The organism is Arcobacter acticola, assembly GCF_013177675.1.
Lineage (GTDB): Bacteria > Campylobacterota > Campylobacteria > Campylobacterales > Arcobacteraceae > Aliarcobacter > Aliarcobacter acticola.
In genome coordinates, this window is sequence record NZ_CP042652.1 from 115,343 (window position 1) to 173,013 (window position 57,671).

62 protein-coding genes and 1 tRNA gene (2 of these 63 running past the window's edge) are annotated in these 57,671 nt (G+C 27.9%); 36 read left to right on the forward strand and 27 right to left on the reverse strand.

Going from position 1 to position 57,671, the window contains the following annotated elements; genetic code table 11:
* The 4 genes in view from asnB to AACT_RS00615 are tightly spaced (at most 56 nt apart) and all read left to right on the forward strand, a layout consistent with a single transcriptional unit that may run on beyond the window.
* Positions 1 to 15, forward strand: partial view of an asparagine synthase (glutamine-hydrolyzing) gene (gene asnB / locus AACT_RS00600; RefSeq protein ID WP_172123983.1) — the 3' portion only. Its footprint begins 1,776 nt before the window's first position; the window shows 15 of its 1,791 coding nt (coding positions 1,777-1,791); its start codon lies off the left edge, out of view; the stop codon is at positions 13 to 15.
* A 56-nt stretch (positions 16 to 71) separates the two neighbouring features.
* The gene (locus tag AACT_RS00605) at positions 72 to 374 is read left to right on the forward strand and encodes a hypothetical protein (RefSeq protein WP_172123985.1); all 303 of its coding nucleotides are present in this window, start codon (positions 72 to 74) and stop codon (positions 372 to 374) included.
* Positions 375 to 995, forward strand: coding sequence for a 5,6-dimethylbenzimidazole synthase (gene bluB, locus AACT_RS00610; RefSeq protein WP_172123987.1), 621 nt, complete (start codon positions 375 to 377; stop codon positions 993 to 995).
* A 54-nt stretch (positions 996 to 1,049) separates the two neighbouring features.
* Positions 1,050 to 2,114 carry a TRAP transporter substrate-binding protein gene (locus AACT_RS00615; RefSeq protein ID WP_172123989.1) on the forward strand — a complete coding sequence of 355 codons (1,065 nt, stop codon included), beginning with the start codon at positions 1,050 to 1,052 and terminating at the stop codon, positions 2,112 to 2,114.
* 34 nt (positions 2,115 to 2,148) lie between these two features.
* Here AACT_RS00615 and AACT_RS00620 read toward each other — a convergent pair whose 3' ends face one another.
* The 10 genes from AACT_RS00620 to rsmA all read right to left on the reverse strand — a co-directional run bounded on the left by AACT_RS00620 (position 2,149) and on the right by rsmA (position 12,773).
* Entirely contained in the window at positions 2,149 to 2,883 is a 735-nt protein-coding gene (locus AACT_RS00620; protein ID WP_172123991.1) for a succinate dehydrogenase/fumarate reductase iron-sulfur subunit, read from the reverse strand.
* On the reverse strand, positions 2,880 to 4,484 hold the full coding sequence (locus tag AACT_RS00625; RefSeq protein ID WP_172123993.1) for an FAD-dependent oxidoreductase: 1,605 nt from the start codon (positions 4,482 to 4,484) through the stop codon (positions 2,880 to 2,882). Before AACT_RS00625 ends, AACT_RS00620 begins: the two co-directional genes overlap by 4 nt.
* 1 nt (position 4,485) lies before the next feature.
* Positions 4,486 to 4,863: a hypothetical protein gene (locus AACT_RS00630; protein ID WP_172123995.1), complete on the reverse strand. Its 378-nt coding sequence runs from the start codon at positions 4,861 to 4,863 to the stop codon at positions 4,486 to 4,488.
* Between the two features lie 283 nt (positions 4,864 to 5,146).
* The gene (locus AACT_RS00635) at positions 5,147 to 6,553 is read right to left on the reverse strand and encodes a PhoH family protein (protein ID WP_172123997.1); all 1,407 of its coding nucleotides are present in this window, start codon (positions 6,551 to 6,553) and stop codon (positions 5,147 to 5,149) included.
* Entirely contained in the window at positions 6,550 to 7,074 is a 525-nt protein-coding gene (gene hemJ, locus AACT_RS00640) for a protoporphyrinogen oxidase HemJ (protein ID WP_172123999.1), read from the reverse strand. The genes AACT_RS00635 and hemJ overlap by 4 nt, the downstream gene beginning before the upstream one ends.
* Positions 7,075 to 7,076: 2 nt before the next feature.
* Complete coding sequence (locus AACT_RS00645) at positions 7,077 to 8,267, reverse strand: replication-associated recombination protein A (RefSeq protein WP_172128465.1); 1,191 nt, start codon at positions 8,265 to 8,267, stop codon at positions 7,077 to 7,079.
* Positions 8,251 to 9,057: a pseudouridine synthase gene (locus AACT_RS00650; protein ID WP_172124001.1), complete on the reverse strand. Its 807-nt coding sequence runs from the start codon at positions 9,055 to 9,057 to the stop codon at positions 8,251 to 8,253. Before AACT_RS00650 ends, AACT_RS00645 begins: the two co-directional genes overlap by 17 nt.
* On the reverse strand, positions 9,054 to 10,016 hold the full coding sequence (locus tag AACT_RS00655) for a KpsF/GutQ family sugar-phosphate isomerase (protein WP_172124003.1): 963 nt from the start codon (positions 10,014 to 10,016) through the stop codon (positions 9,054 to 9,056). Before AACT_RS00655 ends, AACT_RS00650 begins: the two co-directional genes overlap by 4 nt.
* An 11-nt stretch (positions 10,017 to 10,027) precedes the next feature.
* On the reverse strand, positions 10,028 to 11,992 hold the full coding sequence (locus AACT_RS00660; protein ID WP_172124005.1) for a ribonuclease J: 1,965 nt from the start codon (positions 11,990 to 11,992) through the stop codon (positions 10,028 to 10,030).
* On the reverse strand, positions 11,976 to 12,773 hold the full coding sequence (gene rsmA, locus AACT_RS00665; protein WP_172124008.1) for a 16S rRNA (adenine(1518)-N(6)/adenine(1519)-N(6))-dimethyltransferase RsmA: 798 nt from the start codon (positions 12,771 to 12,773) through the stop codon (positions 11,976 to 11,978). Before rsmA ends, AACT_RS00660 begins: the two co-directional genes overlap by 17 nt.
* 73 nt (positions 12,774 to 12,846) lie before the next feature.
* On the opposite strand from rsmA, the gene hisF reads away from it, so the two are divergent.
* The 16 genes from hisF (at position 12,847) to AACT_RS00745 (ending at position 28,152) form a co-directional block, all read left to right on the forward strand.
* A complete protein-coding gene (hisF, locus tag AACT_RS00670) occupies positions 12,847 to 13,608 on the forward strand; it encodes an imidazole glycerol phosphate synthase subunit HisF (RefSeq protein ID WP_172124010.1) in 762 nt (253 codons plus the stop codon).
* A gap of 1 nt (position 13,609) precedes the next feature.
* Positions 13,610 to 14,293, forward strand: a complete 684-nt coding sequence (locus tag AACT_RS00675; protein WP_172124012.1) for an SIMPL domain-containing protein — start codon at positions 13,610 to 13,612, stop codon at positions 14,291 to 14,293.
* Positions 14,290 to 14,826 carry a phosphorylase family protein gene (locus AACT_RS00680; protein WP_172124014.1) on the forward strand — a complete coding sequence of 179 codons (537 nt, stop codon included), beginning with the start codon at positions 14,290 to 14,292 and terminating at the stop codon, positions 14,824 to 14,826. The genes AACT_RS00675 and AACT_RS00680 overlap by 4 nt, the downstream gene beginning before the upstream one ends.
* Positions 14,827 to 14,846: 20 nt before the next feature.
* Positions 14,847 to 15,929, forward strand: coding sequence for a dual-specificity RNA methyltransferase RlmN (gene rlmN, locus AACT_RS00685; RefSeq protein WP_172124016.1), 1,083 nt, complete (start codon positions 14,847 to 14,849; stop codon positions 15,927 to 15,929).
* A gap of 92 nt (positions 15,930 to 16,021) precedes the next feature.
* A complete protein-coding gene (gene gltX / locus AACT_RS00690; RefSeq protein ID WP_172124018.1) occupies positions 16,022 to 17,431 on the forward strand; it encodes a glutamate--tRNA ligase in 1,410 nt (469 codons plus the stop codon).
* A gap of 53 nt (positions 17,432 to 17,484) precedes the next feature.
* Positions 17,485 to 17,751, forward strand: coding sequence for an RNA-binding regulator (gene rbp / locus AACT_RS00695; protein WP_172124020.1), 267 nt, complete (start codon positions 17,485 to 17,487; stop codon positions 17,749 to 17,751).
* Positions 17,752 to 18,004: 253 nt separating this feature from the next.
* Positions 18,005 to 18,664, forward strand: coding sequence for a response regulator transcription factor (locus tag AACT_RS00700; protein ID WP_172124022.1), 660 nt, complete (start codon positions 18,005 to 18,007; stop codon positions 18,662 to 18,664).
* Positions 18,642 to 19,796, forward strand: coding sequence for a sensor histidine kinase (locus AACT_RS00705; protein ID WP_172124024.1), 1,155 nt, complete (start codon positions 18,642 to 18,644; stop codon positions 19,794 to 19,796). Before AACT_RS00700 ends, AACT_RS00705 begins: the two co-directional genes overlap by 23 nt.
* 71 nt (positions 19,797 to 19,867) lie before the next feature.
* Positions 19,868 to 20,251, forward strand: a complete 384-nt coding sequence (locus AACT_RS00710; RefSeq protein ID WP_172124026.1) for a FixH family protein — start codon at positions 19,868 to 19,870, stop codon at positions 20,249 to 20,251.
* Entirely contained in the window at positions 20,251 to 21,447 is a 1,197-nt protein-coding gene (locus tag AACT_RS00715) for a TolC family protein (protein ID WP_172124028.1), read from the forward strand. The genes AACT_RS00710 and AACT_RS00715 overlap by 1 nt, the downstream gene beginning before the upstream one ends.
* Positions 21,444 to 22,457, forward strand: coding sequence for an efflux RND transporter periplasmic adaptor subunit (locus AACT_RS00720; RefSeq protein WP_172124030.1), 1,014 nt, complete (start codon positions 21,444 to 21,446; stop codon positions 22,455 to 22,457). Before AACT_RS00715 ends, AACT_RS00720 begins: the two co-directional genes overlap by 4 nt.
* 6 nt (positions 22,458 to 22,463) lie before the next feature.
* On the forward strand, positions 22,464 to 25,580 hold the full coding sequence (locus AACT_RS00725; protein ID WP_172124032.1) for an efflux RND transporter permease subunit: 3,117 nt from the start codon (positions 22,464 to 22,466) through the stop codon (positions 25,578 to 25,580).
* Between the two features lie 91 nt (positions 25,581 to 25,671).
* Positions 25,672 to 26,250, forward strand: a complete 579-nt coding sequence (locus tag AACT_RS00730; protein ID WP_172124034.1) for a YceI family protein — start codon at positions 25,672 to 25,674, stop codon at positions 26,248 to 26,250.
* A gap of 55 nt (positions 26,251 to 26,305) precedes the next feature.
* A complete protein-coding gene (locus AACT_RS00735; RefSeq protein WP_172123743.1) occupies positions 26,306 to 26,617 on the forward strand; it encodes an HvfA family oxazolone/thioamide-modified RiPP metallophore in 312 nt (103 codons plus the stop codon).
* Between the two features lie 25 nt (positions 26,618 to 26,642).
* On the forward strand, positions 26,643 to 27,467 hold the full coding sequence (locus AACT_RS00740) for an MbnB/TglH/ChrH family RiPP precursor modification enzyme (RefSeq protein WP_172124036.1): 825 nt from the start codon (positions 26,643 to 26,645) through the stop codon (positions 27,465 to 27,467).
* The gene (locus AACT_RS00745) at positions 27,457 to 28,152 is read left to right on the forward strand and encodes an HvfC family peptide modification chaperone (RefSeq protein ID WP_172124038.1); all 696 of its coding nucleotides are present in this window, start codon (positions 27,457 to 27,459) and stop codon (positions 28,150 to 28,152) included. Before AACT_RS00740 ends, AACT_RS00745 begins: the two co-directional genes overlap by 11 nt.
* Here AACT_RS00745 and AACT_RS00750 read toward each other — a convergent pair.
* The 5 genes from AACT_RS00750 to rlmB are packed head-to-tail and all read right to left on the reverse strand — an operon-like array spanning position 28,149 to position 33,528.
* Positions 28,149 to 29,507: an MATE family efflux transporter gene (locus AACT_RS00750; protein WP_172124040.1), complete on the reverse strand. Its 1,359-nt coding sequence runs from the start codon at positions 29,505 to 29,507 to the stop codon at positions 28,149 to 28,151. The two genes, AACT_RS00745 and AACT_RS00750, sit on opposite strands and share 4 nt — an antisense overlap.
* 16 nt (positions 29,508 to 29,523) lie before the next feature.
* Positions 29,524 to 30,786, reverse strand: coding sequence for a homoserine dehydrogenase (locus tag AACT_RS00755; RefSeq protein WP_172124042.1), 1,263 nt, complete (start codon positions 30,784 to 30,786; stop codon positions 29,524 to 29,526).
* A gap of 9 nt (positions 30,787 to 30,795) precedes the next feature.
* Positions 30,796 to 32,010, reverse strand: a complete 1,215-nt coding sequence (locus tag AACT_RS00760; protein ID WP_172124044.1) for an LL-diaminopimelate aminotransferase — start codon at positions 32,008 to 32,010, stop codon at positions 30,796 to 30,798.
* A 3-nt stretch (positions 32,011 to 32,013) separates the two neighbouring features.
* Entirely contained in the window at positions 32,014 to 32,823 is an 810-nt protein-coding gene (locus tag AACT_RS00765; RefSeq protein ID WP_172124046.1) for a hypothetical protein, read from the reverse strand.
* Positions 32,824 to 32,838: 15 nt separating this feature from the next.
* The gene (gene rlmB, locus AACT_RS00770) at positions 32,839 to 33,528 is read right to left on the reverse strand and encodes a 23S rRNA (guanosine(2251)-2'-O)-methyltransferase RlmB (RefSeq protein ID WP_172124048.1); all 690 of its coding nucleotides are present in this window, start codon (positions 33,526 to 33,528) and stop codon (positions 32,839 to 32,841) included.
* 224 nt (positions 33,529 to 33,752) lie between these two features.
* On the opposite strand from rlmB, the gene AACT_RS00775 reads away from it, so the two are divergent.
* Positions 33,753 to 35,627 (forward strand): methyl-accepting chemotaxis protein, encoded by a 1,875-nt coding sequence (locus AACT_RS00775; RefSeq protein ID WP_228720508.1) that lies wholly within the window; start codon positions 33,753 to 33,755, stop codon positions 35,625 to 35,627.
* Between the two features lie 3 nt (positions 35,628 to 35,630).
* On the opposite strand, the gene rsmI is transcribed toward AACT_RS00775, so the two are convergent.
* The 4 genes from rsmI to AACT_RS00795 form a co-directional block, all read right to left on the reverse strand.
* Positions 35,631 to 36,443, reverse strand: coding sequence for a 16S rRNA (cytidine(1402)-2'-O)-methyltransferase (gene rsmI / locus AACT_RS00780; RefSeq protein WP_172124052.1), 813 nt, complete (start codon positions 36,441 to 36,443; stop codon positions 35,631 to 35,633).
* A 9-nt stretch (positions 36,444 to 36,452) separates the two neighbouring features.
* On the reverse strand, positions 36,453 to 36,656 hold the full coding sequence (gene rpmE, locus AACT_RS00785; protein ID WP_172124054.1) for a 50S ribosomal protein L31: 204 nt from the start codon (positions 36,654 to 36,656) through the stop codon (positions 36,453 to 36,455).
* An 80-nt stretch (positions 36,657 to 36,736) separates the two neighbouring features.
* On the reverse strand, positions 36,737 to 37,612 hold the full coding sequence (gene miaA / locus AACT_RS00790; protein ID WP_172124056.1) for a tRNA (adenosine(37)-N6)-dimethylallyltransferase MiaA: 876 nt from the start codon (positions 37,610 to 37,612) through the stop codon (positions 36,737 to 36,739).
* On the reverse strand, positions 37,609 to 37,812 hold the full coding sequence (locus AACT_RS00795; protein ID WP_172124058.1) for a hypothetical protein: 204 nt from the start codon (positions 37,810 to 37,812) through the stop codon (positions 37,609 to 37,611). The genes miaA and AACT_RS00795 overlap by 4 nt, the downstream gene beginning before the upstream one ends.
* 91 nt (positions 37,813 to 37,903) lie before the next feature.
* On the opposite strand from AACT_RS00795, the gene mqnP reads away from it, so the two are divergent.
* The 4 genes from mqnP to AACT_RS00815 all read left to right on the forward strand — a co-directional run bounded on the left by mqnP (position 37,904) and on the right by AACT_RS00815 (position 40,899).
* Positions 37,904 to 38,779: a menaquinone biosynthesis prenyltransferase MqnP gene (gene mqnP / locus AACT_RS00800; protein ID WP_172124060.1), complete on the forward strand. Its 876-nt coding sequence runs from the start codon at positions 37,904 to 37,906 to the stop codon at positions 38,777 to 38,779.
* A 31-nt stretch (positions 38,780 to 38,810) separates the two neighbouring features.
* A complete protein-coding gene (locus AACT_RS00805; RefSeq protein ID WP_172124062.1) occupies positions 38,811 to 39,614 on the forward strand; it encodes a GGDEF domain-containing protein in 804 nt (267 codons plus the stop codon).
* Between the two features lie 57 nt (positions 39,615 to 39,671).
* Positions 39,672 to 39,748: transfer RNA gene (locus AACT_RS00810), tRNA-Arg, on the forward strand.
* A 119-nt stretch (positions 39,749 to 39,867) separates the two neighbouring features.
* Positions 39,868 to 40,899 (forward strand): glyceraldehyde 3-phosphate dehydrogenase NAD-binding domain-containing protein, encoded by a 1,032-nt coding sequence (locus tag AACT_RS00815; RefSeq protein ID WP_172124064.1) that lies wholly within the window; start codon positions 39,868 to 39,870, stop codon positions 40,897 to 40,899.
* 52 nt (positions 40,900 to 40,951) lie between these two features.
* On the opposite strand, the gene purM is transcribed toward AACT_RS00815, so the two are convergent.
* Positions 40,952 to 41,947, reverse strand: a complete 996-nt coding sequence (gene purM, locus AACT_RS00820) for a phosphoribosylformylglycinamidine cyclo-ligase (protein ID WP_172124066.1) — start codon at positions 41,945 to 41,947, stop codon at positions 40,952 to 40,954.
* Positions 41,948 to 42,043: 96 nt separating this feature from the next.
* On the opposite strand from purM, the gene AACT_RS00825 reads away from it, so the two are divergent.
* The 5 genes from AACT_RS00825 to purT are packed head-to-tail and all read left to right on the forward strand — an operon-like array spanning position 42,044 to position 45,921.
* Complete coding sequence (locus AACT_RS00825; protein ID WP_172124068.1) at positions 42,044 to 42,592, forward strand: spermine/spermidine synthase domain-containing protein; 549 nt, start codon at positions 42,044 to 42,046, stop codon at positions 42,590 to 42,592.
* Between the two features lie 48 nt (positions 42,593 to 42,640).
* The gene (gene coaE, locus AACT_RS00830) at positions 42,641 to 43,231 is read left to right on the forward strand and encodes a dephospho-CoA kinase (RefSeq protein WP_172124070.1); all 591 of its coding nucleotides are present in this window, start codon (positions 42,641 to 42,643) and stop codon (positions 43,229 to 43,231) included.
* Positions 43,228 to 43,968: a diaminopimelate epimerase gene (dapF, locus tag AACT_RS00835; protein WP_172124072.1), complete on the forward strand. Its 741-nt coding sequence runs from the start codon at positions 43,228 to 43,230 to the stop codon at positions 43,966 to 43,968. The genes coaE and dapF overlap by 4 nt, the downstream gene beginning before the upstream one ends.
* A 6-nt stretch (positions 43,969 to 43,974) precedes the next feature.
* Positions 43,975 to 44,739, forward strand: a complete 765-nt coding sequence (locus tag AACT_RS00840; RefSeq protein ID WP_172124074.1) for a glucosaminidase domain-containing protein — start codon at positions 43,975 to 43,977, stop codon at positions 44,737 to 44,739.
* A gap of 12 nt (positions 44,740 to 44,751) precedes the next feature.
* The gene (purT, locus tag AACT_RS00845; RefSeq protein ID WP_172124076.1) at positions 44,752 to 45,921 is read left to right on the forward strand and encodes a formate-dependent phosphoribosylglycinamide formyltransferase; all 1,170 of its coding nucleotides are present in this window, start codon (positions 44,752 to 44,754) and stop codon (positions 45,919 to 45,921) included.
* A 281-nt stretch (positions 45,922 to 46,202) separates the two neighbouring features.
* Here the strand turns inward: purT and AACT_RS00850 are convergent, their stop codons facing one another.
* The 3 genes from AACT_RS00850 to AACT_RS00860 form a co-directional block, all read right to left on the reverse strand.
* Positions 46,203 to 46,799, reverse strand: coding sequence for a hypothetical protein (locus AACT_RS00850; RefSeq protein ID WP_172124078.1), 597 nt, complete (start codon positions 46,797 to 46,799; stop codon positions 46,203 to 46,205).
* A 262-nt stretch (positions 46,800 to 47,061) separates the two neighbouring features.
* Positions 47,062 to 47,628, reverse strand: a complete 567-nt coding sequence (locus tag AACT_RS00855) for a YceI family protein (protein ID WP_172124080.1) — start codon at positions 47,626 to 47,628, stop codon at positions 47,062 to 47,064.
* Between the two features lie 204 nt (positions 47,629 to 47,832).
* Positions 47,833 to 48,018, reverse strand: coding sequence for a hypothetical protein (locus AACT_RS00860; RefSeq protein WP_172124082.1), 186 nt, complete (start codon positions 48,016 to 48,018; stop codon positions 47,833 to 47,835).
* A gap of 206 nt (positions 48,019 to 48,224) precedes the next feature.
* On the opposite strand from AACT_RS00860, the gene AACT_RS00865 reads away from it, so the two are divergent.
* The 5 genes from AACT_RS00865 to carA are packed head-to-tail and all read left to right on the forward strand — an operon-like array spanning position 48,225 to position 53,110.
* Positions 48,225 to 49,331, forward strand: a complete 1,107-nt coding sequence (locus AACT_RS00865) for a pyridoxal-phosphate-dependent aminotransferase family protein (RefSeq protein WP_172124084.1) — start codon at positions 48,225 to 48,227, stop codon at positions 49,329 to 49,331.
* A gap of 4 nt (positions 49,332 to 49,335) precedes the next feature.
* Positions 49,336 to 50,181, forward strand: coding sequence for an ATP phosphoribosyltransferase regulatory subunit (locus AACT_RS00870; RefSeq protein ID WP_172124086.1), 846 nt, complete (start codon positions 49,336 to 49,338; stop codon positions 50,179 to 50,181).
* 2 nt (positions 50,182 to 50,183) lie between these two features.
* A complete protein-coding gene (locus AACT_RS00875) occupies positions 50,184 to 51,434 on the forward strand; it encodes an adenylosuccinate synthase (RefSeq protein ID WP_172124088.1) in 1,251 nt (416 codons plus the stop codon).
* 6 nt (positions 51,435 to 51,440) lie between these two features.
* Entirely contained in the window at positions 51,441 to 51,992 is a 552-nt protein-coding gene (locus AACT_RS00880; RefSeq protein WP_172124090.1) for a DUF507 family protein, read from the forward strand.
* Positions 51,992 to 53,110 carry a glutamine-hydrolyzing carbamoyl-phosphate synthase small subunit gene (gene carA / locus AACT_RS00885; protein ID WP_172124092.1) on the forward strand — a complete coding sequence of 373 codons (1,119 nt, stop codon included), beginning with the start codon at positions 51,992 to 51,994 and terminating at the stop codon, positions 53,108 to 53,110. The genes AACT_RS00880 and carA overlap by 1 nt, the downstream gene beginning before the upstream one ends.
* Before the next feature lie 198 nt (positions 53,111 to 53,308).
* Here carA and AACT_RS00890 read toward each other — a convergent pair whose 3' ends face one another.
* Genes AACT_RS00890 through AACT_RS00905 form a run of 4 tightly spaced genes read right to left on the reverse strand, consistent with a single transcriptional unit; the run spans position 53,309 to position 56,690 of the window.
* Entirely contained in the window at positions 53,309 to 53,785 is a 477-nt protein-coding gene (locus tag AACT_RS00890) for a phosphatidylglycerophosphatase A family protein (protein WP_172124094.1), read from the reverse strand.
* 9 nt (positions 53,786 to 53,794) lie between these two features.
* Positions 53,795 to 54,688, reverse strand: coding sequence for a response regulator transcription factor (locus AACT_RS00895; protein ID WP_172124096.1), 894 nt, complete (start codon positions 54,686 to 54,688; stop codon positions 53,795 to 53,797).
* Complete coding sequence (locus tag AACT_RS00900; protein WP_172124098.1) at positions 54,685 to 55,809, reverse strand: bifunctional 2-C-methyl-D-erythritol 4-phosphate cytidylyltransferase/2-C-methyl-D-erythritol 2,4-cyclodiphosphate synthase; 1,125 nt, start codon at positions 55,807 to 55,809, stop codon at positions 54,685 to 54,687. Before AACT_RS00900 ends, AACT_RS00895 begins: the two co-directional genes overlap by 4 nt.
* Before the next feature lie 59 nt (positions 55,810 to 55,868).
* On the reverse strand, positions 55,869 to 56,690 hold the full coding sequence (locus tag AACT_RS00905) for an HDOD domain-containing protein (protein WP_172124100.1): 822 nt from the start codon (positions 56,688 to 56,690) through the stop codon (positions 55,869 to 55,871).
* Between the two features lie 482 nt (positions 56,691 to 57,172).
* On the opposite strand from AACT_RS00905, the gene AACT_RS00910 reads away from it, so the two are divergent.
* On the forward strand, positions 57,173 to 57,671 hold the 5' end (the start) of the coding sequence (locus tag AACT_RS00910) for an Mrp/NBP35 family ATP-binding protein (protein WP_172124104.1). 677 nt of this gene lie beyond the right edge of the window; the window shows 499 of its 1,176 coding nt (coding positions 1-499); it begins with the start codon at positions 57,173 to 57,175; the stop codon falls past the right edge of the window.

The following is a 57,671-nucleotide window of genomic DNA, read 5'->3' on the forward strand; positions in this document are numbered from 1 at the left end:
GAGTATCTTTCTTAAGAAAAAACATAGTAAAATCAAAGTTATTATAAATAAAAATTATTAAAAGAGAAAATATGACTATATTAATACCCGTAGATTCAAAAAATAGAGATGAGTGTATAATTGCTTCAATTGAAGGAAATAAAGCTTGGGCGTTTGTTACTTTAGATGAAGGTAAAATTGTAAAGGTTGAATTTTATGAAAGAAGAGAAGATATAAGTGTTTGGATTGATGCTGTTGTTGTAATAAATGATTTAGAGTATGTATGGCCATTTATGGATGAAGGTATTATTGCATTAGTTGCACCTACACAAAAAAGTATTGATGAAATTGTTGAAGCTTTTTTATTCAAAGATTTACATGATTTTTCAATCTAGATGAAGTTTAATAAAAAAGATTTAAAAACGCTTACAAATATTATTGCCTCAAGACGGGACGTTAGAGGCAATAACTTTATAAATAAAAAGATATCAAGTAAAAAACTTAACATTATTTTACAATCAGCTTTAAATGCCCCTTCTGTAGGATTTTCACAACCTTGGAAATTTATTATTGTTGATAAAGATAAACAAGATTTAGTTTACACTCATTTTATGAAATCATTTGAAAAAAGTAAAAAGAAATTTATTGATAGACCTTTATATAGTTCATTGAAACTTGAAGGTATCAAAGAATCTGATATTAATATTGCCGTTTACTATAAAAAATCATCTTCTAATACTCTAGGTCAAACCTATATGAAAAGAACAGGAGAGTATTCTGTTGTTTGCGCAATTCTAAATATGTGGCTTACTGCTCGTGCTTTAAATATTGGAATGGGATGGGTTTCTATTTTAAAACCTAAAAAGATAAATAAAATATTTAATATGAATAAAAATCAATACAAGTTTATTGCTTATTTATGTCTTGGATATACAAAAGAATTTTATGATGAACCAGAACTAAAAAAATTAAAATGGAATAAAAAACTCAAACTTGATGAATGCCTAATTAGTTAAGCTTTTTAATATACACCTAGATATATAATATTCAACTTATTACAAGGAGTATAAATGAAAAAATCAATTAGAAAATTTTCTTTCTTTGTTGTTTGCATAGGACTATTGTCTTCTTTAAATGCAGATGATAAAGTTTATAAATTTACTATGGCTACAACATGGACTGAAACAGCTACGCCACTTATAGATTCAGCTAAAAATATGGCTGATATGGCTTTCAAAATGTCAAATGGTAGAATTGAAATTAAAGTAGATTCTGCAAATAAACATAAAGCACCTTTAGCTGTGCTTGATATGGTTAAAGGTGGGCAATATGATATGGGCCACACAGCTTCATATTATTGGAAAGGTAAAGATATAAATACTTTACCATTTACTTCTATGCCTTTTGGTTTAACTTCTCCAGAACAATATGCATGGTTTTATCATGGTGGTGGTATGGAACTTATGAAAAAAGTTTATGATAAACATGGTGTTTTATCATTCCCAGGTGGAAGTACAGGTGTTCAAATGGGAGGATGGTTTAAAAAAGAAATCAATACTCTTGATGATCTAAAAGGTCTAAAAATGAGAATTCCAGGTTTTGCAGGTGAAATCATGGCTAAACTTGATGTTCAAGTTAGTAATATTCCTTCTGGTGAATTATTTACTTCTTTAGAAATGGGAACTATTGATGCTTTAGAATGGGTTGGACCTTCAATGGACATTAGTATGGGATTTCATAAAATTGCACCATATTATTATACAGGTTGGCATGAACCAGCATCTGAAATGCAATTTATCATAAATACTAAGAAGTTTGATAAACTTCCTGCTGATTTAAAAGAGATTATGGTTAATGCAATTAGATTAAGTGCTTATGACATGTATATTCAAAATTATGATATGAACGCAGTTGCATGGCAACAAATGAAAACTGAATATCCAAATATTCAGGTTAAAACATTCGCAAAACCAATCATGGATGCAATGAAAAAAGCTAATCAAGAATTAAGAACTGAAATGGGAGCTACTAGCCCTTTATTAAAAGAAATCTTAGATTCACAAGATGTATATATGAAAAAAGTTAGAGAGTGGACTAAAATGTCTGACTACTTATACTTAAAAGATAATTTATAATTTTAAAATAAAGAGGATTAAACCTCTTTATTTATTAAAATCCATTTGGATTAAATCCCCCAAAATCATCATCAAAATTTGTTCCATAAGCAAAAGTTTGCATATTTGGATTATCATATCCATTTTGTACTGAAATATTTTGTAATTGCATAATATCTGCTTTTGGATCTATTCCTTGTGGACAAACTAAAGTACAAGCACTACATAAAGTACAATCCCAAATTCCATTAGCTTGAATATTACTTACTATATTTGCTCCAGAAGCGTTTTTCTTTTCATTTATATATCTAAGCGCTCTTGTTAGTGCAAAAGGCCCTAGAAACTCTTTATTTACTTCATAAACAGGGCATGAACTATAACATGCGTTGCATAGTATGCAATTACTTTGTAAATCTATAATTTTAATGTCTTTCTGACTTATATTAACCACTTGATTCTCTTCAATAAAGCTTTTTGTTTTCTTTATCAAAAATGTTTCATGTGAAACATCTGCAACTAAATCTTTTATAATGGTGCTGTTATTTATAGGCTCAATTAGATCTGAATCTTTTATTTTTGTTTTACACGCAAGTTTCTCTACTCCATTAACTTTAATGGCACATGAACCACAAACTCCACTTTTACATCCACATCTAAATGTCAAAGTTGAATCAATATTAATTTTAATTTCATATAAAGCTTTTAATAAATTATCTTCCTTTATATCATATTGATACACTTTATTTTCAAATGATTTATCTTTAGAAAATCTTTTTATATTAATCTTCATTTGATATCCTCAAATTCTATGTTAGAATTTTTATTAATTTTATAAACTTTTGAACATTTTTCATAGCTAGCATCTGTATTTGGATAATCAGTTCTATAATGTCCTCCTCTACTTTCTTTTCGCTTAATTGCACAAAGAGTTGTAATAATTGCTATATCTAAAATATTTCTAAATTCTATAAACTCAACAAGATTTTTGTTATATTCAATTGATTTATCTGTAATTCCCATTTTAGGCAATTTATTTTTTATTTCATATAGTTCATTTAGTAATAAATTCATTTTATCTTCATTTCTAAATAATCCTAAATTCTCAAATAAAGTATCTCCTAGAATTTCTTTATACTTATAAAAGTTTTCGATATTTGGAAGAGAGTATACATTTTCTTTATCTATTAAATCTTCTTTATATTGTAATGAATTTGATATATCAAATTCATTTACTTTATTTGATTGAATTGAAGCATTTAATCCAGCTACTTTACCGAATGTAACAATTTCTAATAAAGAGTTTCCACCAAGCCTATTTGCACCATGTATATAAGCTTGAGCACACTCACCACAAGCATAAAGATTTGATATATTTGTTTTTGTATCTTTATCTGTTTTTATTCCACCCATAGAATAGTGAGCAGCAGGAGTAATAGGAAGAATTTCTTCTTCTATCTTTATATTTGAAAATTCATAGGCTAAATTTCTTTCTTGTGGCATTAACTCTTTTATTTTATCTAGTCCTAAATGCCTTAAATCAAGGAATACTTTTTCTCCTATTTTAATTTTTTCATATATAGCTCTTGAAACTTCATCTCTAGGTTTTAATTCATCAATAAATCTTTTTTCATTTATATCAACAAGATGTCCACCCTCACCTCTAGCACTTTCACTTATTAATATATTTGAATTCTCAAGTGTTGTTGGATGAAATTGTACAAACTCCATATTAGATAATTCACACCCTGCTTTATATGCTATATTAATTCCATCAGCAGTATTTGAATATGAATTTGTTGAGTGATTGTAGTAAATACCAGCATATCCACCACTTGCAATAATTGTAGTTTTTGATAGGAATTCTTTTATCTCTCCTATTTGTATATCAAGGGCTGTTATTCCTTTACATATTTTATCTTCAATAATAAGATTTAAAGCTAGATGTTCGTTTTTAAAGTCTATGCCCTCTTTTATACATTGATCATAAAGTGTATGAAGTATCTTTAATCCAGTATAATCACTTGAGTAACATGTTCTGATTTTTTGTGTTCCACCAAATTTTCTTTGAGCAATTCTATTATCTTTATCCCTATTGAATGGAACTCCAATGGAATCTAGCCAATATATTGTTTCTTTAGCATTTTCACACATAAATTTTATAGTATCTTTATTTGCGAGTTTAAAAGACGCATTATAGGTATCTTGTGTGTGTATATCAACACTATCATCATCTTCATATAAAACAGCGTTTATTCCACCTTGTGCTTGTACACTTTGAGAATGTGTTGGATAAGTTTTTGAAACCACTAAAACATTTGAACCATTTTTTTTTGCATTTAATGCAGCTGTTAGTCCAGCTATTCCTGAGCCTATAATTAATACATCAATCATATTAATCCCAAAATTCTTTTAAAGGTTCAATCTTCTCACTTTTTGCACTATTTGAATCAAAAGAAAAATCTATTTTATCAATTTCATCAAGAGCATGTTGATATTCTTCGCTTGTAATTTGTTCCTCTATTTGCTTAGTTGATTCAAGGTTTTCTTTTTTAATATTTTGATTAAAACTCTTTTCTTTTAATTTTAAATAGTCATTCATGATTTTTTCATATTCATTAAAATCTAAAAGTATGATGCCAGGTTTTCCATCTCTTAGTATTATTGCTTTCTCAATCTCATTTTTATTTAATTTATCAAATATATTTTTACTTTTTCTAACTAATTCAGTAGAAGAAAACATTTCATTTGATGTATATTGCAGTAAGCCCATTTTTACTCCTTTACATATTATAATATGTATTGTAACACAAATTAAAATTTATTATGATTTTTTTAATATATTAAAATTTAAATTTATTAAATAAATAAAAGACCATTTTATAGTTAAATTATTTAGATTTTAAAAATACTATAAACAAATTGGCTTAATATAATTAGTTTGCAATAAATTGAGTAAATGTATTTTATATTTTTGATTAATAAAATTATAAATTGAGTTTTAATAGTAAATAATTGGTGTATTTTAATAGATTAAATAACATCTAAAAAAGATGTTATTTAGAGAAAATTTCTTCAGCCCACTCTGTAATAGGACCTCTTAGAACTTTTTGTAATTTAATTGCAAATGAATTTACAAGTGTATTTTCATTTTTACTTGATTTTAAAAGTGTAGTTAAAGCATTAGTATATTTATTTACATAGAAGTTATCTATTTGTTTATTTGATCCTAAAATAACCACTTTACAAGAACTATCAATTCTAGATAAAACCATTTGCATAGTTTTATTAGACATGTTTTGTGCTTCATCAATTATAATAAATGAATTAGATAGTGTTCTACCACGCATTTCCCCTACCCACATGGTCTCAATTCCATAATTGCCAATCATTTGTTCGATTCTAGCAGTTACTTCGCTGTCGTCCAATTCTGACACTATTATATCAGGAGTTTTTTTATTTCTTTTTCTTTTATGCTCTGTTCTAATAATATAATCTAAGCTGTCCATTAAAGGGTGATTATATATTCTAAATTTTTCTTCAAGACCAGGAAGATAACCTACATCTTCACCTTTATCAAGTGATTCAATTGAGTTTCTAATATAAATGATTTTTTGAAAATGTTTTTGACGTACGAGTTTTAATGCTCCACTTAATGCTAAAAGAGTTTTTCCAGAACCTGCTTTTGCTTCTACAATTAGAACATTATAAAAATGATTTAGAATTGCATCTGAAAAAAAGAGTTGTTCTTTATTTAAGGGAGTAATTATTTGATCTCTAATTTCATCTTCATCTAAAACTCTTATTCTTTTATTTTGAATATTTGCTAAAACTACTTGATCTGAGGCTTCAACATTAAAACAGTATGAGAAGTTATATGGTTTATATTCTTTATCAAATTTACTTATTTCTTGATTATCAAGAAATTCTAAGTCTTTAAATTTTATATCAAGGTCTTTAATAAATTCAAAATCAAAATTGTCCTTATCCTTACCTACAAGGGCATCTGTTTTAATATCAAGAGATACAGCCCTAGTTCTTGCCATTATATCTAAAGATAAAAATTCAACTTGATTACTGTAGTAAGTATTTGCAAATGTTGCAATTTCAAGAATTTTTCTATCGTTTATTATATTTGGCGAAACATTTTTTATATTAACTAAATATTCGTCTTTTGAAATAATATCTATAATAGTATTTTTATCATTTTGAATTTTTAATCTTATAATTTTATATGAATCTTTTTTTACAGAATCTAAGATTTTTGAATTCTCAAGTATTCTTGCAAATTCTCTTGCTTGAAAATTTATTTCATCAAAACCACTCTTTTTACTATCAAGTTCATCTAAAACTGTTTCAGGTAAAACAATAAGATTCTTTCCTTCTTGAGATAACTTATAAATATTTGTAGCATCTTCTAACAATATATTTGTATCTAATACGTAGTATTTTTCAAATTTCATGATACCTTCTTCTCTTTTTGTTTATAAACTTTATATACTATAAATGAACCCACTACTAATGTTATTACTGTGAATAGTAATGAAAAAGTTTTTGTAATTACATATGCTACAATAAATAAAGATAATATAGTAGGTATTTCATTATATGCTCTAAAGAAATTGCCACTTCTTTCATAATCATCTTTTTCTAATTTTTTTCTATAATACCCTAAAGAAAAAGAATATATAACAAGTAATAAAGCAAAAAATAGTTTTGCATGCATCCAACCACCTGCTTGGCTTGATAATAAATAGGGATTTAAATAAAGCATTATTGCACCACTTATTATTGTAGCCCACATTGCTGGAACACCAATATATTTATACATTTTAAGTTCTTGAATTTTAACCACATCAACAAACTCTTTTTTATTTTGATGTTCTGTATGATATACATAAAGTCTTGGTTGATAAAAAAGCATTGCCATCCAAGACATCATAGCCATAATGTGAAAAGTTAGTACCCAAGTGTAATATTCCATTCTTAATCCTTACTATTACTTTTAATTTTAATTAACCATTCATTTAAACTCTTCTCAAATCCAATATTTGAATTCTCATAAAGTTTTAAATCTTCTTTCATATATTCTTGTTCAACATATCCACCGTAATTATGAGGGTATAAATAGCCTATATGCTGCGAATCCAAATGTTTTGGTATATCAAGTATCTTACCAGCTTTTATCTCTTCTAGAGCTTTATTTACAGCTTTATATGCACTATTTGATTTAGGACTTGATGCTAGGTAAATTGCACATTGAGAAAGTATGATTCTTGATTCTGGATAACCTATTTTATTACAAGCTATCATTGTATTAACAGCAAGATTAAGTGCATTTGGATTTGCATTTCCTATATCTTCACTTGCGAAGATAACAAGTCTTCTAGTTATAAAGTCTACACTTTCTCCACCATTTATTAATCTACTCATATAATAAAGTGCTGCATCAATATTAGAACCTCTTAAAGACTTTATCATAGCACTTGCTAAATCATAGTGTGTATCTGAAGATGAAACGCCATCACCTATTACATTCTCTCTTAACTCTTTTAATAAACTCACATCAATATCATTTGATACTTTATATGAAAAATTAAGTAGGGTAAGCATTGCTCTTGCATCTCCAGAACTTGATGTAATCAAATATTCTAAAGCATCATCTTGTATATTTATTTCTATATCTTTTAAAGCAATATCAAGAATTTTAATCATTTCTTCTTTTGTAAAAGCTTTAAACTCATATAAAAAAGATCTTGATCTAATAGCTGATGTTAAAGTAAAAAAAGGATTTTCTGTACTTGCTCCTATGATTATAGCATCATAATTTTCCATAATTGGAAGTAGTACTTCTTGTTGATTTTTTGATAATCGATGAACTTCATCAATAAAGATTAAAGGCTTAATTAAAGAATTTTTATATCTATCAAATACTTTACGTAAATCTTCTATCTTTATACTTGTTGCATTAAAGTAGAAATAATCTGTATTTATCTCTTTAGCAATAATTTTTGCAAGTGTAGTTTTCCCAGTTCCAGGTTTTCCATAGAAAAATAAGTGTGGAATATCTTTTTTTTTGATTAGTTTATATAGTGCTTTATCTTTAGAGATAATGTGAGATTGACCAACAAAATTATCTAGATTTGTTGGTCTTAACTTGTTAGATAGATCTATCATCTTCATTCATAAAGATTCTAAGATTTTTGTATTCCTCTTTAGTTAAATATCTTGTTTTTCCAGTTGGTAGATTATTTAAAGAGATTCCACCATACTCTAATCTTTTTAAATCAAGTACATCAAGTCCAAAGTGAGCAAAGAATCTTCTTAACTCCCTATTTTTACCTTCACTTATTACAACTTTAATTTTAGAAAATTTTTCACTATTAGTTAATATATCATATGCTAAAAATGGTGCAAAACTCATAGATTTTATTTTACTTGTTTTATACGCTCCTGAAGTTGCATCTTCTATTTCTAAACCGTGTTGCATTGCTTCTTCAACAGGTTTTGTAATTACTCCATTAACTTTTATTTTATAAACTCTTTCTAAATCAGAGTGCATCAATGCATCAACAATTGTAACACTATCAGAAAGTAAAAGTAAACCTTCACTTGCGTAGTCAAGTCTTCCTACACTTAAAAAGTGTTTGTATTTATGATCAAGTGAATCATAAATTGTACGTCTCCCTTGTGGATCTTTTTTAGAAACAATTTCACCCTTAGGTTTATTGTAAACAATTACAGTAGATATTTTATTTTTATCTTCTTTAATTTTTTTTCTTCCAATTTCAACTTCATCATTATTTGAAACTTTAGTAGCTAAATTAGTAACTACTTTACCATTAATTTTTACCTTACCCTCTTCGATTAGCTTATCTGCTTCTCTTCTTGAGTAATTACTATTATGTGATAAAAATTTATTTAGTCTTACTAATTCTACTTGTGTTTCTTCTTCTCTTTTTTTCATTTTATACCAGCTTCTATTAAATCATGAATATGTAATACACCAATTAATTTATCATTTTCATCAGTTACAATTAATAGTTGAATTTTATAATCTTCTATTACTTGAAGTGCATCACTTGCTAAAAGCTCTTTGTTTTTTAATCTTTTTGGATTCATCGTTGCAATATCTTCTACCTTACAATCCATTGAAAAATTATCATTCATTAAAGCTCTTCTTAAATCCCCATCACTTAGAAGTGCAATTACTTTATCATCTTTATCTGTAATTATTACACTTCCAAGTCTTCCTTCGCTCATTACTAAAATTGCATCTTTTAGTTTTGTTTCACGTGAAACTACAGGAAGATTTTCTTTTCGTAGTAAATCATCAACTTTTACAAAAAGTTGTTTTCCTAAACTTCCACCTGGATGAAATGAAGCAAAATCCTCTTTTTTAAAATCTCTTTTTCTCATTAAACAAACAGCTAATGCATCGCCCATTGCCATAGTTAAAGTTGTAGATGACATAGGTGCTGCATCAAGAGGACAACCCTCTTTATCTACTTTTATATTAATAAAAACATCAGCATATTTTGCAAGTGTTGATTCCGGATTTCTAGCCATTGCAATTAATGGAATATTAAATCTCTTTAAATGTGGAAGAATCTGAACTAATTCATCACTTTCTCCACTATAAGAAATTCCAAGAACTATATCATTTTCTCCTATCATTCCTAAATCACCATGCATAGCTTCAGTTGGATGAAGAAAAAATGAGCTAGTTCCAGTACTTGCTAGTGTTGCTGCAATTTTAGCTCCTACAAGGCCTGATTTACCAACACCTGTGATAATTAACTTGCCCTTAGAAGTCATGATTAAATCAATAGCTTTATCAATATCAAAAGCTACATTATTTGCAGCTTTTTCTAGTTCTTTTGCTTCTATTAATAATAAATCTTTAACTATCTGTTTAAAATCCATTTGTATAATCCTTATTGAACAAATATTGTAGGAACTATCATAGGATATTTTTTATATTTTCTCGTACAATGTTTTCTTACAACTTTTCTTAATTCATCTTCTAAAATTCTATTATTTTTTAAGATGCCTGGTTTTATATTTTCTAAGAATGTACTTAATAAATCTTCAATTTCTTTAGAGAAGAATTTATCTTGTTTATCAGGAACTAATCCAAAAGAAGTAACTTTTGGTCTTTGAGCCATTGTTCTGTCATTCTCATTAATTTGCGCAACAATCATAACAACACCTTCGTTTGCCATTGTTTGTCTATCTAAAATTACATCATCAGAAATTTTGTTGTTTAATTGATTATCAATATAAACTTTTCCTGTTTTAACTGTTTTTACTTTTTTAAGATATTTAGGGCTTACTTCGATCTGCTCACCATCACTCATGATATAAACATTTCTTTCTAATACACCACAATCAATACCTGTTTGTCCATGTTTTAATGCATGATTATATTCACCGTGAACTGGTAAAAAGAATTTAGGTTTAACAAGTCTAAGCATTAATTTTTGCTCTTCTTGAGAAGCATGTCCAGAAACGTGAATATCACCATAATCTTGATATGCAACTTTAGCTCCAGCTTTTAATAAATGGTTTATAATACCAGATACACTAGCTTCATTTCCAGGAATTGCTTTAGCAGATAATATAATTTGATCATCTGGCTTTATCTTGATATGTCTATGTTCATGTATTGCCATTCTATAAAGTGCTGACATTGATTCACCTTGAGAACCTGTTGTTACAATTAAAACTTCTTTATCATTATATTTATTTACTTCATGTGCTTCAATAAATTGATCTTTTGGGAATTTGATATAACCTAAAGTCATTGCTAAATCTAGATTTTTTTCCATTGATCTTCCAATAACACAAATCTTTCTTCCAAATGTTATTGCTCTTTCAATTGCTTGCGCAACCCTATGAATATTTGAAGAGAATGTAGACATAAGAATTCTACCTTTTGCTCCTGCAAATAATCTATCAAAAGTTGGTCCAACAGTTTTTTCTGTTCTTGTAAAACCAGGTGCATGTGAATTAGTTGAATCTGATGTTAAAAGTAAAACACCTTTTTCTCCATAATGTGCAAGTCTATGTAAATCTGTTGGTAATCCATCGTATGGAGTATGATCTATTTTGAAATCTCCCGTATGAATCATAGTTCCAGCTTCAGTTGTAACTGCAATACATGAACAGTCAATAATAGAGTGAGTAACATGTATCCATTCAACTTCAAACTCCCCTATTTTTATAGGTGTTCTTTTTTGAATTGCTCTTAAATATGATCTATGTTCTCTCATTTTATGTTCATCAAGTTTTGAACCAATCATTTCTAAAGGTAATGATGTTCCATAAACTGGGAATTGCATTTCTTTAAATAAATATGGCATTGCACCAATATGATCTTCGTGACCATGAGTAATAATAATACCAACAATTTTGTCTTTGATTTCTCTAATATAAGTAAAATCAGGAATTAAAATATCAACACCATGCATATTCTCATCAGGGAAACTCATACCAACATCAACGATTATTGCCTCATTGTCACTTTCGATAACCATCATGTTACCACCAATCTCACCTAATCCACCAAGTGGTGTGATTTTAAGTTTTGATGCAGTGTTAAGATTTAATTTATAATGAGGATTTAATCTATCTCTATGAATTTTTTCATTAATTAAATGTGCTTTTTTAAGGTCTGTAATCCATCCTTCAGCTTTTTGTTGATTAACAACAGCATTAGCATTTGGATTAGTTTTTGGTTTTGGCTTTCTTTTTTTGAAAGGTGGTTTTTTTGTTTCTACACCATCTGAAGTTTGTTCATTTGTCGTTGTTGTACTATTAGTATCGTTTACGTTTTGATTAGTTGTCTGAATTTCTTGTTTATTAACAACAGCCTGCTCTTCTTTATTTATTTCTTCCATCTTTTACCCTTGTATGCATTTGGCTATACAAAGATGAACTTACTTCATGAGGTCTAACATTATCATCAATATTTAACTCTTTATAAATTTCTGAAATGGCTTCTTTACTTAGAACTGACGTAAGGTTTTTAGAAAGTTTTTTTCTTGGTTGCACAAAGCATGCTTTTAAAAACTTATTAAAATCTTTATCAAGAACTTTATCCATATCTTTTTTTATAAAAAGTATAGAGGACATTATTTTAGGCGGTGGATCAAAGGATTCAGGAGGAACATCAAATAGAATTCTAGAATCAATAGAAATTAATTCAGTAATAATACCTAAAGATGAATACTCTTTTTCTTTTACCCGTGCAGTAAATTTTTCTGCAACTTCTTTTTGAACCATAACAATAATATTCTCGCAAGCGCTATCTTCAAACGCTCTTAATATAATGTTTGTTGCAATATAGTATGGTAGATTTGCAATTAAATCATATCTACCATCATGTAGGGTCTTTTGCTTATCCCAAGCCTCTAAAACGTCAGTGTGGATCAGTTTTAGTCTACCCTCTTCTATCTCTATTGCAAATTTAGACTCTAAGATTCTGATTAAATCAGTATCTACTTCATAAGCAGTCATATCTTTGTACTTGACTAAGTTTTTGGTCAAATCACCTAATCCAGGCCCAATTTCCACGATGTAATTATTCTTGGTGGGCATCGATTGGATGATCTTATCCAAAATAGTCGTATCTTTTAAAAAGTTTTGTCCGTATTGTTTTTTTGCTTTTACTTTTTCCATAATTGCAAGGAGTATATCTGCTTTTAACTTACAATTAGATAAGATAATATCTAGTTATTATTAAGGATTATATTTGAGTAGTTTTGCAAAAAGAATAATACCATGTTTAGATGTTGATAATGGAAGAGTTGTAAAAGGTGTAAACTTCGTTGGTCTTCGTGATGCAGGGGATCCTGTGGAAGTTGCGAAAAGATACAATGCAGAAGGTGCCGATGAAATAACTTTCTTAGATATTACAGCTAGTCATGAAAATAGAGGAACTATTGTAGATATTGTTAAAAAAGTTGCCCAAGAGGTTTTTATTCCTTTAACTGTTGGTGGAGGAATTAGAAAACTTGAAGATATTTACGCCTTATTAAATGTAGGATGTGACAAAGTTTCTATTAACTCATCAGCTGTTAGTAATCCTGATTTAATAAATGAAAGTTCAAAAAGATTTGGTTCACAATGTATTGTGGTAGCCATTGATGTAAAAAGAGTACCTGATGGAACTTATCACGTTTTTGTAAAAGGTGGTAGAGAAGATACGGGTCTTGATGCATTAGCATGGGCTAAAGAGGTCTATGATAGAGGTGCAGGTGAGATACTTTTAACTTCTATGGATACAGATGGTGCTAAAACTGGATTTGAATTAAATATTACACAACAAATATCAAAATTAGTTGATATTCCAGTAATCGCAAGTGGAGGAGCTGGAACAATGGATCATATCAAAGAAGCTTTTGAATGTGGTGCAAGTGCTGCATTAGCTGCTTCAATTTTCCACTTTAAAGAGATTGATATTATGGACTTAAAAAAATATTTAAGAGCAAATAACATCCCTGTAAGGATATAAAATGAAAAAATTGTTACCATTATTACTATTACCTATTTTATCTTTTTCATATGAAATAAATTTTAATAAAAGTTTTTCAAAAGTTGTAAATCCTGATTTATTAAATACATACATAAATATAAATGTAGAAAAAAAAGATGAATCAAAGGTAAATATTGAAATAGAGAAATTTAATGATTTTATGAAAAATAATAAAAGCATTACATTGAAAAATGGAAGTTTTACATTAAGTCCAAAATATAAGTATTATGAAAATAAGCAAGAATTTGTGGGATATGTAGGAAGTCTTAGATATACAGCTGAATCAACAGATGCTAAAAAACTTAATAGTTTTATGGATGAATTGATTTCTATAAAAGATAGTACAAAATCAGAAGATGTAAAGTTGAATATTTCAAATGTATCATGGAAAATAAGTGATGAATTGCAAAATAAGAGTTATGATGAATTAAGATTAGAGTCAATTACTTGGCTTGAATCTTACTCAAAAACATTATCTACTAAGTTATCAAAGTCTTGTGAGATTAAAACAATAAATGTTAATGAATCACAAAATGAAAATATTATGTATGCAAGAGCTGAAATGGCATATTCATCAAAAGCAAAGGTAGCTGCTGATGTGGCACCTATTAATAGTGAACAAAATATCAATATTAATCCAAATTTTACATTGGAATGTAAATGATTATTTGCGCAGGAAGAAATGAAACATTTCCTTTTGCTCACCCTATTGGTGTGGGTTTAATTGAATCTGCAATTAACTTAACTAGGATGTGTTTATTTGATAAACCTGACTATTTACTTTTTGTAGGAAGCGCGGGCTCTTATGGTAACCATCGAATACTTGATATAGTTGAATCAAAAAGAGCTTCAAATATAGAACTTGGTTTTTTAACGCAAAGTGCATATACACCCCTTGATAATGTTTTAGAATCAGAAAATAAATTTGCTAGAAATGACACTATTGTAAATTCATCAAATTATATATCTACAAATGAAAAATTATGTAAAGAGTTTTTGGACTATGGTGTTGGAATTGAAAATATGGAATTTTTTTCAATTTTAAGTGTTGCAAAAGAGTTTGAAATTCCAGTTGCTGGAATATTTGTAATAACAAACTATACAAATGAGAGTGCCCATGAAGATTTTATAAAAAATCACAAAGAGGCAGTGGATAAATTAACAAAATATTTAATAGAAAAAAATATAATAAAATAAAAGAAATTGGATAAATTATAATGGCAAAAGAAGGAATACCATCTATATATGATTACACATTAGATGAATTAAAAGAAAAATTAAAACCATCATTTAGAGCAAAACAAGTTTATAACTGGCTTTATAAAAAATATGCAAACTCTTATGATGAAATGAAAAATATACCAAATGAATTAAAAGAAGATTTGAAAGCAAACTATCCTATTGATGTGATGACTATTATTAAAAAAGAGCAAAGTATAGATGGAAGCATTAAATATCTTTTTAAATTAAGAGATAATCTTACTGTTGAAGCTGTTTTGCTTTTAATGAAAGATAAGAAAAAAGATGAAGATGGAAATATTATAAGAAGTGAAAAATACACTGTTTGTATTTCGTCTCAAGTTGGCTGTAAAGTAGGATGTTCTTTTTGTTTAACTGCAAAAGGTGGCTTTGTAAGAAATCTTACAGTTGGAGAATATATAGCTCAAATTGTAAACATAAAAAGAGATAATGATATAGCTGAAAATAAAGCTTTAAATATTGTTTATATGGGAATGGGAGAGCCTTTAGACAACTTTACTAATTTTATTAAAGCTGTTAGCATTTTCTCTGAATTAGATGGTTTAGCAATAAGTAGAAGAAGACAAACTGTTTCAACATCAGGAATTGCATCAAAAATTGAAAAACTGGGACAAATAGATTTAGGAATTCAACTAGCAATTTCTTTACATGCTGTTGATGATGAGTTAAGAAGTGAATTAATTCCAATGAATAAAGCGTATAATATCGCTTCAATTATTGATGCAGTTAAAAAATTCCCAATAGATACTAGAAAGAAAGTTATGTTTGAATATTTAGTAATCAAAGGTAAAAATGATTCAGTTGATGCTGCAAAAAAATTAATAAAACTTTTAAATGGTATTCAAGCAAAAGTGAATCTAATTTACTTTAATCCATATCCAGGAACAACATATCAACGACCTGAAGAGCAAGATATGTTAAGATTTAAAGATTATTTAAATGAACGTGGATTAATATGTACAATTAGAGAATCAAAAGGAATAGATATTAGTGCTGCTTGTGGGCAGCTAAAGGAGAAAGACGCAAATGGGGATTCTTGAGATATCGCTTTTAGTTTTTATAGCTCTAGTAGCGATTGTAACAGGCGTGGGATTTTATATACAAAACAAAAAAGAAGAGGAGAAATAATTTAATGGCAATTACAAGATTTGCACCAAGTCCAACTGGTTACCTTCATATAGGAGGTTTAAGAACATCTTTATATAGTTATTTATGGGCAAGAAAAACAGGTGGTGAATTCAGACTAAGAGTTGAAGATACAGACACAGCTAGAAATAATGAAGATGCGATGGAAGCTATTATTAATGCTTTTGAATGGGTTGGATTAAATTATGATGGAGAAGTGTTTTATCAATCAAAAAGAACAGATGTTTATAAAATATATATTGATAAATTACTTGAAAGTGGCAAAGCATATAAATGTTATATGAGTAAAGATGAATTAGATGCTTTAAGAGCAAGACAAGAAGCTGCAAAACAAAGTCCAAGATATGATGGAACTTGGAGACCTGAAGAGGGTAAAGTATTACCACCAATTCCAGAAGGAGTTGAACCAGTTATTAGAATCAAAGCACCAACAATAGGAACTATTGAGTTTGATGATGGAGTAAAAGGTTATATGAAATTTGATGCTAATCAAGTAGATGATTATGTAATTGCTAGATCTAATGGAATGCCAACGTATAACTTTGTTGTTGCTATTGATGATGCATTAATGGGAATGACTGATGTAATAAGAGGAGATGACCATTTATCAAATACGCCAAAACAAATTGTAATATATAATGCTTTAGGATTTGAAGTTCCTAAATTCTACCATGTTGCAATGATTAATAATCCATCGGGTAAAAAATTATCTAAAAGAGATGGTGCAATGGATGTTATGGATTATAAAAGATTAGGTTATTTACCAGAAGCATTATTGAATTTTTTAGTAAGACTCGGTTGGTCACATGGAGATCAAGAGATATTTTCAATGGAAGAGATGTTAGAATTATTTGATCCAACAAACTTAAATAAATCAGCTTCTTCATTTAATGCAGAAAAACTTTTATGGTTAAATTCTGAATATATTAAAGCTGTATCAAATGATAGATTAATTGAAGAATTAAAATTCTTTGATATTGATTTATCTCATCATCCAAAAAGAACAGAACTTTTGGATTTATCAAAACAAAGAGCACAAACATTAGTAGAAATGAAAAAATCAATTACAGATATTTTAGATGTACCTAGTTTTTATGAAGAAAGTGGAGTTAAAAAATTTGTAAAAGAGGATACAAAAGCATTTTTAGAAAAATATATCAATCTATTAGAAAAAAATAAAGATGATCTATATGATGTTACAAAAGTAGAAGATATTACAAAACCATTTATTGCTGAAAATGGCTTGAAATTCCCTCAATTATTTCAACCAATTAGAATAGCATTAACAGGTGGAACACAAGCACCATCTGTATATGATATCATTGCTATATTGGGCTTTAATGAGGTTTCTTCAAGATTAGAAACTGCCTTAAAAAGAAATTTTCAAAATACTTGATTATTTAAAAATAATCAGGCATAATATTATGACATTTACAAAGGATAGAATAGATGAACATTTACGTAGGTAATTTATCATACAGAATGAATGATAAAGAGTTAGAAGAAGTTTTCTCAAAGTTTGGTGCAGTAAAAAGTGCAAAAGTTATCATGGATAGAGAGACAGGAAAATCAAAAGGTTTTGGTTTCATTGAAATGGAAGATGCATCAGCTGGGACTAAAGCAATTGAAGCTTTAAATGGTAATGACTGCGAAGGTAGAACTTTAAGAGTTAATGAAGCAAAACCTAGAGAAGAAAGACCAAGAAGACAATTCTAATTTTAAGTTAAAGTAGCATTTATATTAAATGCTACTAACTTATTACTTATGCTTAACTTTTTTTAAAAGTTACTCATCAAAAAAATCATAAAATATAGAAATTTAGACGCTCCTTATTAATTCCTATTATATGGAATTATTTTTATTTTATAAATAATTATTTATTAATATAAGGAGCTTTTCTATAACTTATCAAAAAAACTCCAAAACATCCCTAAATAATTTTATGCTACAATTTTAGCAAGGAATTTTAATGAAAATATTACTACTTGAAGATGATTTAATTTTAAATGAAATAATACAAGAACACTTATTGGGGAAAAATCATAATGTAACTTCTGTTTTTTCAGGGGATGAAGCACAAGAGATAATCTACACTAAAACCTTTGATTTAATGCTTTTAGATGTAAATGTACCTAATATAAATGGCTTTGAATTATTGAAAGATTTAAGGGATAGTGGTATAAAAACACCTGCAATTTTTTTAACCTCTGCTCATATGCTAGAAGATGTAGAAAAAGGCTTTAAATCAGGTTGTGATGATTATATAAAAAAACCATTTGAACTGCGAGAATTAGATTTAAGAATAGAAAATATAAAAAGATTACACAATATCTCACCTTCAAATAATATTGAAGTAACTAATAATATATTTCTAAATAAAGATAGTTTAACAATAAGTAATAATGGAAATAGTATTCATATTGCACAAAAAGAGAGTGAGGTATTAGAGTATTTAATAAAAAATAGAAATAAATCAGTTAGTATTGAAGAACTTAGTATAAATGTGTGGGCATATGAAGAAGCACCAATGGCATCTACTATTAGAACTTATATTAAAAATCTTCGTAAAATTTTGGGTGAAGACTCAATTATAAATATAAGAGGAGTTGGTTATAGATTTAACGGCTAGTGAAAAAAGCACTTTTATAAGATTTCTTTCTTTATATTTGGGCTCATCTTTTTTGTTAATGTTAATGGTTGCCTTTTTTTATTTTCAAAATGAAAAAACATTATATTATGATTTAACAAAATCAAATATGCAAAATGTAGTCTCACAAATATCATCAAAAATAATATTTGCGCATATGACAAATAAGGAATTTGATAAAAATTATTTATTAAAAACTGATGATTATAAAATATCTTTTTATGATGAAAATAAAAATAAGATATTCGGAAATTTAGAAGATAGAATTGATTTTACAAAAACATTAATGGAACATCAAAAACATTTCATTTTAATTGATTCTTCCACTTTAGGTCATTTGGGAGTTTATTATATAGCCATTAAAGAGAATCTGTTTTTTGAGCAGATTAGTAAATTAAAAATGAGTATAGTATTTATATTTCTTTTTATTTATTTGATTATTGCAATAATAGGATTTTATTTAGCAAAGCTGTTTTTAAAGCCTATTAAAGATGAAAGAGAAAAACTTAATAACTTTATTAAAGATACGACTCATGAGTTAAATACACCCATTAGTGCTATTTTAATGTCAACAGAATCAAATACTTTAAATGAAAAACAAATAGAGCGAATACGAATAAGCGCAAAAAGAGTATCTGAGTTGTATAAAGATTTAACATATATATTTTTACAAAATAGTTATGATAAGAAATCTATTGAAATAGTAAATTTAAAACAGATAATAATAGATCAACTAGAGTATTTTCAACCCTTAGCAGTAAAAAAGAAAATAGATATAAAATTGAAATTAGAAGATTTTGAATATAAAATAGATAAAGACGATTTTATAAGGATTTTTAATAATCTAATATCTAATGCAATTAAATACAACAAAATATCTGGAACAATAGAGATAAAACTTGAAAATAAAAGCTTAGAAATAAGTGATTCAGGCATTGGAATAGAACAAAATAAATTAAAAGATGTATTTAAAAGATATTATAGAGCAACAACTGAGCAAGGTGGATTTGGGATAGGTCTTAGTATTGTAAATCAAATATGTAATAATTATAATATAAAAATATCAGTAAACTCACAATTAAAAAAAGGAAGTACTTTTACTTTAACTTTTTAAAACATAATCTACACATTAACTCCTCACAAAATTTATAATATACAATATATAAAAATTCTAAGGAGAAATAAATGAAAAGTTTATTCAAAATATTTGCAGCATTATTAATCACAGTTGGTTTTTTAAATGCCCAAGCTTTGGAGCAAAGTGGACAAAAAGATGGTTATGACATTAAATTAAGTTCTCAAAAAAGTTTAATTGTAGGAACTAATGCTCTTGATATTGAAATTTCTAAAGATGGTGCAGTACTTACTGATGTAAAAGTAAAAATGAAAATCTTTATGCCTGAAATGCCAGGAATGCCTTATATGGAGTATGAAGATAAAGCTGTATTAGAAAACGGAGTTTATAAAGTAAATATTAACTTTAGTATGTCAGGAACATGGCAATATCATTTAAAATTTAAAACAAAAGATGATGCAGTTCATACAGTTAAAGGTAGTATAAATTTATAATGAAAAAGATATTACTATGCTTTAGTCTTACTGTTTGCCTATTATCAGCTGTGACAATAGATGAGCTAGTAAAGAATACAAATGAGAATAATTATGATTTAAAAAGTATAGATAAGTCAATTGAAGTGGCAAATCATCAAATCTCACTATCTAAAAAGTGGCAAAATCCTACTTTGTCACTTGGATTAAATGACTTATGGCTTAACGATTTAAGTTCAAGAGATAAAGAGGCTATGCAAGCCTCTTTTATAGGCTTATCACAAGTAATTCCAACAGGTTCAAAATTAGAAATAAAAGAGAAAATTGCCCAAAAAGATAGAAATATACAAATACTAAATCTTGAAGATAAAAAGCTAGAGTTAGAATCGAAAGTTTATGAGTATGTATATACTATTTTACTTTTAGAAAAAAAATATAATCTTTTAGAGTCTTATGAACAAAATATTAAAAAGCTAGAAGCTCTATTTACTTCTTTATATAAATATCAAAAAGTTACTCAAAATGAGATATTAAATTCGCAAATATCGGCTTTAGATATAGGTTTACAAAAACAAAATCTTAAAAATATGATTGATAATTCATACTTAAAATTAGAGCAAATCACATATACTAAGATTGATAAAATTGATGAAAATATTGATATAAAAAAGATAAACTTATTAACTATAAAGCAAGAGCACCCAAAGTTTAAAACCCTTGAGGAAATGGCAAATAAATCAAAAAATATGGCAGATTTAGAGGCTGAAAAAAAGATTCCTGATTTAATGCTAAATGTGGCTTATTTTCAAAGAGATTCAAAGTTTAATGACTATGTAAATGTTAGTGTTAGTTTTCCACTTCCTATATATGATACAGAAAATACAGCTAGACTTCAAGCTAAAATGAATATGAATGAGACAAACGATAGATTAGAACAGTTAAAACATAACTTTTCAATGCAAGGTGAAATATTAAAAAATAGTTTAAATAGTTCATATACAAATTACAATTTAATAGAAGAAAAAATAATACCAATTAAAGAAAAAATACAAAAAAATATAGAGACATACAATAGCTTTGATAAGATTAAACCCCAAGAAAGTATTAAAAACTTAAATGAGTTAATATCTTATGAAACAAAAGCGATAGATGAACTACAAAAATATTATGAAGCTTATTCTGCTTTATTATATTTTACAAATAAAGGCATAAAATGATTAAAAGTATAAAGATAATATTACTAAGCACCCTACTTTTAGGATCTGCATTAAACGCTGAAATTATAGAAGCCAAACAACTATTTAATAAGAAAATAGTAAAAGTAAAAAAAGAAGAATTAGCTCAAACAAAAAGTTTTTATGGAATAACAAAAATAGATGAAAGCTCATTGTTTGATATTGTAAGTAGATTTGATGGTTATATTACAAAGTTAAATGCGAATAAAACATATATGTCAATAAAAAAAGGTGAACCCCTATACTCTATTTATTCGGATGATATTTTAAGTATACAAAGTGAACTTCAAATAGCTAATGATTTTAATAAAAATATCTATAATTCAACACTTAAAAGACTAGATAATTTTGCAATTTCAAAATCCGAACAACAAAAAATAAAAAATGCAAAAGTAAATGAAAATGGTATAGTGGTTACCTCACCTGTAAATGGTATCTTACTTGAAAAAAAAATAAATAACTCAAGTGCCGTAAAAAAGGGAACTACCCTACTTCAACTTGCTTCTTTAGATAAAATTTGGTTTATTAGTTCTATTTACCAAAGTGACTTATCTTATGTAAAAAAAGGTATGGAAGCACAAATATCTATTGATGGATTACATTCTAGCATAAAATCAACTATTGATTTTATCTACCCTACTTTTGATGAAAAAACAAAAACAGTTGATGTAAGATTTATACTTGATAATACAAATAATGAATTAGTTCCAAGTATGTTTGGGAAAATTGATTTAACAGTAAATAAATCTCTTGTTTTAACACTACCAAAAACAGCTGTTTTAAAAAAAGCTGATTCTTTTTATGTTTTTAAACCTACTTCAGATAGAGAATTTGAACCTATAAAAATAAATGCAAAAAGAGTATCTTCAAATAAGTATGAAATACTTGGTGGATTAAAAGAAAATGATGAAGTTATAAACAATGCCCTATTCTTGCTTGATTCTGATGCTATTACAAATGCATTATATGAATCTGATAATGAAGATTGGTAGGGAAAAATGGTAGAAAGTATAATCTCATATAGTGTTAGAAATAAGTTTTTAGTGCTATTTTCAGTAATCATTTTAACTTTTGCATCTTTGTGGGCTGTAAAAAATACAAGTTTAGATGCCTTACCTGATTTATCTCCACCTCAAGTTATAGTTCAAGTTGAATGGAAAGGTCAAAGTCCAAAAACAATTGAAGAGCAAATATCATATCCTTTGATTTCAAATTTAATGTCTTTGCCAAATATTGATACAGTTAGAGCCATGAGTTCATTTTCAAATGCAATGATTTATATTATTTTTAAAGATGGAACTGATATTTATGATTCAAGAAGCAGAATTTTAGAGCAGTTATCAACTCTTCAAGGAACATTTCCAGAAGGTTCAACTGTGCAAATAGGCCCTGATGCCACAGGTGTTGGTTGGGCTTATGAATATGCTTTAACATCAAAAACAAAAAGCTTAGATGAGCTTAGAACTTTACAAGATTATTACTATAAATTTGCTCTTTTAGGGGTTGACGGAGTAAGTGAAATTGCATCAATTGGTGGTTTTGTTAAAAATTATGAAATCACACTAAATCAAGATAAATTAGTTCAATATGATTTAAGTATAGATGATGTTAAAAAAGCATTAGCAAATAATAATGATGAAAAAGGTGGAAGAATTATCTTAGAAAATGGCTATGAGCATATGATTCAAGCCAAAGCTTACCTAAAAAATGTTTTTGATATAGAAAACATTACAGTTAAAACTTTTAATTCAATTCCTTTAAAAATAAAAGATATAGCAAATGTAAATATTACATCATCAAATAGAAGAGGAATGGTTGATTTAAACGGACAGGGTGATACTGTTGGAGGGATTGTAGTTGTTAGGTTTGGTGAAAATCCATATGCAGTTATAAAAGCTGTAAAAGCAAAGCTAGAAACTCTAAAAGTTGATGATGTTGAAGTAATTGAAACTTATGATAGAACTTCATTAATTGATAAAGCTATTGATACTTTAAAAAATACATTGATTGAAGAATCAATTATTGTAATGATAATTAGTGGATTATTCTTATTTCACTTTAGAAGTGCATTAATTATAATTATAACCTTGCCAATAACTGTATTAATCACTTTTTTAATGATGAAAGCTTTTGGGATGGGCTCAAATATTATGAGTTTAGGTGGAATTGCAATAGCCATTGGAGCAATGGTTGATGCCACTATTGTAATGGTTGAAAATGCACATAAATATTTGCAAGGAAAAGAAAATATTTCAAATAGTGAAAGAATTGAGATAATTATAAAATCAGCCAAACAAGTTGGGCGACCAATATTTTTTGCTCTTATTTTAGTAGTTGTTTCTTTCTTACCAATATTTGCACTAACTGGACAAGAAGGGCGATTATTTGGTCCATTAGCTTTCACTAAATCATTTGCAATGATTAGTGGGGCAATATTATCAATTACAATAGTTCCTATTTTAATGGTATTTTTAATTCGTGGAAAAATAATGGCTGAAGATAAAAATATATTAAATAAATTTTTCATAATGCTATATTCTCCACTTCTAAAAATTTCATTAAAACTTAGATATTTAGTTGTGGTGATTTTTATTGGAACAATAATTCTTGCATATCCAGTTTATAAAAAACAAAATTGGGAATTTATGCCTATGATGAATGAACAGGTTTTTATGTATATGCCTGTAACTCCTTATGGAATAGGGATTGATTTAGCCAAAGAACTAACAAATAAAACAAATATAGTTTTAAAATCATTTCCAGAAGTTGATACTGTTTTTGGAAAAGCAGGGCGAGCACAAACAGCAACAGATCCCGCGCCATTAGCAATGATAGAAACAATAGTTACATTTAAACCAGAATCACAATGGCGAGAAGGAATGACATATAAAAAACTAATGGAAGAAATGAATAAAAAGTTAGAAGTAGCAGGGCTAATTAATTCTTGGACTTATCCAATTAGAGGAAGAATTGATATGCTTCTAACAGGTATTAGAACACCTTTAGGAATTAAACTATATGGAAATAATCATGAGCAGTTAGAAAAAACAGCAGGAATAATTGAGCAAAAATTAAAAAAATTTGATAAAACACTATCTGTTTCAACTGATAAAATAAATTCAGGTTATTATTTAAATATTGATATAAAAGAGGAGATGATTGCAAGATATGGAATTAGTAAAAATGATGTGATATCAACTATTTCTTTAGGAGTTGCAGGAGGACAAATATCTACATTTATAGATAAATTAGAAAGATATCCAATTACACTTAGATTTGAAACAACTCAAAGAGAGGATTTAATTAGTCTAGAAAATTTACAAGTTAAAACTAAATTAGGTTTTCAGCCTTTAAAAATGTTTGCTAATTTAGAGTATGAAGAGGGACCATCTGTAATAAAATCTGAAAAAGCATTAAATGTAAATTTTATATATATTACCCCAAAAGATGGCATATCTGCTAATCAATATAAAGAAGAAGCAAAAGAGTTGTTAAAAGATATAAAACTACCAAGTGGTTACTACTATGAGTGGGCAGGGCAGAGTGAATATTTAGAATCAGCTTTACAAAGACTTATTTATATTATTCCATTAACTTTTGTGATTATATTTGTTCTTATATATTTAGCTTTAAGAAATTTAACATATACAATGATAATTTTCTTTACATTACCATTTGCTCTAACAGGAGGAATATTTTATTTAGAGTTCTTGAATTTTAATATATCAATTGCTGTTATTGTAGGCTTTTTAGCACTACTTGGAGTTGCTGCTGAAACATCAATAGTAATGTTAGTTTATTTGCATGAAGCAATGCATGAGCTAAATGAAAAAAAATTACAAATAGATAAATCAGATATCTTTAATGCAATTTATAAAGGAGCGGTTTTAAGATTAAGACCAAAACTTATGACCTTATTTGCAATTTTAGGTGGTTTAATTCCAATTATGTATATACATGGGGTTGGAAGTGAAGTAATGCAAAGAATTGCTGCTCCTATGATTGGAGGGATGCTTTCTTCGGCATTTTTAACTTTAATTATCATTCCTTCGATATTTTATATTCTTGCAATTAGAAAAAATGGAAAAATGCAAGAGGCTGATTTGCCTCATTAAGTTAAATAAATAAAATAATATAATCTAAACAGTTACTACACAAAATTTTATTATAATTTCTAAGTAACTTGAATAAATATAAGGAGAGAAAATGAATTTTTTAACAAAAGTAACAAGTGCCTTAGTACTAACAGCTGGATTAGCAAGTGCAAGTGTTTATACACTTGATGCAGGTCATACAAATGTAGGATTTTCAGTAAAACACTTAATGATTACAAATGTAAAGGGTGATTTTAAAAAATATGATGCAACAATTGATTTTGATGCAGCTACAAAAAATTTTAAAGTTTTTAAAGCAAATATTGACACAGCATCAGTTAATACAGGTATTGAGAAAAGAGATAACCATTTAAAAAGTGACGACTTCTTCTTATCTGAAAAATTCCCAAAAATGACTTTTGAAATGAAATCTTATGAATCTAATGGTGATGAAGGTAAAATGACTGGTGACCTTACAATCAGAGGTATTACAAAATCGGTTGTTTTAGATGTTGAAGATCTAGCAACAATAAAAGATTTTGAAGGTAATACTAGAGTTGGATTTACTTTAAATGGTAAAATCAATAGAATGGATTATGATTTAAAATGGAATAAAGCATTGGAACTAGGTGGAGTTGCAGTTAGTGAAGAAGTAAAAATTATCGTTGACGTTCAAGCAAAAGAAAAGTAAAAATTAAGTAAAAAATTTTAAAACATAATGAATAAATATAAAAAAAGGATATAAAATGAATAATAAAATGAAATTAGCAGGTTTAATTTTAGGAGCAGCACTTACAACATCAGCAGCATATGCAGCAAATGGTTCTTGTGGAGCAGGTAAATGTGGTGGAGATATGAAGAAAGAAGTTACTGAAAAAGCAGCAGGTTCATGTGGAGCAGGTAAATGTGGTGGAGATATGAAAAAAGAAGTTACTGAAAAAGCAGCAGGTTCTTGTGGAGCAGGTAAATGTGGTGGAGATATGAAAAAAGAGATGAAATCTGAAATGAAAGAAAAAGCTACAGGTTCTTGTGGTGCTGGTAAATGTGGAAGCAAATAATTAAAGCTTCTACAAAAGATATAATATGCTAAATATAAAAGGTTGTGGATTAGGTCTTAGAAGTGATTTTCTATTAGATTTAAAAAACAGCGATTTTAATCCAGATTTTTGGGAGATAACTCCTGAAAACTGGATGCATATGCCTAAAATATTTGAAAAAGCCTTTGAAGAGGCAGTTTTCTCAAAACCCACAGTTGCACATGGTTTATCTTTATCAATTGGGTCTGCTGATAAACTAAATAAAAAATTCGTTAAACAAATCAAAACATTTTTAGATAGATATAATATCGAACACTATTCTGAGCATCTTAGCTTCTCTTCACTTGATGGAAATCAAAGTTATGAATTATTGCCACTTCCAATGACTAAAAATATGGTGAGTATAATAAGTGATAGAGTAAAAGAGGTTGAGGATATTATTCAAAGAAATTTGATACTTGAAAATGCAACATACTATTTAGTTCCTTATTCTGAAATGGCTGAGGTTGATTTTATAAATGAAGTTTTAGATAAATCAGGTGCTAAAATGCTTTTAGATGTGAATAATGTATTCGTAAATGCATCTAATCACTCTTTTAAATCAAGAAGATTTATAGATGAAATTGATAAATCAAAAGTAGCATATATGCATATTGCAGGTCATTATCATGATAATGAGTTTGATATGAAAATAGATTCTCATGGAATGCCAGTTTGTTCTGGAGTTTGGAAATTACTTGAATATACTTTAAAACAGCTAGATGCACCTATTATGATAGAAAGGGATAATAATATCCCACCGCTTTTAGAGCTGCAAAGTGAATATAATCAAATGAAAGATATTGTTCAAAGAGTTAGAAATGCAAACTGATAAAACAATAGAAAGAGAAATTCAAGATAGATTTTTTGACCTTATTACAAATCAAAAAGAGAACAAAACTTCCAATGCCTTTAAAGTTTATCAAAAATTAGTCTTTTATAGATATGAAGAGATTATAAAAAGCACCTTTGTTCAATTTATAAAGAATATTTCTGAAAGAGAATTAGAAAACTCTATTTATGAATTTTTAAAAAATCCTCCTAAAACAGAATTTGTTTGGAAAATAGCAAATGATTATATTAAGTTTGTAAAAAAACTAAAACTTTTTCATGATAGGAAATACTTATATGAGCTTTTATATTTTGACTGGATTGAAGTTGAAATATATATGAAAGAGTATAAGCTAAAAGAAAATGATTTCTCTTGGGATAGTTATTATTGTCTTTCAAAAAGTGCTAGAGTAAAAAAATTTCAATATGACATTATAAATGCAAATCATAAAGAAAAAAGAGAGAATTATCTAATAATCTATTATGATTTTAATACCGATGAGGTTTTATTCAGAGAAATAAATCAGTTTATCTATGTATTGATCAAAAAAATGAAATATTCTACTTTAGAATCTACTTTAAATGAGATATGTAAAGAAAATGAAATAGAATTTAATGAAGCTAAAGAGATTTTACAAGAGCCTTTAAAGGAACTTATCCAAAATAGGGCGCTTGCATTAAATTAGAATGTTTTATTACAAATTTTCTTTAATAAAGAGTTTGTATAAAAATATGCAAAAATAGCAGCACTATAAATCATAAATAAAATTCCAAACCATAAATATATAAAATCAAGTTCGAAGAATTTAACTATAAAATATGCAATTACAAGTTTTGCAAAGATTTGTCTATAAAGTCCTATATATAAAAGCATTTTAGGTTTTTTAATACCTTGTAGAGTTGAAACACATACAAATAAAACAATATAAGCATAAAAAATCCAAATTTCAACAAGTAAATAATCAACTCCAAAACCAACAACAATAGGATTAGAATCAAATTGAGTGATGATAAATCTACCTAAAATTGTAAGAGTTATTATTCCAACAGTTGAGATAATAAATCCATATTTTAATGCAGTTTTTAAAGTCTCTATAACCCTATCATATTTTTTAGCACCAAAGTTATTTGAAACAAGTGTTAAAACAGCCGTACTAAGACCAAGAGCAGGAAGAAGCATTAATTGTTCAACTCTATATCCTATTCCATAACCAGCAACTGCTTCCATCCCATAGTGTGATACAAAATATGTAAGAATAAGTGAACCAATAGCCATTGTAAGCATATTTAAACTTGCAGGTAATCCTTGAGTTAAAAACTGTTTATAAACTCTTAAATCAGGTATGAAATATTTAAGATTTTCAAAGTGAATAAGTTTTGTTTGTAATACTTTGTAAAGCATATAAAACATATTTATAACTTGAATTAGAACCGTTGCTATTGCGATACCTTTTATTCCCATTGCAGGTATAAATAAAAACCCATAAATAAATATAGGATTTAAAACTAAGTTTGCAAAGAATCCAAATATCAAGCTATTTCTATATGTTTTAGTATCTCCAGTTGCCACTAAAACAGAGTTTAATGAGAAGTTAAACATAAAAAATATTGCACCAAATAAAATAGGATTTATATAATCAAGAGAAATTTGTAGATATTCATTTTGCGCACCTAAAAGTTTAAAAAGCCAAGGAGCTGCAAAATATCCAATAATACTTAAACTTAATCCTATAATAGGAACAAAAATTAATCCCTTATGTGCATAAATAGTAGCTAATTTATATCTTTTTTTACCAAGAGCATTTCCCAAAAGTGCAGTAATTGCAGATGAAAAACCATATCCAAAACCAATGATCAAAAAGAAAATCATAAAAGATAAGGATAAAGCTGCGATTGCTTGGGTTGATATAAGCCCTGCATAAAATGTATCAACTACATTATACATAGTATTAAAAAACATTCCAACACTAGCAGGAATTGCTAGTTGTTTTATCAAGCTTGGAATATCTTGCGTGGTTAGATGTTGTGTATTTTTTCTCAAATTATTAGAATAGAAACTATTCTTCTATTCTTATCATCGCAGGTTTGCTGATGATTACGCCTGAGTTTTCAAGTTCAACTATAGCTTTTAAAATATCTCTTTCAACAGAAATATGAGTAGTTAAAAGTAGGTTAGCAGTTGCATTTTTTAGAGGTTTTTGCATCATAGCTTCAATTGAAATTGAGTTGTCTCCTAAGATTGTAGCGATTTTTGCTAATGTTCCTGGTCTATCAGCAACCTCAAGTCTTAGATAATATTTAGTTTGAATATTTTCTTTTGCCATTAAAGTAACTTTTTCACCTGGTTGATTCTCAAAACCAAGCATTGGTGAACCTTTTCCTCGTCTTGCAATATCTATAATATTTGCAACCACTGCAGATGCTGTTGCATCTCCACCTGCTCCTGCTCCATAGAACATAGTCTCACCAACTTTATCTCCAATAACAGAGATCCCATTCATAACACCATCTACTTTTGCAATCATTTTATCTTCAGGAATCATAACAGGATGAACTCTTAATTCGATCTCATTTCCTACTTTTTTTGCAATTCCTAAAAGTTTAATTGAAAATTCAAACTCTTTTGCAAAAGCAATATCAGCACTTGAAATGTTTTGAATACCTTCAATTAAAATATCTTCAGGTTTAACATCAATTCCATAAGCAATAGAACCTAAGATTAGAAGTTTATGAGCAGCATCATATCCACCAACATCAAAAGTAGGGTCAGACTCAGCATAACCTAAATCTTGAGCCTCTTTTAAAATATCATCATATTTTATACCATCATTAATCATTCTTGTTAACATATAGTTACAAGTTCCATTCATGATACCTTGAATAGATTTAATATGATTTGCACTTAATCCATCTCTTAGGGCATTAATAATTGGAATTCCTCCAGCAACTGCTGCTTCAAATTCAAAAGGAATGTCACCTGCAAGTTCTTGAAGTTCATATCTATGATATGCTAATAAAGCTTTATTAGCAGTAACCACAGCTTTACCTTTTAATAAAGCTTTTCTTACTATTTCATTTGGTTTATCAATTCCACCCATTAACTCAACAACAACATCAATTGAATCATCATTTAATACATCATCAATATTATCACTTAATTTAATATCAACATTTCTAGTTTTATGTAAGTTTGAAACTACTCCAATGGTTGGTACAATCTCAATTCCAGCACGTGCGGTTATAATATTTTTATTATCTCTTAAAATATTAGCAACACTTGCTCCAACTGTACCAACTCCAATAATTCCAACTTTTAACATAGTATATTCCTATTTTTCTAATGATTTTAAATATTTCTTTATATTTTTTGCAGCTTGTCTAATTCTTTTTTCATTTTCAATTAATGCAATTCTTACATACTGGTCACCATAGTTACCAAATCCAATTCCAGGACTTACTGCAACTTGTGCTTGTGTAAGTAATTGTTTTGAGAATTCCATACTTCCTAAATGTGCTGCACATTCTGGAATTTTTGCCCAAATAAACATAGATGCATTTGGCTTATTCATTTTCCAACCAGCTTCTGCAAATACTTCAAGCATTAAATCTCTTCTTTTTCTATATTTTTCAATATGTTCATCAACACAATCTTGTGGACCATCAAGTGCTACAGTTGCAGCAATTTGAATTGGAGTAAACATTCCATAATCTAACCATGATTTGATTCTTTTTAACGCACCAATTAGTTTTTCATTTCCAACAATACAACCAACTCTCCATCCTGCCATATTATAAGATTTACTTAATGTAAAACATTCTACTGCCACATCTAAAGCACCCTCAGCTTGGAAAATTGATGGAGTTTTATAACCATCAAAAGTAATATCAGCATAAGCAATATCTGAGATAATATAAAATCTCTCTTTTTTAGCCATTGCTACTAATTTTGTGTAAAATTCAGGTGTAACAGTAGCGCAAGTTGGGTTATGAGGGAAGTTTACGACTACAAATTTTACTTTTGGAATTGATTCATCAATTGTTTTTTGTAATCTTTGAAAAAATAAATCTTCATCAACTTTAAATACATCATCAAACACTAATTCAAATTTATGAACAGCTGCACCATTTAACATAAAAGCGTATGAGTGAATAGGATAAGTTGGATCTGGAACAACAGCCACGTCTCCCACATTTACAATAGCTTGAACTAAATGAACGTAACCTTCTTTAGAACCCATTGTTGCACATACATGTTTATTTGGATCTAAATAATCAACATCATATTTTCTTTTATACCAGTTAGAAATAGCAAGTCTTAATTTATAAATACCAGCACTTGCACTGTAACCATGATTTTTAGGTTTTGCAGCAGCTTCAATTAGTTTATCTGTGATATGTTGAGGAGCAGGACCATCAGGATTTCCCATAGAAAAGTCAATTACATCTTCACCTGCACGTCTTGCTTCCATTTTAATATTATTAACTTCAGCAAACACATAGTTTGGAAGTCTCTTCATTCTTTCAAATTCAATTTCTGGGAACATTCTTTACTCCTTAGTAATAGTAATCCCTCGCTTTAAATTAGCAAGAGAATATAAATCATCAATTTTAATATATTTAGTATTATTAGGCACACTAAGTCTTAGACTATTATGCAAACTATCTTCTTCATGAATTTCAATCATATTGAAATCACTGTCATAGAAAACTACACTTGGATACCAAGAATTACCTGCATTTGAATTTATAGAAATTCTTGAAGCATTTTCAATCATCACCATGTAAGGTTTTGATGGTTTTTTTAAAGATAATTGATTGTTTCCAACTAAATTTTCCGCTTTATAAATTGTAGAATTTCTCATATCAATTGAGTAATCCCATTTATAATTTCCCTCTCTTTTAATATCTACTATATTACAATTTATTGATTGTAACTCTTGAGATAATCTGAGAGGGCTTATGGCGGCTGCGGTTTTTACTTTGATAGTCCATTTAAAAGTATTATCAACAACTGTTTCATCTTGTGTTATGAAATATTGATGTCCTAAAACTTTTAATATATCAGTTAAATTTTTTATTGATTTTTTAGTATTACCTTGAATATTGAAAGTCACATCAATATTTTGAGTTGAACCAAAATTTAATTTTAATAAGCCATTATTTTCAAGCCCTTGAGTAAGTTTTGCATAATTTACATAACCATTTGAATAGTATTCATTTTGGTTACCAAACTGATGATTGATTAAATTTCTATGGGTATTATAATCTGAATACCCAAGTAAGTTTTGTATCTTTTCATTCAAGTCTGCATTTGCAAATACAGAAAGAGTAGCTATTAAAATAAATTTTTTTATCACGACTTTTCTTCTTTATTATCTTTTTAGGTTATATATTAAAATACCAGCTGCAACTGAAACATTTAATGAATCAAATTCATGTTCCATAGCAATAGATACTTTTAAATCAAGTTTTTTACTAACTTTTGGAGAAATTCCTGTTCCTTCACTTCCTAAAAATAGAGCTACTTTATCAGTTTTTTCAATTTTTCCATATTTTTTTAGGTCAACACCATCTGTTGTTGCACCAATTAGTGTAAAACCTGCATCTATTAATTCACTTGCTAAATCAACTGATCTTGGGTGAATTGCAAAAGGTAAATCAAGTAAAGCACCTGAACTTGTTCTTAGAATTCCTGAGTCATTAACTGTTTTAATATCAGCTGCTATTAAACCTTCAATTCCTAAAGAATAAGCAGTTCTAGCAATTGCTCCAATATTACCAACATCTGTTACACCATCTAAAACAAGAATAAAATTCATTTTCTTGAATTCTTTAATGTCTGTATATTCAGCATGTGTTAGTTTTAAAATGAAACCTTGGTGGTTTCCGCCTTTTGCTAATGCTTGAGCTTTTTGATTATCCACTTTATGGATTTTCTTATCAAGTTTTGCAAATCTTGTAAAAAGTTTTTTATCAATTTCTTTTGAAAGAAAAACTTCTTCTATTAAATGAGGGTGTTTATCAAGTACATAAAGTACAATTTGTTTTCCATATATTATCATAGGCGGATTATATCTAAATTATGTTAATAAAGTTCTTTGTTTTTTTATAAATTTTATAGCTTTAAATAAGCTACATTTTTAGGCTATAATTAATTTTAATAATAATTGGATGGAGGAAATTAATGCAAAATATAGAGAATGATTTTATTCGTGTATTAGACACTGATGATACTAATTTGTAAGATAGGATAAATAGTTTATTTTTTGAGCAAAATGCGCCTAAATTGGTACTTGGATTTATATCTCCTCATTTGAATTTTGAAGTGATTTCTAAAAAAATTAAATCAGTATTTCCCGATGAAACAAAAGTGGTTCTTACCACAACAGCAGGAGAACTTTGTACATTTGATTTAGATAAGAAAAAAGACTCTCTTTATCATGAAGCAAATGGATCTTGGCAAAATATAGTATTACAAAGTTTTAGTGAAGATATAATTGATAAAGTAGAAGTACTAACAATACCTTTATTTAGTGAAAATATTACAAGTCAAACAATTTCTCATGAAGAAAGAATAAGCAAAATAAAAAATGAAATATTACGATTAAATATTCCTTTTAAAATAAAGCATACAGATTGTTTTGCTTTGACTATTGTTGATGGATTATCAAATAGTGAGAGTTTTTTAACAGAAGCTGTTTATGAAAGTGGTAAATTACCTTGTTTATTAATAGGTGGTTCATCAGGTGGAAAGCTAGATTTTCAAGAGAGTTATATTTTTAATAATGAAGAAACGACAAGACACAAAGCTGTGATTATGTTGATAAAAATGAAAAAAAATATGAAGTATGGAGTTTTCAAATCTCAAAGTTGTGAAAAAACTGATTTAAACTTTATTGTTGCTCAATCAAATTTGTTAAATAGAAGTGTTCAAAGTGTACTTGATGTAAATGGAAATAAAATTATTAATATTGTAGATGTATTATGTGAATATCTAAATTGTAAGTTAGATGATTTATCTTCAAAACTTGTGGATTATAATTTTGCAATTGAAGTAAATAATGAACTTTATATTCGGTCTGTATCAAAGGTTGATATTGAAAATAGAAGCATTTCCTTTTTTTGTGATATTTCGTTTGGCGATATTTTATATTTAGTAAAAAACAAAGAGTTTGTTTCTCAAACACAAATTGATTATAGAAATTATTCATCAATGAAAAAACAAGAGCCAATAGGTGCAATATTAAATGATTGTATTTTAAGAAGATTATTTAATAGTGGAAATTTAAACTCTTTAAAAACATTTAATGACATTCCACTTGCTGGATATTCTACTTTTGGAGAGTTATTGGGACTTAATATCAATCAGACTTTAACAGCACTGTTTTTCTATAAAGTAGAAGATGACAATGAATATTATGATGATTATGTGGATAATTTTGTAGATAAATACTCATCATTTTATGGTTATTTTAAACAGCGTGAAATACATAAGTATCAGCTGCTATCAAGGGTTAGAACAACATTATTATCAAATCTTAAAAGTGCATTTCCCTTAATTCAAGATATGGTTAATATTTTAAACTTTGTTTATGAGAATACAAAAGAGGGAAATGTTGTAATAAATGATGTAACAAATAAATTTACTACTTTTACTCAAGAAATAATGGATAATGTTAATACAAATTCACAATTAGTAAATGATATGGAAGTTTTAACACAAAGTGCATCTGATATTAAAAAAGTCCTATCATCAATTTCAGGTATTGCAATTCAAACAAATCTTTTAGCACTAAATGCAGCAATTGAAGCATCAAGGGCAGGGGAGTTTGGAAATGGTTTTAAAGTTGTTGCTGATGAAGTAAAAAAATTAGCTGGAAAAACGCAAACGAGTTTAGGTGAAAGTAATGCCTCTGTAAAAATCACAATAAATAATATAAAAGAAATAAGTGAAAATATCACAAACAGTAGTAAAAAACTAAGTATAATTTCTACTGATATGGGCGATATAAATACTTCAATAGAACAAATATATACAAAATCAAAAGAGAGTAATAGTTTTATTGCAAATAAAAAAGAGAACTTTGATAGATTAATTTATAGTATATCTGCTATTGAAAATATTCAAAAACAGTTGGATATTTTGGAAAGAAACTTCTAGAAATTAATTTTCTAGAAGTTTTTGATATACATCTTTTATGGATTGCCCTGTCATTTTTGCTATTAATTTTGCTTTTATTTTAGGAGCTATATCTAGATTTTGGATGTCATTTAAATCTAGATTAAAACCAATTGTCTCTTTTGGTTTGATAACTACTACCCATTCACCTTTGATATTTATATCTTTAAATTTATTAAATAGATTTAAAGATGTATCTTTATAGCTATTTTGGTGTAGTTTTGTGATTTCTTTTGCTAAAAATATTGTTCTATTTGGATCTTTTATACTTAGTTCTTCAAGTAATTTTAGAAGTCTGTGTGGTGACTCATACAGTATTGATAATTTATCATCATTTAAAATATCATCAAGTTTTGAAGCACGACTTACTCCTTTATGGTCTAAAAATCCATAAAAAGAAAAAGTAGTAGTAGAAAATCCACTCATAGCATATGCTGTTAAAATAGCATTTGCACCTGGAAGTACATCATAAGGGATTTCATTTTTTATGCAATAATCTACAAGTGTAGCACCTGGATCACTAACACAAGGCATTCCTGCATCGCTTACGTAAACAACATTTTTAGAAAAAGTCTCTTTATCTAATGATTTTAATATTTTATCTTCATTATGAGAGTGAAAAGATTTGTATTCTTTGTTGGAAAAGTCTAGGTTATTTCTTTCTCCTAGTAGATTTAGAAGTTTTTTTGTGACTCTAGTATCTTCACAAAAAATAAGTTCCGCTTCAACAAGAATTCTTAAAGATCTTTGAGAAATATCTTCAAGATTTCCTATTGGAGTGGGAACTAAGCACAGCACAATAGAGTACTATTTAGCCATGTTATATTTGTTTTTGAATTTCTCAACTCTACCAGCAGCATCAACAAGTTTTTGCTCTCCAGTAAAGAATGGGTGACAAGAAGAACAAATATCAATTCTTAATGATTCAACATTTGACTTAGTTTGAAACTCGTTACCACATGCACAAGAAATTGTACAAACTTTATAATCTGGATGAATATCTTTTTTCATTCCATTTCCTTAATTGTAATTATTGTTAGATAAAAGGTCGAGTCTATTGCAAGCCCTTTACCTAACTCTTCGGGGCGCAATTATAGCAAAAAATACTTAATAATATCTGAATTTAAGTCTTCTATTATATTTGAAGTTTTATTCGTAAATTGTGACTTGTTAAAAGTATTTTGTCTTTTAGCAAGTTTAACTGTATTTGATGAAATTTTTTCTTCAAGTTCTTCTTTTGTAAGTTTACCATCTAAGTATTCAAGAGTTTCAACAATACCAATGGAAGCCATACAATTAGGCTTTCTTGTATAAGTTTTTTCTAAAAAAATCACTTCATCTATTAAGCCTGATTCAATCATGATTTTTGTTCTTTTTGCTATTCTTTTTTTTAATTCATCTTTTTCCCAAAGAATTTCAAATATTTTCAAATCTTTCGCAACGGGAATTTTAGGATTTTCTTCAAAATAAGAAGTAGGGCATAATCCTGTTTGTTTATAAATTGCATAAGCTTTTTCTATTCTATACCTGTCATTTCTTTCTATTTTTTGCATATACTCTTTATCTAAATTGTAAAGAAGTTCATAGGCTTCATCAATTGGTATGTCAAGTTTAGTTTTTGAATCTACACCTTGTGATAAGCCTTCTATTAGCGCTTTTAGGTAAAAACCTGTTCCACCTACAATAATAAGATTTTTATTTTCTAATAAACAGTATTCTTTAGTTCTTTTATAAAGTTCAATAAATTTAATAACATCAAACTCTTCATTTGGATAAACTTCATCAATTCCAAAATGAATAATATCTCCTCTTTCTTCAAGAGTAGGTTTTGCAGATGCAATTTCTATGTCTTTGTAAACACAAAGTGAATCAAGGGACAAGATAACAGAGTTTGTAATATGAGCTATTTGTAAAGATAAGGCAGTTTTTCCAGAGGCTGTTGAGCCAATGATTGCTATTTCTTTCATTTTTTAGTCTTTTGCTCTTTGCAATTTTCTAATTTTTTATTTAGTTCATTAATGTCTTTTTCTTTTTGAATTAGAGTTTTCATTAAATCATTTATGTCTTTTGAATTTGAATCTATAATATCTGTTTGGGCTTTTGAAGTACATCCACTTAATAAAAATATAGTGAATAGACTGATAATTAGTATTGAACTTTTTTTCATTTAACTCTTTCATAATATAAAATGTTTAAGATTATAACTAGAAAAAGGTTATATTAATATTTTTAATATTATCTTTGATACAATCCAATTTATGAATAATATTATTAAAAAACTAAATGATTTCAATGAACTAGTTATGTTCAAACACTCTATTTTTTCATTACCTTTTATATTTATAGCCATGGTAGTTTCATCAGGACAAGTAAATGGTAGTGCTTGGTTTGGTATGAAACTTTTTGTATTGGGAATATTTGCAGCTTTAACTGCACGTAATTTTGCAATGGGATTCAATAGATATATGGATAGAGACATAGATGCTTTAAATCCAAGAACAATAAATAGACCAAATGTAGATGGAAGAATTTCTGCATCTCAAATGCTTGTTTTTACCCTTGCTAATGCATTGGGTTTTATATTTGTGGCATATTTTATAAATGATTTAGCTTTACAATTATCTATTCCTATATTAATTATTATCGGGTCTTATTCTTATTTCAAAAGATTTTCTTATTTGGCTCACATAATTTTAGGAATTTCTTTAGCTTTAGCTCCAATTGCAGGAGTTGTAGCAGTTAGTGAAACTATACCTTTTTGGTCAATAGCCTTAAGTATTGGAGTTATGTTTTGGGTAGCTGGATTTGATTTACTTTATTCACTTCAAGATATTGATGTAGATAAAGAACTGGGACTTCATTCTATTCCTTCTAAATTTGGTGCAGAAAAAACAATGAAGATATCAAAAATATTTCATATGTTAACAATAGCTTTTTGGTTATTGTTTGCTATAACTTCAGGAAGTTCTTATTTTGCTTATCTTGCAGTAATAATTAGTGCTTTAATGTTATCTTATGAACATTATTTAGTAAATAAAGATTTTAGAAAAATCGATAGAGCTTTTTTTACAGTAAATGGGTATTTAGGAATAATTTTTTTAATTCTTATAATAATTGATAATATTTTTGTATAATCAATAAAAAATACCGAAAGTGAATGATGATATGACGACAAAACTAAAAGAAATAACTTTTTTGACAATTAAAAATCTAAAAAATAATGAGATTATTCTTCCAGGAGATTATTTAAAAGTTTTTGATCAAATTGCAAAAGAATTAAAATTAGACTTACAAGATAATCTTTTAATGGAAAAGGAATTAAGTTATAGCACAGATAAAATAAATAAAATTGTTGAAAAAACAAGTAAAAATTTAACACAGATGCATTCAAGTACGAAAAAAGCACAAAAAGCTATTTTGGATAAAGATGATGTTTCACTTTCTAGTATAAGTGATGAGATATCAGATATGCAAAAACAAATTAGTTTTTTACAAAAAGAGTTATTTTCAGATACTTTAACTCAAGCTTATAATAGAAAATGGTTTAATGATTCTTATTTAAAAGAAGAAAAATTTCCAGAAAATGGTAAGTTCGCTTTTCTTGATATTAATAAATTTAAAACAATAAATGATACCTATGGACATTTAATTGGAGATCAAGTATTAAAATATCTTGTGAAATTTTTACAATCACAATTAAATTATCCTTCAGTTCATATAATCAGATATGCAGGAGATGAGTTTATAATACTTTTTGGTGAAGATGTTATTAGTGAAATAAATGTTGAAGATAAAATGAAAGATGTTCAAGAAAAACTTTCAAATCAAAAATTAAAATCTGCAAAAATTGATAATTTACAATTTTCATTTTCTTATGGTCTCTTAGACTATAAAAAAGATGATAGTATTGTTGAGATATTAACAAAAGCAGATAAACTTATGTATGAGAATAAACAAAAAAGCAGATAAACCTTTTAAAATTAATATTAAGTTTATCTATGCTATTATTCCCATCCTAAAACAAACGCGTCTGTGGCTCAACTGGATAGAGCACTGGGTTTCGGCCCCGGCGGTTGTAGGTTCGAATCCTACCAGGCGTACCACTTAGAAGCCCGATTTAAGCATTGGTTCAGTGATTAAATCGGGCTTTTTGACTTTATATTAAAAATAAAAATCACAAATTAATACACATCAGAAAATAAATTACTGAGGTCTTAAAACTATGAAAACTAAAATATTATTAAATGGTGTTGGTCGTATTGGTAAAGCTATTTTAAAAATAATTCTTGAAAATAAAAACTTTGAAATAATTGCTATAAATGAAATAAATCCATATCTTGAAAATATTGTTTACTCTATAAATCATGATTCAACATATGGAAATATTTCTGATAAATTTAAAGTGATACAAAACAATTTTATTGAAAACTCAAACAATAAAATCAAAGTATTAAATCACAAAAATTTAAATGAAATTGATTTATCAAATATTGATATTATTATAGATGCAAGTGGAGTAAAAGAGGATATTAATCTTCTAAAAAATCTTCCAGTTAAAGCTATATTCCTAACACATCCAAGCTCACTTGCTGATATAAATATCATTTTAGGTGTAAATGAGCAAAATCTTGATGTAAACATTCACAAAATTATATCAACAAGTTCATGTAATGCAACAGCGCTACTTCCCGCCCTTAAAATCATAGATGATAAGTATGAAATCTTATGTGGTGATATAGTAACCATTCATCCACTTCTAAATCATCAAAGGGTTTTAGATGGTAACTTTGTTTCTAGTCAAACAAGAGATGTTGAATATAACTTTGAATTTGGAAGATCTTCGACTCAAAATATAATTCCAAATAAAACAACTACAATTAGTGCATGCTCTTATGTATTAGGCAAAATAAATCATGAACTTATTTCATCAAGTTCATTAAGAGTTCCTACTGATACAGTGGGTGTTATAAATGTAACTTTAATGACAAAAAAAGAGTGTTCAAAAGATGAGATTATAGAACTATTTGAGAAGTATGAGAAAAATCAGAAATTTCCAATTGTATTAAATAATTATGAACCACTTGTATCTAGTGATTTTAAAAAAGAGAATAAAACAACTATTATAGATCATAGATATACAGACGTTAAAAACAATCATATGATAAAAATTATAGTTTGGTATGACAATGAATGGGGATATGCATCAAAAGTAGTGGAGATTTTAGATTATTATAAGAGCATAAAAAAAGGGTGAGCCAGTAAAATAACTGTGTAAACTCACCCTTTTTTAATCTATCTAAAAAATATTAGATAAATTCAACACCTTTTTCACCCTCAGCTATATGACCAATCACATAACCATCTGTGTTTGCTAAAACTGCGTCAACATTTTGCTCACTTACTACTAAAACCATACCAACACCCATATTAAATGTTCTGTACATTTCTTCAAGTTCTACGTGTTCAGCCATAAATTGGAAGATTGGTAAAACTCTTACATCTGCTCTTTTTACAACTGCTTTTAAATTATCAGGTAAAACTCTTGGTAAGTTTTCTGTAATTCCACCACCTGTTATATGTGCTAAAGCATTGATTTTATCTTTATTTGCTTTGAATTCTTTTACATAAATTCTAGTTGGCTCTAATAAAACATCTTTTAATGGTTTTCCTTGGAAATCGTCATCTAAAGACATTCCTAATTTTTCTAAAAGTAATTTTCGCACTAAGCTGAACCCATTTGAATGAACACCTGAAGATGGTAATGCAATTAAAGTATCACCTGCTTTGATTTTATCAATTCTATTTAATTCATCTTTTTCAGCAATTCCAACACAAAAACCAGCTAAATCAAAATCACCCTCTTTGTACATTCCTGGCATTTCAGCAGTCTCACCACCAACAAGTGCGCACTCAGATCTAATACAACCTTCTGCAATACCTTTTACAACTTGTGTAGCTTCTTCAACATCTAGTTTAGCAGTTGCGTAATAATCTAGGAAAAATAATGGTTCTCCAAAGTTACATAATAAATCATTTGAACACATAGCAACTAAGTCAATTCCTACTGTGTCGAATTTTTTTGCATCAATTGCAAGTTTTAGTTTTGTTCCAACTCCATCTGTTCCTGAAAGTATTACAGGTTTTTTATAACCTGATGGTAATTCAAATGCACCTGCAAATGAACCAATTCCACCTAAAACTCCAGGAATCATTGTTGATTTTACATATGGTTTGATATTTTCTACAAACTGATTTCCAGCATCAATATCAACCCCAGCATCTTTGTAACTAACTGTTGCCATTATTCACCTTTTTTATTCTATTTTCTAATTCTTGCGATTAATTAAATTTTTTTGGTATTATAGCAAAATGTTTATAAATATTAAGGATTATATAGAATGAAAGATACTAACGCATTTAATGAAATGATGGTACATTTACCTTTGTGCACACATAAAGAAGCTTCAAATGTACTAATTATTGGTTCAAACAATGAAGACATGAAAGCTCAGGCTGCTAAGCATAATAAAGTTTCAAATATTGAATTTGGAGATACATCATTATTAACTTCTAAAAATGAAAAAAATATAGATGTTGTAATTTTAACTGATGTTAAAATTGATGAATTATTATTAGCTAACATTGAAAGAATTTTAAAAGAAGATGGTTTAATCTCTTTCGCTTCAAAAGCATTTTCAAGAGATGAAGATCAATTATTTGCAGATTTAAAACTAGTTGGAACAAAATTCTCGATTGCAATGCCATTTAAATTTGGACATAACACTTCAATTATTGCTTCAAAAAGATATCATCCAACAGCAGATATAAATCTTCAAAGAGCTGATTTATTAGATGGTTTAAACTACTATTCTGCTGAAATCCACAATGCATCTTTTGTATTTCCTGCTGCTGAACACAGAGCACTAACTGGAATAGCTAAAAGATAATTATTCTATTAAATATAAATAAATCATTATTATTGTAGAATCTTCTTTATGAGTAATGATTTATTTAAAAACGCAATCGCACTAACAGGCGGAATTTCAACAGGTAAAAGTACTGTTTGTAACCTATTTAAACTTCATGGTTTTTTAACTATTGATGCTGACCTTATAGCACATAGATTATTGGATGAAAATTCTGATAAAATTGCTAGTATGTTTGGTGAAAAATATGTTGAAAATGGTAAAGTTATACGAAAAGAATTAGGTAAAATAATATTCTCGAATGAAGAGAATAAACTAAAACTAGAAGCCCTTTTACATCCACTAATCGAAAATGAAATCATTAAAGAATCAAAAATATTTGAAGAACAAAATAAACCATATTTTGTAGATATACCTTTATTTTTTGAAAAAATGCATTATCCAATTCCTAAATCTTTGGTTATATATACTCCAAAAGATATTCAAATTCAAAGACTTATGAAAAGAGATAATATAGATGAAAATGAAGCAAAACTAAAAATTTCAAACCAAATGGATATTGAAGAAAAGAAAAAATTAGCAGATATGGTAATAGACAATTCACAAAATTTAAAACATTTACAAGCTGAAGTAGAAAGAATCATCGGAGAGATTATATGACATATACAAAATATAGTGCAAGTGGAAATGACTTTGTTATCACTCACTCATTTATTGAAAAAGATTATACAAATGATGCTATAAAACTATGCAATAGAACAGAAGGAATTGGAGCTGATGGTTTTGTAGTAATCGTTCCAAGTAGTGAAGCTGACTTTAAATGGTTATTTTACAATAGCGATGGGAGTGATGCTGCTATGTGTGGAAATGCCACAAGAGCAGTTTCTCACTATGCTTTTACAAATAATTTAGTTAGTTCTTCTGAAATGAAATTTCTTACAGGTGCTGGACTTATAAAATCAAGTGTTGAAGGAAATATCGTTGAAACTCAATTAACTGCTCCAATAGTAGTAAAAGAGGAGTTTATTGAAGATGGATTTACTTGGTATTTAGTAGATACTGGAGTTCCTCATTTAGTAACTATAGTAGATGATTTAGAATTGTATAACCATGACTTATGTGCAAAAATGAGATATAAATATAATACAAATGTAAATTTTGCGAAAATTGAAGATGGAATTATTAAAGTGCGAACATATGAAAGAGGAGTTGAGGGTGAAACCTTAGCTTGTGGAACTGGGATGGCTGCTTGTTTTTTAAGAGCAAATGATTTAAAACTAGTAGACAGTAGTACATTTGTTTATCCAAAAAGTGGTGAGCAATTAACTCTTTCAAAAAAAGATGGCATCATTTATTTTAAAGGTGCTGTAAAAAAAGTTTTTGTAACTACTTTTTAAGAATACATGATTTTTTTAAAAGTTTTAAAGGAAAAAGCTAGAAAGTTACTTCTAGGGCTTTGTTTATTTGGTTCTTTCCAAATACACAGTTTTGGGAATGGCTTTCCTTCAGAGTATTATGAAATAAGTGATATTAATGAATCTAAGAACTATTTTTTTAATCATATGTATGAAATAGTTGCAAAAGAGAATAATAGAGTAAAAAGTGAAAGACGTTTTGTAGAAGAAGTATTAGGTTCAAATATTTTGAATATAGATTTTGATTCTCCTACTTTTTATAAACTTCTTTCAATAAAACAAAAATATAAAATCAAAAATATTTATACACTTTATGAATATCAGAAAAAAATTGATATAGTTCCTCCATCTTTAGCAATTGCACAAGCAGCAGTTGAAAGTGCATGGGGGAAAAGCAGATTTGTAAAAGAAGCTAGTAATATCTTTGGACATTGGACTTATAATGAAGAAATAGGAATTCTTCCAAAAAGAAGAAATATTAATTCATCTCATTTTATTAGAGTTTTTTCAAGTCTAAAGGATTCAACAAGTGCTTATATTTTAAATTTAAATAGAAATTTAGCATATAAATCTTTTCAAGAAAAAAGATATGAACAAAGAATTAATAATAAACAACCAGACGGTTTAACTCTTTCCCAAACTATGCTAAACTACTCTGGAATTGCACATGAATATTTAGTAATATTAAAAGATTTAATTTTACTAAATAATCTGCAAGAATATGATAATAGATATTATCAGCAAAATCACTAAATAAGGAAAAATATGAAATTTACTGCACCATTAAAATCTGATTCAATTAAAATTATGCTTCTAGGAAGTGGAGAATTAGGGAAAGAAGTTATTATAGAAGCTCAAAGACTTGGAATTGAAACAGTTGCTGTTGATAGCTATAACAATGCTCCTGCTCAATTAGTTGCAAACAAATCTTATACAATCAATATGAAAAATGAAAATGAGATTTTAGATGTAATAAGAAGAGAAAAACCAACTTATATCTTACCTGAAGTTGAAGCTATAAATATAAAAGCACTTTTTACAGCTGAAAGCGAAGGTTTTCATGTAATTCCAAATGCAGATGCTGTAAACAAAACAATGAATAGAAAAAATATTAGAGAGTTCGCAGCTGTTGAATTAGGACTTCAAACAAGTAAATATGAGTTTGTAACAACTTTTGAAGCTTTAGAAAAAGCAGCTTTAAATATAGGATTCCCTTGTGTTATTAAACCTGTTATGAGTTCTTCTGGACATGGTCAGAGTATTGCTAAAACTGCTGCTGATTTACCAAAATCATGGGAACTTGCAAAAGAAGCAAGAGGAGATGCTAGTGAATTAATAGTTGAAGAGTTTATTACTTTTGATTATGAAATCACTATGCTAACTGCTAGAAATGGTAAAGATACAGTATTTTGTGAGCCAATAGGGCATATTCAACAAGATGGAGATTATATTTTCTCATGGCAACCTATGAATATGAGTGAAGTAGCTAAAGAAAAATCACAAGAACTAGCTAAAAAAATCACTGATGGATTAGGAGGTCGAGGTATTTTTGGTGTTGAGTTATTTGTAAAAGGTGATGAGGTTTATTTTTCAGAAGTAAGTCCAAGACCACATGATACAGGAATGGTTACTATGATTACTCAATCTCAAAGTGAATTTGCACTTCATGTAAGAGCGGTTTTAGGATTACCTTTAGAGTATATTGATTATGGATGTGGAGCAAGTGCTGCTTTTAAAGCAAAAGGTGATAGTTTTAATCCAGTGATTGATATCTTTGATTCATCATTTACAAAAGATTCAATTATAAGAGTATTTGGTAAGCCTCAGTCTCATGTGGGAAGAAGAATGGCAGTTGCCCTTACTTTTGATAAAGATTCAAGTGATAGAGCCTTACAGAAGGCTAAAGAGATTATTGGAAATTTTAAAGATAATTAGAAGTTATGACTTCTAATTATTTTAGTTTGATTGTTAAACTATACTGCATACCTTCATTTTCAATAGCTATAATTTCTAATTTTCCATTAAGTGCAGAGCTTAAATTTTTTGCTTCTAAAGTGTATTTATTATCTATATCTGATACAAAAAGATTGTAAATATTTTTAATTTCAAAACCATTGCTATTAACTGAGGCATTTTTCTATCCTTTTTTTTGAATTAAATTTTTGACTTTTGTGTCATTATTATATTACAACTTTAATAAAGTTGTGCCAAACTTTTTATTTATAAACTATACAAACAAAAAAACCATCTTTATTTGTTCCATCTTCTTTAAAGTCTTCTGACCCAGAAGTTGAGTCATCATAACTCTTTCCTTTTGTTTGAAATGTTCCAAATAACATCTTTTCACAATATTCTCTACCAGAGAAGCTTTCAGCAAATGCACCTTTGCTTAATAAAGTTGAATTAGCTGTATTATCCACTAATACTTTATAAGAAGAAGTTTTCTCATCTTTATTAGGTATTAGTTGCCATCTTACAGTACTTCCGGGAAATGTTAATTTTGATGCAAATGCAAAACCCTTAACATTATCTGTAGTACCATCAGTTGTATTAGTTGTAGTACAATCTGTTGTAGCTAGCGTATCTTTCATATTTCCCAATAAAATGCCATTACAAGATAAGGCTTGAAAATTTACTTTGGATAAATCACCACCTGATTCAATATAAGTATTTACAAATCCATCAACTGTTATAAACATTGACTTCATCCTATCAAGTTCTGCTGTGATACTACTATCATCTGCTTCATATCTCGTGAGCATTATAATCATTGCTGAAACAACTGCAATTATAGAAGAGACAAGATATGGCATTTTTTTCCTTAAGTAGAGATATTTCAACTCTAAGAATATTTTAACATAATCATTATTGAATGTTTGCTTAATCGGGTTATAAGTTAATTATTTTTTAGATGATCACTTTACTATTTTATAATTATATTTATACTTATATTGATTAAAAGCCTATTTTTAAGGATTGTGATTAAATTGTAACCAAAAATACAAAAATTATAAATTTTTATAAAAATTGCATTTTCAAAGTTATTAAATTTAAAAAATATTAAATTTTAGTTAATTATTTAATTAATATTCCTTCTATTGCAATTTCAAGTTTTATCTCATCACCTACTGCCACTCCACCTGCTTCTAAAACTTTATTCCATGTAATGCCAAAATCTTTTCTATTGATTTTCCCTTCTAGTTCAAATCCAGCTCTTTGTTTTCCCCAAGGATCAGTTATAACTCCACCACTTTGTAAATCAAGTTTAATATATTTTGTAATGCCTTTTATCGTTAAGTCACCATAAACAGCACTTTTTTCAATTTTTGTTGCGTTGAATGTTATTTTAGGAAACTGAGCTGCATCAAATAACTCTTCAGTTTTTAAGTGCTTATCTCTTTTTTCATCGGCTGTATTAATTGAAGCTACAATAATTTCACCACTTAATGCTTTTAATGTATTTGTTGTTTCGTCATATTCAAAGTTTCCAGATATGTCATTAAATTTACCACTTACGTTTGAAATCATCATATGTTTTACTTTGAATCCAACATTTGAATGACTTACATCTACATTATAATTTCCTGCAAATAGTGCCGTTGATACTAGAAGTGATGCCATTGTTAATTTTAAAAATTTCATTTTATAATCCTTAATTTATATGTAAAGTAATAATTTCCAAATAAAGATAATTTTATTACTTAGATAATTCTCAAAAATTGTACTGATAAATGATAATGATTGTCAAGAGTATTATGAATATTTTATATAGAATATTTGATTTTTGGAAGAAGATTAAAATTTTATCCAACAAAAAGTAGTAGAAAAGATTCTACTACTTTTAAATTAAGCTATTTTTTTAACAGCTTTTTTAACCGCAGTTTTTACTTTTTTTGTTTTTTTAAGTTCTAATTTTAAAACTTTTTTTGTAACTTTCTTAGCGATTTTTTTCACGTCTTTTTTATCTGCAACTTTTTTTACAGCTTTTGTAGCAATCTTTGCAACTTTTTTCTTTTTTAATAATTCAGCCATTTGAATTCCTTGTATTTGAATTTTAATTATAACTTAAAAAGTAATATAATATAGAGATTGTATAGAAAAAAAGTTAATATGTCAAATAATAAAAAATATTCTTATTTCAATAGAAAAAAGTTTTTAGATGCTTAACCATTTAATAAACTATATTTAGATAAAATATTTCGTTTTGCTATAAAAGAATGAAAAATAAGGATACGATAATGCTATTGACGCCAGGTCCAACTCCAGTACCAGAATTTGTAAGAAAAGCAATGTCTGATATTACAATTCATCATAGAACTGAAGAGTTTGAAGCTATTTTTAAAAATACTAGAGAATTACTATTAGAATTGTATGATATGCCAGAAGCTGTAATGCTAGCTTCAAGTGGTACAGGTGCTATGGAAGCATGTGTTATAAACTTAACACACAAAAAAGCACTTACTATTAATTCAGGAAAATTTGGTGAGAGATTTGGAAAAATCTGTGCTGCCCAAAATATTGAATATACTGAAATAAAAAATGAATGGAATACTCCTGTTAGTGTAGATGCTGTTGTAGAATCTATAAAAGCTGATTCTTCAATTGATGCTATTTTTATTCAAATCTGCGAAAGTGCTGGAGGATTAAGACATCCTGTTGAGCAAATAGCAGCTGAAGTTAAAAAAATTAACAAAGATATTATGATTATCGCAGATGGAATCACTGCTGTTGGTGTTGAAAAAATTGATACTACAAATCTTGATGCAGTGGTTACAGGAAGTCAAAAAGCACTTATGTTACCACCAGGTCTTGCAATGATAGGTTTATCAAATGAAGCAGTTGCAAAAATAGAGTCAAAACCAAAAGGTTATTACTTTAACTTAGCAATTGAAATCAAAAACCAAAGAAAAAATACAACAGCATGGACTGCTGCAACTACACTCATCATTGGTTTAGGTGCAATTTTAGAAAAACTAAAAGCAGATGGATTTGAGAACTTATATGCTAAAACAGCAGCTAGAGCAAATGCTACTAGAGAAGCTTTAAAAGCAATTGGATTTGAAATTTATCCACATACACCTGCTAATTCTATGACGACTGCTTATACAGAGCAATCAAGTGCAATTAGAAAAATATTAGAAAATAAATATAATGTAAATATCGCAGGTGGACAAGATCATTTAGCAGGAAAGATTTTCAGAATTAATCATATGGGACTAGTAGAAGATTTTGAAGCTTCATGGGCTGTAAATGCTGTTGAGTTAGCACTTGATGATTTAGGTATTAGAACATTTGATGGAACTGCTAATAAAGTTTTTGCATTAAATATGTTTAAAGGAAAATAGATTAATGATTTTTGAACACGAAATTCCAAATGGAAGTCGATTATACTTTGGCTCAAGAGCAAAAGCGAAAAGAGTATTAGAAAATAAAGTTTGCGAGATTTTAGATAATGAACAATTTGAAGAGATTTTAACTCCAAATTTTTCATATTCACAACATCAAGCAATAGCAAATGGAAGAAAACTAATAAAATTTTCAGATGAGCAAAATGAACAAGTATCTTTAAGAGCCGATTCTACTTTAGATGTGGTAAGAATAATTACAAAAAGATTAGGAAGAACAACAACTCATAAAAAATGGTTTTATGTTCAACCAATCTTTTCTTATCCTTCAAAAGAAGAGTATCAAATTGGATGTGAGTGGATAGATCATAATAATATTGCTGATATAATGAATTTAACAGCAAAAATATTAAAAGCTTTAAATATAGAGCCGATTTTACAAATATCAAATATAAATATTCCAAAGTTAGTAGCAAGTGAATTAAATGTTGATATTGATTTATTTAAAAATGGTGAAATAGCATCACTATTTAAACTAAACTGCGATTGGTTAAATAAACTAATAAAAGTAAAAGATACAGCAGGTTTAGCAGAAGTAATTAAAATAGTACCAGAAGCAATTAAAGATGAATTAGAAAAGTTACTTCAAAAAGCAAATGAAGTTGAATATTCAAATATCATAATTGCACCACTTTATTATGGATCATTAAGATATTATAATGGTATTTACTATAGAGTGATAAATGACAATTTAACTTTATGCAAAGGTGGGATGTACTCAAGTGAGGGTATGTGTTCATTAGGTTTTGCATTATACACAGATAATTTATTAAAAATTTTAGAGGATTGAGAATGAGCGCAGATGTAATAGTTGGGATCCAATGGGGAGATGAAGGAAAAGGTAAGATAGTTGATATGCTTGCTCAAAAATATGATATGGTTTGTAGAAGTCAAGGTGGACATAACGCTGGTCATACTATATGGGTTGATGGAGTAAAATATGCACTTCACTTAATTCCTTCAGGAGTATTAAATCCAAAAGCTATAAATGTTATTGGAAATGGTGTTGTTTTATCACCTGAAAATATTATTAAAGAAATGAGTCAATTTGAAAAGCTTGAAGGTAGATTATTTATCTCTGATAAAGCACATTTAAATTTACAATACCATGCTTTGATCGACCAAGCTAAAGAAAAACTAAAAGGTTCAAAAGCTATTGGAACTACTGGAAAAGGAATAGAACCTGCTTATTCTGATAAAATCAATAGAGTAGGGCATAGAGTTGGTGAATTACTTGATCCTGCTAAATTAACTCAATCTATTTTAGATTCATTTGAACAAAATAGAGCGATTTATGATGTATTAGGAATTGCAACTCCAAATGAAAAAGAATTATTTGAAGAGTTAAATTCTTACAAAGAAAAATTAGCACCATTTATTACAAATACTACAAATATGGTTTGGAAAGCACTTGATGAGAATAAAAGTATATTACTTGAAGGTGCTCAAGGAACTATGCTTGATATTGACCATGGAACATATCCTTATGTAACTTCATCTTCAACTGTAAGTGCTGGAGCTTGCACAGGTTTAGGTGTTAGTCCAAAAGATATAGGAATAGTAACAGGTATTACAAAAGCTTATTGTACAAGAGTTGGAAATGGTCCTTTTCCATCAGAAGATTTTGGTGACGAGGGTGAAACTATGGCTCAAGTTGGAAAAGAGTTTGGAACAACAACTGGAAGAAAAAGAAGATGTGGTTGGTTTGATGCTGTTGCTGTTAAACACGCAGGTAGATTAAACGGTTGTGACCAATTAGCTTTAATGAAACTTGATGTTTTAGATGGATTTGCTAAAATTAAAATCTGTGTTGCTTATGAATTAGATGGAAAAAGAATTGATTTTGTTCCTTCAAGTTTAGATAATGTAAAACCTATTTATGAAGAAATTGATGGATGGGAAAGTGTAGTTGGAATTAGAGATTATGATTCTTTACCTTTAAATGCAAAAAAATATATAGAAAAAATCGAAGAGGTTACTTCTGTTAGAGTTGGAATCGTTTCAACATCTCCAGAAAGAGATGACACAATTATAAGGGGGTAGAAACACATGAGAATGAAATTACATCATACACCGTATGTCTCAAGAAGAATTACGAGAGACTTAGCTAGTTGTGACTTTGTAGAGATTAGAAAAGAAAAACATAGTATTGAAGCTGAAGTTGAAAGAATTTTAGATGCTGATATTGAAAAAGAGTTTGGCTTAGATGAAAAAGTAGAAGAAATTTTAGATGCACAAGAAGAAGAAATTGAGTATTTAAATGCAGATAGAAGACAACTTTTTTGGATGACAAAAAAAAGAATGGCAAATGATTACGGTGTTATTTTAAATAACGAAGATAGATTTTCAGACATCGCCCACCAAATATTAGATTATTTATGGGAAGAAGATTTTATACATTATACATGTTCTGATAATCAAATCAAAAATGTGATATTTGCATCTTTAGATGATTTCATAAAAGGATTCGATAAAGCTGATTTTGAAGTAATGGCAAAATTAAAAAACTACAAAAGAAAACTTATACCAGGAACTGAGGATTATGATTTAGTTTATCATAGATTATATGAAGAGGAATTAACAAAAAGAGGATTGATTTAATGCAAAACGTATGGATATATTTAGAAAATGGGACTTTTTTAGAAGCGAAATCTTTTGGTGCAACAGGAACAACTGTTGGAGAAATAGTTTTTAATACATCATTAACTGGATACCAAGAAATTATTTCAGATCCATCTTATGCTGGACAATTTATTACTTTCACAATGCCAGAAATTGGTAATGTTGGAGTAAATGAAGATGATATGGAAAGTAGAAAGTGTCATTGTAAAGGTGTATTAGTTAGAAATTATCATAATGATTATTCAAATTATAGAGCACAAGGTAATTTAGATGCATTACTAAAAGAACATGGTGTTTTAGGAATTTGTGATATTGATACTAGATATTTAACTAAAATGATAAGAGATGAAGGTGCTATGATGATGATAGCTTCAACTGAAATTTCTTGTAAAGATGAATTAGCAAAACAATTAGCTGCAAGCCCTAGAATTGAAGATATCAATTATATTGAAATAGTTTCAACAAAAGAGTCGTATGTTCATAAATCGGGAGCTTGGAATCACAGTATCAAAGCATATGATAAAGCTGTAATGAGTGATAAAAAAGTTGTTGTTATTGATTTTGGAGTAAAAAGAAATATCTTAAATGAATTAGTTCAATCAGGTCTTGAAGTAGAAGTTGTACCTTCAACTTTTAAAGCAGATGATTTAATCGCAAGATTTGAAGCTAAAGAAATTGGTGGTATTTTCTTATCAAATGGTCCTGGTGATCCTTTAACTTTAATAAACGAAAAAGAACAAGTTCAAAAACTTATTGGTGCAAATATTCCAATGTTTGCTATTTGTTTAGGTCATCAAATGTTATCTATAGCTCATGGTTATGATACATATAAACTAAAATTTGGTCAACATGGTGGTAACCATCCAGTTGCTTATAATGGGGTTGTAGAAATTACTGCACAAAATCACAATTATAATGTTCCTGATAATATTGTTGAGATTGCAGATATTACTCATCAAAATTTATTTGATAATACTATTGAAGGTGTTAAATATAAAAATAAAGAGATTTTCTCAGTTCAACATCACCCAGAAGCAAGTCCAGGGCCGCATGAGTCAAAATACATCTTCGCACAGTTCGCTAAGATTGTAAAATAAGTCATCTTATTTTCGCAATCTCTGCGTTGAATAATAAAATTTAATCGTCTCGTACTTGATGTACGTTCCTCATAAATTTTATTATTCGCCTTGACCTTACAAAAAACGATAACTTCTATTACAATCTTCTATAAAATCATTTAATCATTTTTCTTTTAAATAAATATTTCTATGTTCTTTAATAAAACTCATTTTAACTTATAATATAAATTTTTCAATCAACTGATATGTTCCTGCTGTTGCGATTCCTGCTGCGATTCCAGCCACTACATCATCGCCCATAACTCCAAGTCCACCTTTTACATCTCTGTCGATTTTTCCAATGATAGATGGTTTCCAAATATCGAAGATTCTGAAAAATATAAATGCTAGGCTTGCCATGATTATTATGTTTGAGCTGTTTATTCCACAAATTGATAGTGCTATCCACATTCCTGCTAGTTCATCTATTACAATTTCACTATTATCGTGGGTTTGTGTTTCGTTTTCGTAGATATCTATTTGTTTTATTGCAATTACTGTGATTAATAAAGCTAATAAAAATAGAGTTGATACATGAAGAAATTCAAGTAAAAATAATCCTATAATCAAAGATACAAATGAACCTACTGTTCCAGGTGCTTTTGGGCTAAGTCCTGAAAATCCTACTGTTAAAAAAAATCTTCTTAAGTTCACTTTGATTCCTTACTTTTTCTTTTCGATATCTAGTTTCTTTCTTTTTTCCCAAAGTGATTTTCTTGAAATCCCTAGTTTTTTTGATAACTCAGTATCTGGATATTTATTTTGATAAGATAAAACCATCATTTTTACATAATCATTTATTGTCATGATTTTTGAGGCTCCTCCTAATAAGATATTTTCATTATTAAACTCAATTTTTCTAAATGGAAAATCATTTTCTTGTTCTAGTGTTGAGATAATACAGTTTTTATCTTCTATAATTTTAATTACATTTTCTTTAGCATTTTTCTTTAATGTATGATAATCAGTAAGATAAATTATAGTTTTACCTTGAATTGCATTTATTTGTTTTTGCCATAAAGATGAAGTTAAAGAGATAAATGTAATTGGAAGATCCATTTTTCTTGATAATTCAAAAACTAATTTATCAGCACATTTTTGAGAGTTAGTTTCAACTAATGTTGGAAATGATGGAGGTAACAATACATCTGTTGTATCAATTTCTGCCATTGTAAAGTTGAAATACTCTCTTAGTGTTTGAAGTTCTCTTCTGATACTTCTACACTCTTTATAGTGATAGATTTTTCTAACTAACTCATCCATAATAAATGGTTTCATAATATAATCTTTTGCACCATCTTTTATAGGATTAGTAACTGTCTCATCAGAAATATATGATACCAATAAAAGAATAATTGCATTTTCACTATATCTTTTGATAATATTTTTACATAAAGCTGAAGGTAATGATGTTGATAATAAAATTGTGTCATACTCTTTTGTAAGGTTATCTATATTTGGTGATTCTATGTAGTCACAACTATGTCCATCATCAAGTAGTCTTGATACTACTTTTTGAGCTAGGTAAATTTCATTTTCTATTATTAGTATATTCATTTGTTTTTCCAATTATAATATTTTACTGTTGCTATACTTTGTACAGCAATACCTTCTTCTCTTCCTATAAATCCCATTTTTTCTGCTGTTGTTGCTTTTATATTTATAAATTGTTTATCAATATGCATTAATTTTGCCATTGAGCTTTTTATTTCATTTTTAAAAGGATTGATTTTTGGTTTTTGTGCAATTATTGTAAGATCTATATTTACTATTTCATAACCGACATTACAAAGGAATGTAATTATATGTTCAAGTAATATCTTTGAATCAATGCCTTTATATTTTTCATCTGTATCAGGAAAAAATTCTCCAATATCTCCTGCTCCAATGGCACCTAAAAGTGCATCAATTACAGAATGAATTAAAACATCTCCATCGCTGTGAGCTTTGAAACCAAAATCATAAGGAAGTTTTATCCCACCTAAAAACATCTCTTTATTGTCTTCAAAGGCATGAATATCAAGTCCTGTTCCTGTAAAAAAGTTTTTTGAAGGTTTTTTTAAACATGGTAAGTCATTTAATTCATTTCCAAGGGTGAGTTTTTTGCTCTCAACACTTCCTTGAATATATTTTATAGTTCCATTTATATTTTTAATAGCAGAGCTTTCGTCTGTAAATTCTATAGTAGTATTTAAAGCATTTTTTAGGGTTTTTGTGTTTGAAAGTTGTGGTGTTTGAATTAGTTTTACATAATCTCTATTTATTGTATTTGTTTCATAAATAACTGTATCTGTAACATTAAGAACAGGTACAATGCAGTCTGCATTTTCTTTTTCATTTAATAGATTTTCAATAACATTTTGAGGGATACAAGCACGTGCAACATCACTTATCATTACATATTTTGTATTTACTTCTTCTAAGCAATTTAAAATAGATTTTTGTCTAGTATCTCCACCTTTTACAAAAGTAAAATCGTCAGTGAAGTTTTTCATATAAGCTAATTCATTTTCATGGGAAGCCACAATTATTTTAGAAAATGTGGAAAAAGAAGCTAGCCTTTTGGTAACATTTAACCATAAAGGCTCATTTCCTATTCTAATCCATTGTTTTTTTGTTTTATGTTCAAACCGCGTAGAATTCCCAGCGCATAAAACTATAAGAGTAACATCTGACAACAAAAACCCCTTTGTGTAAAAAAGTTACAGATTATAGTGTATTGTTACTTATGCATTTGTTAAGAGTTTTGCTTAATTACTTCTTTAATTACATCAATTGAATTTAAAAATTGTTCAACATCTAAATTAAAAAGAGCAACTTTTTTTAGAGCTTTTTCAATATTTCTATCACTTAAAGGATCTCTAATATCACATAATATTTTTATAACATGCAAAATTTGAGCTTTTTGTTTGAAAGAATCGGGACAAGAGTCAATATCTTCAGCATAAGCAATAGGAAAAATAATATTGTGACTTAAATTCCAATGTTTAAATACATTTGCTGTAATTCTTCCACAAGAAAATCCCATATATTTTTCTTCACAGAAACTAATATCTTTAGTTTCATTTAATTCTTGTAAAAATTCTTCTGTTCTTTTTTCTTTTTGAATAACTTCTGAAATAATAAATTTTCCAACTTCTTGTAAAAATGCAGGTAATAAAAGTTCATTTTTTAAATCAAAATCAATTGCAGAAATCCAAGTATTTACAATATTTGTAGCTAGTGAACTTGTATATATAAAGTCTTGATTAGAAACTGCATATGCTAATAAATTTGATTTCATTGTATTTTGAATAGCAGATCCAATTGCTATTGAAACTGTAAATTTAACACCTAAAAGATTTATTGCTCTACTTAATGTTTCGATTTTACTTCTAAATCCAAACATACTAGAATTTGCAACTTTTAGGATATTTGCAACCATCAATGGATCTTTTTTGATAATATCAATTAATTTTTCAACATCAATATTATCGGTATTTTTATAATCATCAAGTTCTATAACACTCGATGGAAGAGGTGGAAGAGAATTTATCTCATGTACAATTTGTTTTTTCATTTTTCCCCTACATGCTAATAACTTGAATATTGTTTTTATCTTTCTAAATTAGATTTATCATAATTAATATATTTTCATATTAATAATATAAAGGAAAGATTTAACTTTTTTCATTATTTTATTGATTATTATATAGAAAAGAAACTTATATGATTAATAATTTGAATTTAATTACTTGAATTAAGCTTCTCTAAACATTTTTAATTATAATCATTGGACACTAGAAATATAATAAAACACTCTATCGTGCCAATTGGTACAGTTCCTATTTATTAAATCCTCATGACTGTAAAGATAAAATCGAAGATTTATCAATTGAAGTTATTTTATAAATTCTTTATTTATCCTCAATTTTTATTCTTAATTTTTTTATTCTTTTGCTAAAATACTTAGTAAATTAAATTAATGCTTGTCAATTAAGACAAGAATTATCCTATTTTAATTATAATATTAAAAATACAAAATATTAAAGGAATTTTTCTATGGCAAATATAGAAGATATTAAGAAAGAATTAGAGAAGGTAAAATATCCAGGTTTCGCAAAATCGATTGTTGAATTTGGATTTGTTAAAGATGTTCAAGTAAATGCTACTAACTGTTTAGTAGTTCTTGATATTACATCAACAGCAGCAGAAGTTGAAACACAATTAAGAAAAGAAATTACTGCATGTCTTAGCGCTATTGGAATGAATGTAACACTTAATTTCAATAAGCCACAAGAACAAAAACAATCAAGCAATAGTGTAAGTGGAAAAAATATTGCTCCACAAATTAAAAAAATTGTGATGGTTAGTTCAGGAAAAGGTGGAGTTGGAAAATCAACTACTACTGTAAATCTTGCTGTGGCAGCTGCTATGCAAGGTAAAAAAGTAGGTATTCTTGATGCTGATATTTATGGACCAAATATTCCTCGTATGATGGGTTTAAATGGTAAAGAAGTAGAAGTTGTTGGAGATAAAGCAAAACCTTTAAGTGCATTTG

Excerpts from the sequence above, each read along its gene's own strand:
- AACT_RS00605 (WP_172123985.1), top strand. The coding sequence starts at position 72 with ATGACTATATTAATACCCGTAGATTCAAAAAATAGAGATGAGTGTATA.
- bluB (WP_172123987.1), top strand. The coding sequence starts at position 375 with ATGAAGTTTAATAAAAAAGATTTAAAAACGCTTACAAATATTATTGCC.
- AACT_RS00615 (WP_172123989.1), top strand. The coding sequence starts at position 1,050 with ATGAAAAAATCAATTAGAAAATTTTCTTTCTTTGTTGTTTGCATAGGA.
- AACT_RS00620 (WP_172123991.1), bottom strand. The coding sequence starts at position 2,883 with ATGAAGATTAATATAAAAAGATTTTCTAAAGATAAATCATTTGAAAAT.
- AACT_RS00625 (WP_172123993.1), bottom strand. The coding sequence starts at position 4,484 with ATGATTGATGTATTAATTATAGGCTCAGGAATAGCTGGACTAACAGCT.
- AACT_RS00630 (WP_172123995.1), bottom strand. The coding sequence starts at position 4,863 with ATGGGCTTACTGCAATATACATCAAATGAAATGTTTTCTTCTACTGAA.
- AACT_RS00635 (WP_172123997.1), bottom strand. The coding sequence starts at position 6,553 with ATGAAATTTGAAAAATACTACGTATTAGATACAAATATATTGTTAGAA.
- hemJ (WP_172123999.1), bottom strand. The coding sequence starts at position 7,074 with ATGGAATATTACACTTGGGTACTAACTTTTCACATTATGGCTATGATG.
- AACT_RS00645 (WP_172128465.1), bottom strand. The coding sequence starts at position 8,267 with ATGATAGATCTATCTAACAAGTTAAGACCAACAAATCTAGATAATTTT.
- AACT_RS00650 (WP_172124001.1), bottom strand. The coding sequence starts at position 9,057 with ATGAAAAAAAGAGAAGAAGAAACACAAGTAGAATTAGTAAGACTAAAT.
- AACT_RS00655 (WP_172124003.1), bottom strand. The coding sequence starts at position 10,016 with ATGGATTTTAAACAGATAGTTAAAGATTTATTATTAATAGAAGCAAAA.
- AACT_RS00660 (WP_172124005.1), bottom strand. The coding sequence starts at position 11,992 with ATGGAAGAAATAAATAAAGAAGAGCAGGCTGTTGTTAATAAACAAGAA.
- rsmA (WP_172124008.1), bottom strand. The coding sequence starts at position 12,773 with ATGGAAAAAGTAAAAGCAAAAAAACAATACGGACAAAACTTTTTAAAA.
- AACT_RS00675 (WP_172124012.1), top strand. The coding sequence starts at position 13,610 with ATGAAAAAATTGTTACCATTATTACTATTACCTATTTTATCTTTTTCA.
- AACT_RS00680 (WP_172124014.1), top strand. The coding sequence starts at position 14,290 with ATGATTATTTGCGCAGGAAGAAATGAAACATTTCCTTTTGCTCACCCT.
- rlmN (WP_172124016.1), top strand. The coding sequence starts at position 14,847 with ATGGCAAAAGAAGGAATACCATCTATATATGATTACACATTAGATGAA.
- gltX (WP_172124018.1), top strand. The coding sequence starts at position 16,022 with ATGGCAATTACAAGATTTGCACCAAGTCCAACTGGTTACCTTCATATA.
- rbp (WP_172124020.1), top strand. The coding sequence starts at position 17,485 with ATGAACATTTACGTAGGTAATTTATCATACAGAATGAATGATAAAGAG.
- AACT_RS00700 (WP_172124022.1), top strand. The coding sequence starts at position 18,005 with ATGAAAATATTACTACTTGAAGATGATTTAATTTTAAATGAAATAATA.
- AACT_RS00710 (WP_172124026.1), top strand. The coding sequence starts at position 19,868 with ATGAAAAGTTTATTCAAAATATTTGCAGCATTATTAATCACAGTTGGT.
- AACT_RS00715 (WP_172124028.1), top strand. The coding sequence starts at position 20,251 with ATGAAAAAGATATTACTATGCTTTAGTCTTACTGTTTGCCTATTATCA.
- AACT_RS00720 (WP_172124030.1), top strand. The coding sequence starts at position 21,444 with ATGATTAAAAGTATAAAGATAATATTACTAAGCACCCTACTTTTAGGA.
- AACT_RS00725 (WP_172124032.1), top strand. The coding sequence starts at position 22,464 with ATGGTAGAAAGTATAATCTCATATAGTGTTAGAAATAAGTTTTTAGTG.
- AACT_RS00730 (WP_172124034.1), top strand. The coding sequence starts at position 25,672 with ATGAATTTTTTAACAAAAGTAACAAGTGCCTTAGTACTAACAGCTGGA.
- AACT_RS00735 (WP_172123743.1), top strand. The coding sequence starts at position 26,306 with ATGAATAATAAAATGAAATTAGCAGGTTTAATTTTAGGAGCAGCACTT.
- AACT_RS00740 (WP_172124036.1), top strand. The coding sequence starts at position 26,643 with ATGCTAAATATAAAAGGTTGTGGATTAGGTCTTAGAAGTGATTTTCTA.
- AACT_RS00745 (WP_172124038.1), top strand. The coding sequence starts at position 27,457 with ATGCAAACTGATAAAACAATAGAAAGAGAAATTCAAGATAGATTTTTT.
- AACT_RS00755 (WP_172124042.1), bottom strand. The coding sequence starts at position 30,786 with ATGTTAAAAGTTGGAATTATTGGAGTTGGTACAGTTGGAGCAAGTGTT.
- AACT_RS00760 (WP_172124044.1), bottom strand. The coding sequence starts at position 32,010 with ATGTTCCCAGAAATTGAATTTGAAAGAATGAAGAGACTTCCAAACTAT.
- rlmB (WP_172124048.1), bottom strand. The coding sequence starts at position 33,528 with ATGATAATATATGGAAAACAAATTGTACTTTATGTACTTGATAAACAC.
- rpmE (WP_172124054.1), bottom strand. The coding sequence starts at position 36,656 with ATGAAAAAAGATATTCATCCAGATTATAAAGTTTGTACAATTTCTTGT.
- miaA (WP_172124056.1), bottom strand. The coding sequence starts at position 37,612 with ATGAAAGAAATAGCAATCATTGGCTCAACAGCCTCTGGAAAAACTGCC.
- AACT_RS00795 (WP_172124058.1), bottom strand. The coding sequence starts at position 37,812 with ATGAAAAAAAGTTCAATACTAATTATCAGTCTATTCACTATATTTTTA.
- mqnP (WP_172124060.1), top strand. The coding sequence starts at position 37,904 with ATGAATAATATTATTAAAAAACTAAATGATTTCAATGAACTAGTTATG.
- AACT_RS00805 (WP_172124062.1), top strand. The coding sequence starts at position 38,811 with ATGACGACAAAACTAAAAGAAATAACTTTTTTGACAATTAAAAATCTA.
- AACT_RS00815 (WP_172124064.1), top strand. The coding sequence starts at position 39,868 with ATGAAAACTAAAATATTATTAAATGGTGTTGGTCGTATTGGTAAAGCT.
- purM (WP_172124066.1), bottom strand. The coding sequence starts at position 41,947 with ATGGCAACAGTTAGTTACAAAGATGCTGGGGTTGATATTGATGCTGGA.
- AACT_RS00825 (WP_172124068.1), top strand. The coding sequence starts at position 42,044 with ATGAAAGATACTAACGCATTTAATGAAATGATGGTACATTTACCTTTG.
- coaE (WP_172124070.1), top strand. The coding sequence starts at position 42,641 with ATGAGTAATGATTTATTTAAAAACGCAATCGCACTAACAGGCGGAATT.
- dapF (WP_172124072.1), top strand. The coding sequence starts at position 43,228 with ATGACATATACAAAATATAGTGCAAGTGGAAATGACTTTGTTATCACT.
- AACT_RS00840 (WP_172124074.1), top strand. The coding sequence starts at position 43,975 with ATGATTTTTTTAAAAGTTTTAAAGGAAAAAGCTAGAAAGTTACTTCTA.
- purT (WP_172124076.1), top strand. The coding sequence starts at position 44,752 with ATGAAATTTACTGCACCATTAAAATCTGATTCAATTAAAATTATGCTT.
- AACT_RS00850 (WP_172124078.1), bottom strand. The coding sequence starts at position 46,799 with ATGCCATATCTTGTCTCTTCTATAATTGCAGTTGTTTCAGCAATGATT.
- AACT_RS00855 (WP_172124080.1), bottom strand. The coding sequence starts at position 47,628 with ATGAAATTTTTAAAATTAACAATGGCATCACTTCTAGTATCAACGGCA.
- AACT_RS00860 (WP_172124082.1), bottom strand. The coding sequence starts at position 48,018 with ATGGCTGAATTATTAAAAAAGAAAAAAGTTGCAAAGATTGCTACAAAA.
- AACT_RS00865 (WP_172124084.1), top strand. The coding sequence starts at position 48,225 with ATGCTATTGACGCCAGGTCCAACTCCAGTACCAGAATTTGTAAGAAAA.
- AACT_RS00870 (WP_172124086.1), top strand. The coding sequence starts at position 49,336 with ATGATTTTTGAACACGAAATTCCAAATGGAAGTCGATTATACTTTGGC.
- AACT_RS00875 (WP_172124088.1), top strand. The coding sequence starts at position 50,184 with ATGAGCGCAGATGTAATAGTTGGGATCCAATGGGGAGATGAAGGAAAA.
- AACT_RS00880 (WP_172124090.1), top strand. The coding sequence starts at position 51,441 with ATGAGAATGAAATTACATCATACACCGTATGTCTCAAGAAGAATTACG.
- carA (WP_172124092.1), top strand. The coding sequence starts at position 51,992 with ATGCAAAACGTATGGATATATTTAGAAAATGGGACTTTTTTAGAAGCG.
- AACT_RS00895 (WP_172124096.1), bottom strand. The coding sequence starts at position 54,688 with ATGAATATACTAATAATAGAAAATGAAATTTACCTAGCTCAAAAAGTA.
- AACT_RS00905 (WP_172124100.1), bottom strand. The coding sequence starts at position 56,690 with ATGAAAAAACAAATTGTACATGAGATAAATTCTCTTCCACCTCTTCCA.